Origin of the sequence: Pseudomonas sp. GX19020 (assembly GCF_023371075.1) — a bacterium.
Lineage (GTDB): Bacteria > Pseudomonadota > Alphaproteobacteria > Rhodobacterales > Rhodobacteraceae > Pseudogemmobacter.
Genome location: NZ_JAMCCR010000010.1, coordinates 112,973 through 162,378, shown reverse-complemented (window position 1 = coordinate 162,378; position 49,406 = coordinate 112,973). Strand labels below are relative to the sequence as shown.

Sequence of the window (49,406 nt, the reverse complement as noted above, 5' to 3'; positions counted from 1 at the left end):
TGTTGCAGTCCTGAACGGCTTCACCGCGCTCGCCATCCCCCTCACGGAAGCCGTGAGATAAGTCTGTTCGGGGAAAGGCCTGTTCCGACCCTCAGCCGATTTGTGCAACAGAGCCGGTCCTGACATGTGGCTTTCCCGAGCAGCCGAGAAGGAAAGCCACGCGTGGGTCGGAGCTCAGAGGGCGCGGATGGCCTCGATGGCGTCGAGGCCACCGACGACGGGAGCAAGGCTTTCCCAGACACCTTTTGCCCCCGCCTCCCAGGCGGCACGGTCCTCGGGCTGGTGAACTTTGCCCCCGGCCGCACGGGCTGTCTCCACCGATGCTGCCTCATCTGCCACGATCAGCTCGTTGAAATGGCGCGCGGACTCGACGGCGGCGGCGGTGAAGACGGTTTTCTGGTCATCGCTCAGCCCCCCCCAGAATGCGGCAGAGAAATAGATCACCCCCGCCGCCCAGATATGAGCAGTCTCGGTAAGATGCGGCACGACCTCATAGAGCTTGAAACCGGCATAGGCCGATTTCGTCAGATCCATAGCATCGACCACGCCGGTGGACAGCGCGTTATAGGTTTCCGGGATCGGGATGCCGGTCGGAACAGCGTCATAGGCTGACCAGAGCTGCGTGTGCAGCGGGCTCTGGATGACCCGGATCTTCACGCCCTGCAGCTGATCGGGGGTGGTGACAGGGGTTTTCGTAAGGAGATGGCGCGCACCGTAATTGATGAAAGCGGGCACCTCAAAGGATTGCGCGCGGAAGAGATCCTGCAGCCGCTGCCCGGGCACGCCGGATGTGGTGCGCTCAAGATGTGCGGCGTCGCGAAACAGGAAGGGCAGATCGAGGATCTGGCTCTCCGGCACCCAGCCCGAAAGCGCGGAGACAGTCGACAGACTGCCCTGGATCGAGCCAAGGCGAATGGCTTCTGCCACTTCCTTCTCGCCGCCAAGAGCCGCGTTTTTAACGAGGTTGAAGTGGAACGCGCCGGGGAGTTTCGCCTCGACCAGTTCAGCGAACTTCACCCAGACGAGGGTTTCTGGTTTGTCGTCACCAAAGAGCGAGGCGATGGTGATGGGGGTGGCGGCCCGGGCCTTGCGGGGCAAAAGCGGCGCGGCAAGAAGCCCGGCAGCGGTGGCGGTCAAAAGCAGATTGCGGCGGGTCAGGGTCATGATGCGGGTCTTTCACAAAGACATGGGAGGAGTGTCAGAAGAAGGTCGGCAGGAAGACGGCACAAAGGCAGAGCAGCGTCAGCGAGCCGATCAGAGCAATCAGGTAGGGCAGGCCCGCTGCAAACAGCGCGGGCGCGGGAACACGGGTGATGCCGGAGACGACGAAGACCAGCATGCCGACCGGTGGAGTCAGCCCTCCGATCATCAGATTGACCACAAGGATCACCCCGAAGGCCACCGGGTCAACGCCCGCAGCCGAGACCACCGGCAGCATCAGCGGCCCGAACAAAAGGATCGCCGCTCCGATATCGAGAAACAGCCCGACCAGCAGCAGGATTGTGCAGCAGGCCAGCAAAACCATGCCCGGCCCGTTCCCCAGCACTGTGGCAAAGTTCGCAATCGTGCCGGAGATATCATCAACCGCCAGCAAAAAGGCAAAGGGGCCGGCGGTGCCGATCAACAGGCCGATCGCGGCCGCTTCGGCGGCGGTCTGGCGGAAGGCCTCAAAAATGCTGGCGGGGCCCATCCGGCGCCAGAGCGCGAGGCCCAGCGTGTAAAGCGCGGCAACGCCTGCGGCCTCAGTGGTGGTGACCACGCCAAAGCGGATGCCGACGACGACGATCAGCCCCAGCCCGAAGGCTGGCATCGCGGCGATGGCCGAAGCCTTCACTTCGGCCAGTGAGGCGCGGGGCAGCTGATCGCCGGGGCGCGCGGTGGCGCGCATCGCGATGGCGAGAAAAAGTGCCATGATGAGGCCGCCGAAAATGCCACCGACCATCAGCCGGCCAACCGAGAGATTGGTTGCGGCGGCGAGGATCAGAAAGGCGATGGAGGGCGGGATCACATTGTCCAGCACTGAGGTCGAGGCCACGATGGCCCCGGCGCGCTCGGGGGAGTAGCCGCGGCGGACCAGTTCGGGGTGGAAGGTCGTTGCGCTGAAGGCGGCATTGGCGACCGACGATCCGGAGGCGCCCGAGAAGAGCACCGAAGTCATCAGCGTGGTCTGCGCGAGCCCGCCACGCCAGTGGCCGACCAGCGCGGTCGCGAACCGGACCAGCCGCCCCGCGATGCCGGAGGCTGTAAGGAGTGTGCCTGCCAGCAGAAAGAACGGAATCGCCAGCAAAAGGAACTTTGACATGCCCGCAAGCGTCGTATTGACCAGTGCAGGCTCATTGAGCATCGAGCCGAAGGGAATGGCGAGCCAGGCCGCCAGCAGGAAGGCGTGTGGTAAGGGCGCCGCCACCAGGATGCCAAAGCCGGCAATCAGCGCGGTAAGCAGGCTCGGCGGCAGGCCGATCTGAAACGACAGATGATGCGCCGCCAGCCAGACCGCCGCGACCAGGAAAACGACCGCTCCAAGCCCGGCATAATCGCCCCGTCCCAGCCGCGCCAGCGCGATCTGCGCCAGGATAAAGAGGCCTGAGGGCACGAAAAGCGCCACGCGCAGCCATTCCGGCAGGCCAAGCTCGGGCGAGATACCACCGATCTGGCGGATGATCCCGGCCGTGCCAAAGGCAATCACCAGACCGCTGAGCATGGTGATGGCGTCAGCGATCATTTCTGTCACCCGCTGGCCCGGCGGGGGGAGGGCGCGAGGCAAAAGATCAAGCCGCATCGCCAGTCCCGAATTCAGCGCCAGCGGCGCCCCAAGCGCGATCAGCGCGAGGTTCAGCCAGACCGCCAGCTCGCCCGCGCCGGAAAAGCCGGTGGAAAAGAAATAGCGCAGCACTACCGTCACTGTGACCAGCACCAGCAGGATGGCCAGCACCAGCGCACCGAGCCCGCCCAGAGCCTGTCCGATCCGGTCCCGCACCCGCAACGCGAGCCCCGGCAGGCCATCGGCCCGAAGTGTATCCACCGCAGTCATGTCCTACCTCAAAGGCGAAAACGAGGTCGGACGCAGAATACGGCTCCGCATCGACTGCACGAAATGCGAGGTTTTGGCGCGAAACTCCAGCCAGCGCGGATCGGCCTCCATCGCGGCGCGACGGCGTTCGCGGTCACCGGCGTCCGCATAGCGCCAGATATGGACCACCTCATTGACGATGCCGGTATCGGTGGTGAACCAGCCGATCAGGTCGCCCAAATGCGAGACCTGCAGTGCCATGCCCTCGGTCTCATATATGTGCAGGTAATCTTTCACATATTGCGGCCAAATCGCGTAAGAGCGTTCATCAAGGATCATCTGCCAGCCTTTGCATCCAGATCGCGGTCGAAAAGCGTCGACCATGTGTAACTTTTCGCGCGAGACTCCTCGCGGGTGACCGGCAGATGCGGCAGCACAAGCTCGCCGAAACGGTAGGCCTCCTCAAGGAGAGGCATGCCGGAGAGGATGAAGATCTCGACGCCGGCCTTTTGGTATTCCTCCAGCGTGCGGCGCACGGTTTCGGGGGATCCGACAATCGCAGAGCCGGGGCCGGGGCGCACAAGGCCGATCCCGGCCCAGAGGTTCGGCGCCACCTCGAGATCGCGCAGATTGCCGGGCTTGATGCCGCCATGCATGGCGCTCATCCGCGCCTGGCCGACAGAATCGGTGTTCGAGACGAATTTCTGGTTTGCAGCAATAGCGCGCTCATCCATCCGGTCATACATATCCTGGGCTGCGGCCCAGGCCTCTTCATCTGTGCCGCGCACGATGACATAGAGCCGGATGCCATATTGCAGTTCGCGGCCGTGTTTTGCCGCCGCCTCTTTCACCGCACGTATTTTCTCGCCGATCTGCGCCGGGGTTTCGCCCCAGGACAGGTAGGTGTCGACATGTTTTGCGGCTACATCAATTGCTTGCGGGGATGACCCGCCGAACCACAAAGGCGGCGGCTGAATCGATTGGCCAATCGGCAGCGCCAGTTTTGCTCCGACCGTGGGGAAATATTTCCCGTCCTGGGTGACACTTTCGCCGGCCATCAGCCGGTGCCAGATGGTCAGATATTCATCGGCCATCTGATATCGCTCATCATGGCTCATCGTGAGGCCATAGGCCCCCATCATCTTTGCATCACCCGAGACGACATTGAGCAAAAGCCGACCTCCGGAGAACTCCTGGAAGGTCGCAGCCATTTTCGCGAGCAGCGTCGGCGCGATCACACCAGGATGGATCGCGCAGAGGAATTTCATCCGCTCGGTATAAGGCAGAAGCGCGCCCGCCAGCACCCATACATCATGCGCGCCGGTCGCAAAAAGCGCGCCTGTATAGCCGAGGTGATCATAGGCCTGTGCCAGCTGGCGGTAATAGCCGTAATCGACTCTGCGCGAGCCCTCTGGCGTCCAGGGATAAGCGCCATCAGGCGCGCACATGTACCAGTAAACCTGCATTTTCTTTTCCGTTCAGGCAGCAAGGAACGCGCTGATCTGCAGCGCCCTGTCAAAATCGCCATGCCGCGTAAGCGTGTCGGCCTCCGCCTGCTGCTCGGCGATCAGAGTGGGATCAGCGGGCAGGATCGTCCAGTCACGCCCGGCCACCACACGGCGCCACTGCGCAAGGCTTTCGGGTTTCGCGCCCGGTCCCGCGAGGATCTGCGCTGCCCGGTCGGGATCTGCCGCGATTTCCTCGCCGAGCCTGATGAGGCGGGCGACAAAATCGCGTATTTCGGTATCGGAGAGGCCCGCATCCGCCAGGGTCCAGAAGACCGAGCGGTTCGGGATGGTCGAGCCGCAAAGCGCCAGAAGCCGCGCCTCACCCGCGCCGATCGCGCTTTCGATCTGCGGCGCCATCGCGATCCAGACATCTACCTCGCCCCGGATCAGCGCGAGGCGCGAGGCCGCAGGCGAAAGCTCAACCCGCGTGACATCGGCCAGTCCGAGCCCTGCCTGATCCAGGCTGCGGGCCAGCAGATAGGTATGGAATGAGCCGTCAATCAGCGCGACCCGGCGGCCCTTCAGATCGGCAAGGCTCTGAACTGCAGCCTCTGGTGCCACCAGCAACGCCCCATTCGCCGGACGCGGCGCCGAGGCCGCCACATAGACAACCGACAATCCCTCTGCCTGGGAGATCAGCGGGGGGGTGGAGCCTGTGCCCCCTGCCTGAAACTGCCGCGCTGAGATCAGCGTCCCGGTGTCACGCCCTTCGGGATAGGGAACGAAGGTGAAGGTTTCGGGGAAAAGACCCGGCCAACCCTGGGCCAGGCGCAGGTGAAGGTTCAGAGGGTGGACGCCGATCCGCATGCTGTTCAGGCCGTTTGCCGTAGATTACAAAATATAAAAACATATAAAGATACTCGGACATATAACTGTCAATGACCCGATTGTTCATTGAATATATTGGGAATTTATTAACTGTCTGCCGCTGCCGCGTGATATTATTTTTCTTAATTGTTATCCTTGGGCGAAAGTTTCTCACAGCGCCCTTGTCTGGCGGAGCGCTGCCCCCTAGCCTGAGACAAAGCCTCTTTCGTCAGTCATCCCTTATGAATCACAAAAGATCTCCGGCCCTGGTCTGTAAAAGTGTCGATGACGCCAGCGGATTGCTGAAGACCATCGCCAACCCGAACCGGCTCGCCATTGTCTGCCATCTGATGGAGGCGGATCGCAGCGTCGCCCAGCTGGAAGAAGACCTCGGTATAAGTCAGCCGACCCTGTCACAGCAGCTGACCTGGCTGCGCAATGCCGGAGTGATCCAGGGGCGTCGCGACGCAAGGAATGTGGTCTATGGTATAGACGACCGCCGCATCCGGGCGCTCGTTCATACATTGCGTATGCTGTTTACCGACCTTGAGGATCTCACCATGCAAAAACGCCGGGCTGTTCAGGCTGCCGCACATGAGGCGGGGCAGATCTCAGATCCGATTGACGAGGCAATGTTCGACTGAACCGCCCCAGTCACTATCAGGTCAAAGATGGACCAGCGCGGCCTTGCCATTCCGAACAGCTGCGACCGAGAGCTTGCGGTCGAAGGTGGCAAGCTGCCCGCCATGCGCGCAGGCCAGGGCCAGCAGGTAGGTGTCGGTGAGCTGCGCGGAGGTAAGGATCTTCGAGGTATCGACATGCCCCGATCCGACGAGGCTCAGATCATCTGCCCAGAAGCTGTGACCGGGCAGGGCGCGCAGCTTCTCGACAATGTCGGCAACAGCTGCGGGCGATCCCGGAGAGTTTGGATATTTCGGATTGCCGAGGATACGGATGACTCCGTTCTCTGTGATCGGGCAGGTGGCCCAGTCCTTGTTACCGGTCGCTGCAAACCAGTTATGCGCGGGATCATGGGCAACATGCGTCGGGTCAATCAGGGCGATCAGGACATTGACGTCGAGAAGGAAGGTCACGGCTGGTCGTCACGCAGCGCGTTGACCATTTCCAATGTTACCTGCGGCCCGTCACCCGGCGCTGCAAGCAGGGGAATGCCGTTGCGCATCCCGCTGGCCCTTGGGCGGTGCAGCGATCGGCGAGCAAGATCCGAAATCACTTCGCCAAGGCTGCGCTGCTGCTGCGCAGCCATCGCTTTGGCAATGGCCAGAACATCGTCATCAATCGCCAATGTGGTCCGCATTTCAGGCTCCGGTCCGGGTGCGCATCAGTCATCACGCATCATATAATCGCAATGGGCGAGTATCGCAAGACAACAGCGCCGGGGCCACATTATGGGGGCAGGCCAGGCTTTTGACGCTCTGCTGCATCACTTGGCCAAGGTCCCCCCAACAGACAAGCAAGCAGTTATAACGCTATCAGCCTGACAACGGGATCGTCCACACGATGAGCCGGCCAAGCAACGTGTGGGACAATTCCGCAATGGAAAGCTTCTTTCCCTCGCTGAAGACCGAACGCATGGCCCGCAAGGTCTAACGAACCCGAAACGAAGCGCGTGCCTACGTCTTTGGTTACATCGAGCGCTTCTGCAACCGGCGCAGGCGGTATCCGATTGGGCGCAAGGTATACCAGTCATCGTCCTGTGCAGGATGGGACTTTCTGGATAGCATGGACGGGAGCGCCGCGGCGTGCCCTGCCTGAAGAGTTCGGCAAATGGGCGTCAGCCTGCCGCCAGTTCCGCCGCTGGCCCCTGGCCGGACTGTGGGAGGATATCCTGGACGCGACCCGAACCATGCGGGGATTGCGCCCGACAAGCTCCAGATAGTCGACATCGAGCCGAGAAGTGCCACCGGTTCGAGCGAACCGGCGAGGGTGATACGCGCTCATCATCATGTGGCGGGCGCACTAAGGGGGGGCCTTCGAAAGAGGCTCTTGGCCGTTCGCGAGGTGGGTTTTCGACCAAGAGGATACTTTGCTTCTTGCGTGCTGCAACCTGCAGCATGACGGGCACCGGCCACGATGTCGAAGATCTCCTCGTTCCGGCATTCGTCGCGCAGGCTTCATCCTGTAGCGCTACGCTATCTCGATCAGCGCGCGCCTGGCGAGCTCTCTGCCTTCAGTCCATCGGCTGGGACAAAGAGCCGAGGAAAGAAAGCGCGCGCGATTTCCTGCATCTGCTTTATGTAGCGCCGCATTGTGGATCGCTTCCTGCCGTAAGCGGCTTCCCATAAAGGTCCCGCAATGCGGGATCTGACTGCGCCCGGTCATGTCAGGATGGCATCAGGCTTGCAGGGCCTCGCGCCGCCCGGAAAGGGCTTAGAAGATCAGCAGCGGGATGAAGGTCAGTCCGATCAGAACCGCACCAGGCGCCGAGGCGATTCCGAAATTCCCGTTCATGATCTGGCTGAAAATCTCCGCCGCTATGGTGATATTACCCCCCGATTGCAGGATCAGGATCGCGCCAGACAAAAGCGGAACCGTTATCATTGCGAAGGTCCGAAGCGGCCCGGCGCCGAGATTAAACGAGGCCTCTTCGGTCTCGGGCGAAAGCTGTTGCAAGGTGCTGACGCCCGAGCGCACCGAGAAAGGCAGGCGACGGATAATATAGGCGAGGATCAGGATAGAGGCGGTGCCGGTCAGCACCAGCGGCCCATTGTGATAGGTCGCGATAAGGCCGATCCCGAGCACGATCCCCGGCACGCCAAAGGAAAACATCACGAGGATATCGACCGCATTCCGCAGCCGCCGCGCCCCCCGGACGATGACACAGGCCGCAACCGTGCCCAGCAGCGCTCAGGCCAGCGTGGCCACCGTCGTAAACCACGGCGTATTGCGCAACGAAGTCCATATGATCCCCGTCAGGTAGCGGTAATTATTGGATATTATATGAAAATGACAGGTGGAGCGGTTAATCAGTAAATTTCTATAAATTAACGTCGTTTCTGAAGGTCGGATCTTTGCTTTCTCCAGCCAGCGGGTCACATGGCAAGATCTGATGTGCGACAGATTTCACTTGCCGTTGGCCGGCCTGAGGCGATCTCGGGTTGCAGGCGCGCGGGTGATCCCTGCGCTTACTTTCAAACCAGGCGTGAAGAGGTATAACCTCAATACAGATATTACACCCGCACGCGCAGACAGAACACAGGAGCAGGCCATGCCGGATCAGCTGAGGATGACTGTTGCCTGGGGTGGTGATGTCAGCCTCGCCCGCAGGCAACATCTGTTGCTGTCCGCATTCGCGAGTGACACGGAAGAGGGGGAAACGGCTGTCCATCTGCCGTCATTCAGCGGTGCAGATCTCAGGATGGTCAATCTCGAATGCGTGGTCTCCGATCTTGGAGAACAGGGCGCAGATAAGAGCGAATCCGGACCCTATTACTTCCGCGCGCGTCCTGAGATGACCCGCGTCCTTCAAAAGTTAGGGGTCGATCTGGTTGCCACTGCGAATAATCATTCCGGCGACTACGGACCCGAGGCATTGCTTGATCAGGCCTGTTGGCTTGAACTGGCAAATATAGCCCATGCAGGTTCGGGACGGGATCGCGAGGCCGCGTTTGCGCCGCGCTTTTTCCGCCGCAATGGCCTTGCGGTCGCGGTGTTCTCACTTGATGCCACCCAGGCGGAATTCGCCGCGACCGGCAACCGGCCCGGGCACGCGTTTCTGCCGCTCTCGGACCCTGCGCTCTGGCAAAGGGAAATGCAGCCGCGCATTCAGGCCGCGCGGCGCCATGCGGATGTGGTGATCGTTGCGGTGCATTGGGGTCTGAACCTGAAACCGGTTCCCGGACCTGGCGAGATAGCCGCCGGCCATGCGCTGATCCGCGCCGGAGCCGACGCCGTTCTGGGTGCCTCGGCGCATATGTTGCAGGGTATCGAGATTTTTGAAGGCCGGCCGATATTGCATGATGCCGGCAATCTCCTGTGTGATTTTTCCGAAGGGAAAGGTGACAGCGCGGTCTTCCGGCTGGAGCTTGGACCGTCAGGCGTGACGGGTATCGAAGTGATACCGGTCACCGTCGCCCCTGGGCGGGCCTCAGAGGCTGAGGGAGACGCGGCCATCTCGATCGTCGCAGATTTCGCCGAAAAATGCGCGGCCTTTGGGACCGTCACCATTCCGGGTTCGGACGGACGGCTTCAGATCCCGCTTTCTCCGCCCGGGCGCGTGCCGCAGGATGACCGCCTGACTGCGCTGCGGTCCCGCCTGGCTGCGCCGCCCGTGCCGGAAAGCGCAAGGATCGCGCCGGTCGCCATCGGACCTTTGACCCTTCACGGCGTCAGCTTCGGTCCTGAAAGGCTTACAAGTCGCAACATGCTCTGGGTGGAAACCTGGTGGAGTGCCGAAGAACCGGTCAGCCGCTGTCTGACCATCGCTTTGCATGCTGTTCCCCGCAAAAACGGCAATATGCCGGTATGGGGGCGCGGAATGGCGCATGAGCCGGGCGACTGGCGATTGCCGACGCCGCATTGGCAGCCGGGAGAAATCTATCACGAACGCTTCGGCCTGCGCCCGCCGCCGGGATCCCGGCTGGAAGACAATGTCCTCGACCTGGAAATATCGGTGTTCGACCGTCTCAAAAGGCTGGGGCGGCTGCGCACCGGTCTTACGACCACACTCTCCTTCTCGGGCAAGGTGACCAGGAACCCGGGCAGCGCCAGGCCCGCAGACCTGCCCGGATGGAGTGCCGAAGAGCTCGCCGGGTTGACCGGTGGCACCTGGATCACCCCGCCGCCGCCGGGCTGGTTCTGCCGTTCAGCTGTCGCAGGCCGGACCCATCTGGCGCTTGTGCCCGAGCCTGTGCTTTTTGCCGCCCACAGCCGTCAGGACCGCAACCGTCATGAAAGCATGACCGCAGTGTCGAAAGACAGCTGGGACAGCCACGCCTCTCTGCACAGATTACAGGATCGCCTGGCCGGCGCGCTGGTACGGGAACGGCCGCCGGGGGTGCGGCCGGAGTTTCCGCTTTTGCAGGTGGAGGATCCACTGGCGGCGTTGATGCAGATCGGTGGCGCAGCCCGTGACCGGATGCGCGGCAAGGTCGTTTGCGTGACCGGCAGTTCTGGCAAAACCACCACGGTTTCGATGCTGCAGGCCGCGCTCTCTCCTCTGATCAACTGCCGCGCAACATATGATAATTACAACACAAGGGTCGGCATTCTGGTCAATCTCGCCTCGGTCCAGCCGGAAACGGATGCGGTGATCCTGGAAACGGCTCTCAGCGCGATCAATTCCACGGGTCAGGCCCATATCCGCCGGGTTGCGCCCGATATTGCCGTGATTACCAACATCACCACCGCCCATCTGCGCGAGGGAGAGACCACCGGCGATATCGCTCGCAAGAAATCGAATATTTTTCTGGGGATGCAGCCTGGAAAGAGTGCAGTGATCTGGAGCGGCAGCGACCATTTCGATGAGATGGCCGAACGCGCCAGAGAGGCCGCGCTGAAACTGGTCACTTTTGGCGCAGCGGATGGCTCGGATTTCCGGCTCCTGTCTTACGATCCCGCACGGCGACTGCTCGAGGCACAGACCCCGCATGGCCAACTGACTTACCGGATCGGTGCCAGCGGCGTTCATATGGCGCTCAACAGCCTTGCCTCCCTGGCAGTGGCGGCAGAGATGTCGCTTGATCTCGTGAAAGTGGCCGAAGGGTTTGAAACATTCCGCCCGCTTGCGGGGCGTGGTGAGACCCACAGCCTGTCGATCGGTGCGATCAGGTTCCATCTGCAGGATGAGGCCTATAATGCCAATCCCCTGTCCATGCGCGCAGCCCTCCAAAGCTTTGCCGCCGCTCATGCATCCGCTGAAAAAACGCTTATTCTCGGCGACATGCTTGAACTCGGCGAACAAAGCCCCCGGCTGCACGCAGAACTTCTGTCGGATATCCTGTCGCTGAAACCGCGCCGGGTCATGCTGGTCGGCGCATATATGAGCGCCCTCGGCCCGGCTCTGCACAATGCCGGGATAGCAGCCGAAACCGCCGCAGATGTCAGTGCCGTCTTTGATCGTTTGCCAGGGTACATCTCTCATCAGGGCGCACTTCTGATCAAGGCATCAAACGGTGTCGGCTTGTGGAAACTCGTGGATCACCTGACCAAAGCGGGAGACGATATGCGCTCTTCCGCGGAAAGCTGACAGTGACGTGAGATGCGATCTGAGGTTTGCTGGTCTCCAACGACGAGGAGATCAGGGATCATACACCCCGGGGGCCCGGCAATCAGGTCAGTTGCGGTCCAGCGAGGGGTCTGATAGCGCGCGCGCGATCCAGTCCAACAGGCGGCGCTGGACCCAGGGGTTGCTTTTGAACGTGGCGTGATCGTCGTTTGGCGCAATCAGCATGTCATAGCACTTACCCGCTTTGGTCAGTGCTGCTGCAAGTTGCAGGCTGAGCGCGGGCAGCACGTTTTCATCCATATCGCCAAGGCCGATCAGCAGCTTTCCTTCCAACGCATGGGCCAGACGGGCATTGCAGGCGCTGTCATAGCTTGTGCTGCCATCGGGGTTGCGGATCAGCGGGCCCTGCCATTTTTCCGGCCAGCAGCGGTTATAGCCGGTCAGATCATGGCTGCCTGCGGTGGAAACGGCCGCGCGGTAGGTGCCGGGATGGGCGAGGATCGCACGTGCTGCAGCATGGCCACCGGCGGAATGACCCATGATCCCGATGCGGGACAGGTCCAGCCAGGGGCGGTTTCTGGCCAGCTGCGGATAGGCGGCGACGTGGTCCGAGAGGAACCCCGGATCACTCAGATTGCCATGGCAGAGATCGTGAAACGCCTTTGATCGCCACGGCGTGCCGCGCCCGTCCATCATCAGAACCGCGATACCGAGCGCAGTAGCGGCATGAACCATCGCGAGCTTTGCGACCTCGTCATGCGGCAGTGCCGAGCGCGGGGTCTGAATGCATTGCGGGCCGGGATAGACGATGTCGAGCAGCGGACAGCGTTGATCCGCTGCCATGTTCACCGGGCGCCAGAGCATCCCGAACAGCCGCGTCTCGCCATCGGCGGCCAGCAATTCGACCCGTTCCGGTGTGACCAGATCAAGATCGGAACTGCCGCTTTCCAGGACCGTCACAACCGTGTGGTCCGCGATGCGCAAAAGCCGGGTCTCGCCCAGATCGCCGGCGGGCGCGCTGGTCACGACGATATGCGCCAGATCGGGTGAGAGGGGGCGGGGAACAGGACCCGCACCTGCCTCGATCAGCTCGGCCCAGCCCAGCTCGCGCAGGAAGGGCGCATGGTCTGCCGCTTCCGGCGTCAGCACCCGCATCGTGTCATGATCGAGGCCTGAGATACAGATACGCCGCGCATAGGGATCGTGGCTGTTCTCACCGCTGCCGGCGAGGAAAATCACCTCGCGACTGACCGGGTTCACCGCGAGGACCTCGATCACCGGCCAGTCACCTGCCGTGATCTGCCGGATCACCGCCCCGGTGCTGAGGCGGCAGAGGTAGAGATGCGCATATCCGTCGCGTTGCGAGAACCAGATCAGTTCATCCGTGGCATCCAGCAGACGGATATTCGGCATGCCGCCATAGGCCATATGGATGTCGGCAAACCGCGCGGATGTCTCTGAGATCACCCGGCGGGCGGTGCCGGTTTCAGCGTCGGTTTCTATCAGGGTGATCTCGCGCTCATGGCGGTCATGCTCCAGCCAGAAGATGCGGGTGCAGTCGCGGCTCCACCAGGCTTCGCGTTTCTCAAGGCCGGAGGTCTCGGTCACATCTGCCGGGCCACATGGGACAATGCGCCCGCTGTCGACCTCAATCACCGCCTGATGCGCGATGGGCAGGGCTTCATCACCTGCAAAAGCATTGCGCAATTCATGCAGGATCGGACCCGGGCCACCATCTTCGGCGACGTTCTGCACCAGAGCGATCCGGCGCACGGCACGCTCATCCAGCTGATAGGTGAAAATCCTGCGCGAATCCGGTGACCAGAGCGCGACGGGCGGCAGTAGGATCCCTCTGCGCTGCAGATGTACCGTCTCAAGGCTCTGATCCGGCGATTTTGCCCATTCGAAATGCGGCTCTGCGGTATCGGTCAGCCGCCGTGACGTGCCACCCGCTGCCGGGCGCAGCCAGAGATCGCCCGCTTCGCGGTAAAGTACCCATTGGCCATCCGGGGACAGGCTTTCGTCATCGGCATTGGGGCGGGTCGCGAGCGGGGTCAGCTGACCTTGTGCGAAACGCCAGCGATCCCGTCCCGAGGCGAGGGTGACCGCACCATCCGCGACCTCAAGGATCATCAGCGCCGCGAAAGCGGCGTCATCCTGCAATGCATCGCGCAAAGCTGCATGGTCGAAAGCGGGCCTGCGCGCGCCGGTAACTGTCACCAGCACATATTCCGGCAGCCCCGTCGTCTCACGCCGATACCAGAAGCGACCCGTGTCCAGCCAGTAAGGTGCCACTGTCAGGTTGCGGCAGGCGGCGCGAAAAGCGGCGGGCAGGCGGGATTCGGCCTCGGGGGGCAGACGCAGATCAGCAGATTCAGGCATTTACGGAGGCTTCCATCGGGAAATGGCAGGTATAGCTGACAGGACCTTCCTCGCGCAGCGACGGCGGTGTGCTGCGGCACAGGTCCCGCACAAAGGGGCAGCGGCTGTGGAATTCGCAACCCTTCGGGCGCCGCACAAGGCCGGGCACTTCACCCTTCAGGTAAAGCCGCGTCTTGCGGGCCTCGGGGTCGATGATCGGATTGGCCGAAAGCAGCGCCGCCGTATAGGGGTGGTGCGGATGAGCGAAAACCGGCGCGGTGTCGCCGGTTTCGACAAAGCGGCCGAGATACATGATCGCCATCCGGTCGGCGATATGGCGCACGATGTTGAGATTATGGGTGATGATCAGCAAAGAGAGCCCCAGCCTTGTGCGCAGATCATTCAGCAGATTCAGCACCTCGCTTTGCACCGAGACGTCAAGGCCTGCGGTGGGCTCATCCGCGATCACAAGGCGCGGTTTCAGGGCCAGGGCACGTGCCACCCCAACGCGCCGCGCCTGGCCGCCGGAAAGCTCATGCGGGCGGCGTTCGGCGATGGTGGCGGGCAGGCCGACAAGGCGCAAAAGACGCTCCACCTCGCCTTCGGGGTATTGGATTCCATGGATGGCAAAGGGTTCGCGCAACAGTGCCCGCACCGTCAGGCGCGGGCTGAGCGAGCTGACCGCGTCCTGAAAGATGAATGCGATATCGCGGCGGATCTGCCGCCCGGAGGTGTTGAGGGGGGCGCCGTCAAAACGGATTTCGCCCGAGACGAGGCCGCCCAGCCCGGCAATCGCGCGGGCCAGTGTGGTCTTGCCAGAACCGCTTTCGCCGACAAGCGCCATGGTTTCGCCCCGGGCGAGGTCAAAGCTGACCCCGGCGACGATCTGCAACTGGCCTGCGCCGCGGAATTTGGCCATCAGCCCGCCGACCGGGTAAGAAACGTCGAGATTGCGCACGGAAAGAAGCGGAGTCATGCGGAAATCTCCAGCCTTGGGGCCAGCGGGTAATGGCAGCGCACCAGATCGGACTGGCCGGCCTTATGATCGGCGGGATGGCCGGTCGTGCAGGTCTCATCCGCGCGCGGGCAGCGCGAAGCAAAGATGCAGCCCGGCAGCGGCGCGGTCAGATCCGGCAGATTGCCGCCGATAGAGGGCAGATGCCGCATCGGCTTGGCGATCTGCGCCGGGTCGCAGGCAAAGAGCAGCTGCGTATAGGGATGGCGCGGGTCCTGGAAGACGGCCCCGGTCGCACCGCTTTCGACAATCTCGCCCGCATACATGATGTCGATACGATCACAGAGTTCAGCCACCACCCCCAGATGGTGGGTAATGAAAAGTACCGCGCAGCCGATTTCGGACTGCAGCTCGCGCAAGAGGTCAATCGTGGCGATTTCCAGCGTGGCGTCCAATGCCGTGGTCGGCTCATCCGCAACCAGAAGCGCAGGCTTTGCCATCAACGCCATGGCAATCGCCACACGCTGACGCATTCCGCCCGAAAACTCATGCGGATAGCGGTCGATCCGGCTTTCGGGGTCCGGGATGCGCACGCGGGCCAGCATCTCGATGGCGCGGGCGCGTTTTTCGCGGCGGCTGCGTTTGCTGCGGTGCTGGATGTCGATCATCTGCCGCCCGATGGTCAGAACCGGGTTCAGTGCGGTCATCGGGTCCTGGAAGACGACGGAAATCCTGTCACCCAAAAGTCCCCGCATCTGTCTGGCGGAAAGGCCGGTCAGATCCTGTCCCTCGAACCGGATTGAACCTGACCTGATCTGCGCAGCCCCCGGCAAGAGGCCCAGAATGGCCTGCATCAGTGTCGATTTTCCCGAACCGCTTTCGCCCACCAGCCCGACGATCTCGCCTTTGCCGATGGACAGGTTCACATCGCGCAGCGCCTTCAGCTCGCCTACGGGGATGTCGTAGGAAAGGGTCAGACCGCTGACCGTCAGGACCGGATCGCTGGCATCCCGGGACATGATCACCTCTTTGCCAGTTTCGGATCAAACGTGTCGCGCAGCGCCTCGCCAAGGAAGGTGAAGCCAAGCGCGGTGATGACGATGGGCAGACCACCGGCCACAACCATCCAGATGCTGTCGCGGATATAGGAGAACCCATCGAACAGGATGGTGCCCCAGGACGGCGTCGGCGGGCGTACCCCAAGGCCCAGGAAGCTGAGCCCGGCCTCGATCCCGACCACGATCGGGATATCCATCGCCGCAAGGATCAGCAGCGGGCCGATGATATTCGGGACAACATGCAGGCTTGCGACGCGCAGGAAACCGGCACCAAGGGCGCGTTCTGCCTCGATAAATTCGGCATTCCTCAGCGCAAGGACCTGGGTGCGCACGATCCGCGCATAGGTGGGGCCATTGACCAGCACCACAACCAGCACCACCGCCCAGAGGCTTGGCCCGGTCCATGTGATCAGGACCAGTGCCAGCATGACGGTGGGCACGCTTTTCATCGCATCCATCAGCAAAAGCAGGATACTGTCCAGCCAGCGCGGCCCGAACCCCGCCAATACGCCGAAGAGCAGCCCGACCAGCAGTGACGCCGCCGTCGCCCCGATGGAAATCACCAGCGCAATCCGCGCACCATACAGCATGCGGGTGAAAAGATCGCGGCCCAGATTGTCGGTGCCCAGCCAGTGTTCGGCCCCGGGCGCGGCGAAACGTACCATCGGGTTCAGCTTGACCGGGTCATGCGGCAAAAGCCCCGCCGCAAGGGCGGCGAGCACCGTCACCACGATCAGCCCGAGCCCAAGCGCCCCCAGAGGGTCACTGACAAGGCGACGCATGGCGCCTCTGGCTTTGCGCGGCTTTTTCACCACAACTGCGGCGGCGGGATCAACGGCTGACGACATTGCGCACCCTCGGGTCAAGGAAGGCGATCAGCAGATCGGCAATCAGGTTAACAAGGACGAAGAAGCCGGTGGTCACCAAGAGAGTGCCGACCACGATGGGATAATTCCGCGCTGCGATGGAATCGTAGACCAGCTTGCCGATGCCGGGGCGGCCAAAGACGATTTCGGCAAAGACCGCGCCGGACAGCATCTGGCCGATCCCCATGCCAAGGACGGTGATCGTCGGCAAAAGCGCGATGCGCAGCACGTAGTCAAACATGATCCGCCGCTCCGACAGACCAAAGGCGCGGGCGGTGCGGATATGGTTTTCGCCCATCACCTCCAGCATCGAGGCGCGCAGGATCCGTGCGATATAGCCGATCCAGGCCAGCCCGAGCGCGACCGAGGGCAGGACCAGCCGGTGCAGCCGGTCGGCAAAGCCCTCGCCCGCGCCGATGGCGGGGAACCAGGACAGGTGGATGGCAAAGATCAGCAGGAGATAGATCGCGATCACGAAAGACGGCACCGCCATGACCGAGACCGACAGGACCGAGGTCACCCGGTCAAAAAGGCTGCCGCGATGCGTGGCGGACATCACGCCCAGCCAGATGCCGGGCACCACTGCGACCACCATCGCACCGGCGACGAGGTAAAGCGTATCGGGAAGCTGCGCGAGGATGATCCGTGCAACCGGCACACCCGATATGGCATCACTGCCCAGATCCCCCTGCAAAATGGTGCTGAAAAACCGCCAGATCTGCACGAGAACCGGCTGATCCAGCCCCATTTTCACGCGATAAGCCTCGACCATGGCCTCGCTTGCGCGCGGGCCAAGCGCGGTTCTGACCGCGTCACCGGGAATGGCATGCATCATCGCAAACAGGGCTGCGATCACGGTGAGGACCACCGCGACCGACAGAAGGATGCGCCTGGCAAGATAGCTGAGCATCGCGGGAAATCAGGCCTTTGTGAAACGCGACAGGATCGGCCAGCCATCGGGCCGCATCGCGGGCATGACGCCCGCGGCGGTCAGGGTGCCGATCGGCTCGAAGGTCAGGAAGACGAAATCGCCCGATTCTTCCATCAGCTCCTGCATGCGGATATACATCGCGCCCCGCTTTTCCGTGTCCAGCTCGGTCGAGGCCTCCTGGTTCAGGCGGTCGAATTCCTCGTTGCTGAACCGCTGCCAGTTCCAGACGCCAACCTGCTCCGATGTGAACCAGGCGGTGGCCCAGCTGGGATCGGGCTGCATGGTGAAGCTGAAGAGGAAGAGCTGCAGGCTCTTCCACTGATCGCCATCGGCCTCGATACCGAGGCTCCAGAAGCTGCCGCTTTCATATTGGTCAATCTGCACGGTGACGCCGATATCGGCGAGCAGTGCCTGGATAATCTGGGCTGCGGCCAGATCTTCGGCGGTCTGCTGGATTGAAAGCGTGACATTGAGGTTCGGCACCCCGGCCTCGGCCAGCAGGCTGCGGGCAAGATCGGGGTCGTAATTATAGGTGTTTTCCGCGCGGTGCCCCGCAAGGCCCGGCGCGATGATTCCGGCGGCGGGCGAGGCGGCCCCCAGATAGGCGGCCTCGACCACCGCATCGCGGGCGATCCCGTGCTGGATGGCGCGGCGCACTTTCTGATCTGTCAGGTCGGCATTGGCCTCATTCATGCCAAGCCAGTAATAGTTCAGCGCCGTAAACTCATCAAAGCGCCCGCCATTCGGTGCGGCAGCGGCAAAGCGAGGGATCGACGAGATCGAGGTCTGCGCATGATCCAGATCGCCCGCTTCAAAGCCCAGCTCGGCGGTCTTGGGGTCTTCGATCGGGATCAGGACCAGCTCATCGAATACGACATCGAACAGCGTGAAATCGGGGTTCTTTTCCAGAACCAGCCGGGTGCGCGGCTGCCATTCGCGGATGCGGTAGGGGCCAGAGGTCACCGGCGGCTCGGTCGAGAACTGACCACCCGCCGCCTCAATCGCGGCTTTGGGCAGGATGATGCCGCTGGTTGCGGGCAGGGTGGTGGTGAACAAGGGTGCGAAGGGCGATTTCAGCACGATGGTGCCGCTATAGCGACCGGTCACTTCGACATGATCCAGCTGCGCCCAATCCGCCGCATAGGGCGATTGCACTGCCGGATCCGCGATACGTTCCCAGGAGAATTTGGCATCCTCGGCGGTCATTTCGCCATATTCGCCGGAATAGAGGATGCCCTCATTCAGCTCAAAGCCGATATGGGTGTCATCGATCACATTCAACGCTTTCAGCGCCAGTGGCAGAGCGTTGAACTCACTTGTGCCGGTCTCGAACTGCATCGCGAAGGCGAAGATGCATTCCATCACCAGCGCATCCGAGCCCGAAGTCCAGAAGGCCGGATCGAGATTCGAGATATCGGCATAAAGCCTTGCGCGAAGACGACCGCCTTCCGTGCTGACCTGGGCCAAAGCCGGATGGCCGCGCAGGGCAAGCCCCGCCGCCCCGAGCGCAAGTGATGAGGCGATAAAACCACGGCGCGATACGCCGGTCATCTCTTTCACAGTCATTGTTCCGGTCCCTTCCTGTCCCGCATCCTGAGGATGCCTTTTTATCGAATTGTCCGCAGCTTAAAGCCTGCGCACGGAATCCTGGTGATGGCGGTCAAAGACCAGCCTTTCGCCCTCCCAGGCCTGGATGCGCTGAACGATGTGGAAATCTTCCGCATCGCCCCAGAGACTGGTCAGAACGCGACTGCGGGTCTGCCAGTCCCCCCGGCCAAGGCTGCGATCCCAGGTGATATCGACCCTCGCGCTGGCGGGGTCGCCGTCCCGGATCGACCAGATTTCCTCGATCTTCGATCCGGTGGTCAGGCCGTGGGTCAGATCTTCGGTCAGCGGTGTGGTGCCGGAGATGATGATCCGGGTTTCGCCGGTCCCCGGGTCGGTCTCGACATGTTTCGATTCGAGTGTTTCCGAATGGTATTTCAGCGCCAGAGGCGGGGCGCCGGTCGGTTCAGGGAAGCTGATCTCGTCACCTGTCGCCAGCGGGCGCAGCGGCAGCGAGAGGCTGCCCCCCGAGATCGTCACCGTCAGAGGCTCGGGTTCGGGCCAGATGAAGGGCCAGTAGCTGGTCGAAACAGCAATCCGCAGCCGGTGGCCTTCGGGCAGGCGGTAGGCGATCTGGTCCAGATCCAGCGTGACCTCTGTGAGCTGGCCCGGGACGAGATCCTTCATCGCCTCGAACCCTTCACGGTGGCGCAGGTTCAGGACGCCCATCGTGATCAGAGCCGAACTGCCATCGGGACGCAGATCGCAAAGCCGCACGGCGATTTGTCCGCGATGCTGATCGGCGCTGAGCGTCAGGTTGACACGCGGTGCACCGACAATGTCGCAGGTGTCACTCAGCATGTCCGAGTCAAAACAGGCCGAAAGCGCGTCATCACCCTGCTGGTCATCGGGCAATTCACCCGGGCCGAAGCCAAAGGGGAAATACTCCCCCGTCGCCATCCCGACCGCGGTCGAGGGTCGCGCGTTCTGCACGAAGGCGGGGGCAGGGGTGTCGCCCAGCCGGGCCTCGCCAAGGTGGAAGATGCGTGGCGTGATCCGGGGCGAAGGCCATTCTGCCTCGGTAATCCAGCGTCCGGGACGATGCCCGAAAGAGGTTGCGGGCTTTACGCTGTCCATCAGCCAGGCGGTATAGGCCGGAGCCCTGTCGGCGCCGTTCCCGATGCCTTTCAGCCAGTGATCCCACCAGGCCAGCGCCTCCTGCAAAAAGCCGATCCGGGGTCCGGGCACCGCCATATGCGGATATTTGTGGTTCCAGGGGCCCATCAGCGCGCGGACTGGTGCGGTCAGATTGGCCGCGAGATGAGCAGGGGTGTTGCGATAGCCGTCATGCCAGCCGCCAATGGCAAAGACTGCCGCCGTGATCGCATCATAATCCTCGCAGACCGAGCCATGTTTCCAATAGGCATCGCGGTTCTGATGTTCGTGCCAGGTCTGCGCAAGGAAGGGCATTTTCTCCAGCCGGTTCAGCCAGATATCGCGCCAGGCCTCGCCTGCCAGCGCCGGGTCCGGCGGTGGCGAGAACCAGGAAGCCGCCGTCGCCGCCCAGCCGATATTCTCACCCAGAAGGCAGCCGCCCTTGAAATGGATGTCATCGGCAAAGCGGTCGGTGGTCGAGCAAAGCGTGATGATCGCCTTCAGCGCGGGCGCGCGATTGGCCGCAGCCTGCAGCGAATTGAAGCCGCCCCAGGAAATCCCCATCATGCCGACATTGCCCGAGCACCAGTCCTGACGCGAGATCCAGTCGATCACATCCAGCGCGTCCTGCATCTCCTGGGGCGAATATTCGTCGTCAAACAGACCCTCGGATTCGCCACAGCCGCGCATATCGACGCGCAGGCAGGCGTAACCCCGAGCGGCAAACCAGGGATGGGTGATCTGGTCGCGCTCTGCGGTGCCATCGCGTTTGCGATAGGGCAGAAATTCGAGGATCGCCGGAACCGGCTGCGCCATGGCATTCTCCGGGATCCAGCTGCGCGCCGAGAGCCTGGTGCCATCGGGGAGATTGATCGCCATATCGACGGTTTCATGGATCACGGTCATGCCCGGCACTCTTCCCTGGTTATTCCGGCCTCGCAGCGAAGCACTGCCGCGCAGAATGAGGGTTGAGGACTGCTTGCCAATTGCGCGGATTTATATCAATTTGTTCTGGTTTACGCGAATAGATGCAAAGGAGCGTAAAATGTCCGTGCTGTCAGCGCGCATCGGCGAGAATTTTTCCCGCAATTTGCGAAATCTTTGTGCAACCAGGGTGTCAGTCTCGCTGATCTGCCGGGAAATCGGCATCAACCGGCAGCAATTTGACCGCTATCTTACCGGCTCCGCCATGCCCTCGGCGCATAACCTGCGCCGTATCGCGGCCTATTTCGCGCTGAGCGAAAAGGAACTCCTCTCGCCCCGCCTTGAGGATTCGCGCAGCGGGCCTGGCCTCGATCCGCAATCCTCTTTCGCAGCCGCCTTGCGCCCCGAGCCGGGCGAACTGGCATTGCTGCGGCACTATCTGGGCTTCTATCATTATTATTTCCTGACCCCGTCATGGCCCGGTCAGGTGCAATGCGGCCTTTTGCAGCTTTACGAGCGCGATCATCGGGTGCTGACCCGCTATGTCGGTCGCGTCGAGAATCCTGATTATGGCAGGATCACCCGGTCGCGTTTTGACGGCCATGCTGTGCTGCGGGGCGACCGGATCTTCATTCTGGAACATGCGCGCGGTCCGGTGGATGGATTTGGCCAGACAATTCTCTATGCCGCGCATCGCCACCAGGCCAATTACCTGACCGGCATGGCGTCCGGGATCGGCTGGCATCCCCATCGCGGACCCTTTGCATCGCGGCTGATCATCCGTCGATTGCGGATGACGCTCTCGCTGCGCGAGGCCCTGGCGCAATGCGGGCTTTTCCGGGTCGATGGCAGCAATCTCGACCCGATTGTCCGGAACTTCTTCAGTTCCGGCGAAAACATGTTGATGACGGGTTGAGCAGCTGCCCTATGCGCCTGTCATAAGGGTCTTAAATCTTGCGTGCCATTGGCGGGGTGCCGTTGTCCGACGTCGTTGTCGGTTCTTAAACCCGACACTGAAAGCAACATGCCGGCATCGTAGCTAAAGCCTTGCCGGATAAGCTCGACCGTGGTGGCTATTCGGACAAAGCTGCCGGTTGCAGGTGTAGCATAGAGAGATGCGCCATCGTCATCATACCGAGCCTTAAGCCGAAAGCGAACTTTCGGCACGGCTTGCCGTGCATAACATCCGCACCCGGATCCTGCCCGCCGATGACCACCCGTTTGGTGGTCTTGACGACAGCCTGGCCTAGCTCTTCGATGGTCTTCTGGTCGGATGGCGTCAGACAGAGCTCACTCCCGCCCCGCCTTGCAAGGAGCGGCGGGTGTTCTCGCCATAGATCGCGTCCAATCCTTGCGGAACGCATCCGTTATGCCTGCGCTGGCCGTTCGTCTCCCTTGTGCCGTAAATTCTATGACAGGAGCGGTATATAACCATGACCGGCCCATTAATGGTCACTTCGACCGCGCAGAGGCTGTGCTCGCTCCGTCCGGGATATCTCATGGCTTTGTCGCACGGACCGGCATCTCCCATGCCTGCCGGACGTGGTGCAGCCGGACCGTGATGCCGCTCGGGTGCCCTGGTCGCGGGGCGGGCGGCGTCCGGCCGGAATGACTGCTTTCGATCACATGACTGCATTACGTCATTCCGCTGTCACAGATCAGGTCTATCCTGGCCGAGAAGCTGATCAACAGGCTGAGAACTTCATTGGACAACTTGCCACAGCTCAACACACGACATGACCAGTTGCTGGAACGGCTGCAAAGCCGCGGCTGGGTCGACATTCAGGAGCTTTGCTCGGTGCTGGCAGTGTCCGAAGCAACGATTCGCCGCGATCTGGCCGAGCTTGAGCGCCGGGGGCTTCTGCAGCGCACGCATGGCGGCGCACTGGCCCCCCGCCAGATTACGCAAGAATACCCGAACGCTGATCGTCTGATGCAAAACGCGGCCGAAAAAGCCCGGATCGGCAGGGCGGCTGCCGGTTTGGTGAAACCCGGCGATGCGGTCTATCTGGATGCGGGCACGACGACTTTGGCGGTCTGTCGTCATCTGGCCGATCGCAGAGATCTGACCTTCATCACCAATGGCACCGATATTCTGGCCGCGCTGAGTGCTGCCGGCACGCCGAAGCTGTTCGTCACCGCCGGTGAATACCATGATTTCAACCACAGCCTGACCGGCCCGCTGGCGGCCGAGTCGATCCGCCGCTTCAATGTCGATTTTGTCTTTCTCTCGGTCTCGGCGGTGGATCTGACACGGGGGCAGATCGCCATCTCCAGCCCCGCCCTGGCCGATGGTCAGCGCGCCATGATCGAAATCGCGCAAAAGGTGGTGGTGGTTGCTGACCATTCCAAATTCACCCGCAGCGCCTTGTCGGTCATCGCACCGCTGAGCGCGGTGGATCATATCGTCACCGATACCGCCACGCGCGGGGTTCTGGGCGATGTCAGCCCCGATATCGCCGCTAAACTGATCTTCGCCTGAGAGACTGTGATGCCAATTCTTTCTGTCAGATCCCTGAACAAGGCATGGAGTGAAACCCAGGTTGTCCGTGATATCTCGTTTGAGACCCGCGAAGGTGAATTCATCGCTTTGCTTGGCCCCTCGGGATGCGGAAAATCGACCACGCTGAGGCTGATCGCCGGGCTGGAGGAGCCAACATCCGGCACCATCCATATTGACGGACGCGATATCACTTCGCTGCCATCGTCCCGGCGCGGCGTCTCGATGGTCTTCCAGTCCTACGCCTTGTTTCCGCATCTGACGGTGCGCGACAATATCACCTTCGGCCTGTCGGTCCGGGGGGAAAGCCGCAAGGTACAGGCGGATAGTCTGGCCCGGGTGGCGCCATTGCTGGGGCTGGAGAAATTGCTCGACCGGCGGCCAGCGCAATTGTCTGGCGGCCAGCAGCAGCGGGTTGCACTTGGGCGGGCGCTGATTGCCGAGGCCCCGGTCTGTCTGCTGGATGAGCCATTGTCGAACCTTGATGCAAAGCTGCGCGCCGAGATGCGGGCCGAGATCAGGGGCCTGCAGCAACGCCTTGGCATCACGATGATTTTCGTCACCCATGACCAGACCGAGGCCATGTCGATGGCCGACCGGGTGGCCCTGTTAAATGAGGGGCGGATCGAGCAGTTCGACACGCCCGAGAGGATCTATTCCCGCCCCGCCTCGACCTTTGTGGCCCGTTTCATCGGTCAGCCGCCGATGAATATCGTCACGGTCGGGGATCTTGGGCCGATGGCCGCACATCTGCCGCCTGGCGGGCTTGTGGGGCTGCGGCCCGAAGAGATCACGCTTGCCCGGGACGGTCTGCCGGGCCGCGTTGCTGCACTCGAATATTTAGGTGCCGATTCCATCCTTTCGGTCGATATCGGCGGCGCGCATCTGAACATCCGTGTTCAGGGCCGTCCGGGGCATGGGGTGGGCGCGGTCGTGCATCTGCGCTGGCCCGCCGGGGCGCTCCACCTATTCGATCCCAAAACCGGCCTCAGGGCGGATATCGCCCGGGCACAATCCCCTTCCTCCCTCCAACCAGCCTGAGGATATCATGAAACTCACCTCCCTGAAGCGGGCGCTCTTTGGCAGCGCCGGCCTGGTCATGCTTGCCCTGTCGCCGGCATTTGCCGAGACGAAGATCACCTTTTTCTATCCCGTGCAGGTCGGCGGTGCGCTGACCCAGACCATCGACGGCTATGTCGCCGAATTTGAGGCCGCGAATCCCGACATCAAGGTTGAGGCGGTCTATTCCGGCAATTATGTCGATACCTATAACCGCGCACTGACCGCCGCAAAGAACGGCACGCCGCCGACCGCTGCGGTGCTCTTGTCTGTCGATCTCTTCCAGCTCCTGGACAATGAAGTGATCGCGCCGCTGGATCAGTTCATCAAAACCGATGAGGACCGTGCCTGGCTTGATGGTTTCATGCTGCCTTACCGCCAGTCGGGCGAGGCCGAGGGGCATCTCTGGTCGATCCCCTTCCAGCGTTCGACTCTTGTGGCCTATTACAACAAAGACGCCTTCCGCGCCGCCGGCCTTGACCCCGAAGCGCCGCCGATGACCTGGGAAGCGCTGGCAGAGGCCGCGTCGAAACTGACCCTGAAAGACAATGCCGGCAATGTCACGCAATGGGGCATCGGCATTCCCGGCAATTCCGGGTCGGGCCAGTGGCTGTTTGAGCCGATGGTGGCGCAAAACGGGGCTCGACTGCGCTCGGATGATGGCACGACCACGATGCTGAACACGCCAGAAGCGGTCGAGGCGCTGCAGTTCTGGGTCGATCTGGCGAACACGCATGAGGCGCATCCGAAAGGCATTCAGGAATGGGCCACCACGCCCGCAGATTTCCTTGAAGGCCGCCTCGCGATGGCCTGGACCACAACCGGCAATCTGGGCAACATCCGCCAGAATGCAAAATTCGATTTCGGCATTGCACCGCTGCCGGGCAACCCGGAGCCGGCCAGCGTGCTGGGGGGCGGCAGTCTCTATATCTTCGAGGATGCCTCGGATGCGGAAAAGGCCGCGGCCTGGAAACTGGTGCGCTTCCTGTCAACGCCCGAATTGCTCGCGGACTGGTCGATCAAAACCGGCTATGTCGCGCCGCGTGATGACAGCTGGGAAACCGGGGCGATGAAAGCCTATATCGCCGAAGTGCCCGCCGCCGAGGTTGCGCGCAGGCAGATCCCGGTCGCTGTGCCGGAATTCTCGACCTATGAGAACAACCGCATCAACCAGTTGATCAATGATGCGATCCAGGCTGCGCTGACCGGATCCGCCACGCCGCAGGAGGCGCTCGACCGCGCGCAGGCCGAAGCGGATCGCATCCTCAAGCCTTACCAGAACTGAGGCGCGGACGATGAAGCCCACCTCCCGCAATCTGATCTTTGGCTGGTTGCTCCTGACACCTGCTCTGGTGCTCTTGGTGGGCTTCACCCTCTTTCCCACGGTGGCGACATTGTGGGACAGCTTCCATTCGACCCCGCGCGGTCGCCGCGCGGCGGTCTGGGTGGGGGGCGAAAATTACCAGACGATGCTGACGGATGTGGTCTTCTGGAAGGCGATGTCCAACACCGTCCTCTATGCCGCTGTGACCATCCCCGCCTCAATCGTAACGGCGCTTGGGATGGCGCTTCTGGTCAATTCCAGGATCCGGGGGCGCGCTTTCGCGCGGCTGGCCTTCTTCACGCCGACCATCCTGCCAATGGTCGCGGTCGCTAACATCTGGATGTTCTTCTACGCCCCCGATTACGGGCTGATCGATCAGATTCTGCGCCCTTTCGGGCTGGGCGGCAACAATTGGCTGGGCAGCCCAGATACGGCCCTTGGCGCGCTGATCGTGATCACCATCTGGAAAAATGCCGGGTTCTTCATGATCTTCTACCTCGCGGCCCTGCAGCAGGTGCCGCCCGTGCTGATCGAGGCCGCGAAACTGGAAGGCGCCAGCCCCTTGCAGCGCCTGCGCCGCGTCATCCTGCCGATGATCATGCCAACCACGCTGTTCGTGGCCATCAATGCGGTGATCGAGGCCTTCCGGCTGGTCGATCATGTGATGACCATGACCCGGGGCGGGCCGGACAATTCGACCCAGCTCCTGCTTTATTACATCTGGCAGACCGGGTTTGGCTATTGGGACACCGCCTATGCGGCAGCACTGACGGTGGTTCTGCTGGCCATCCTTGCGCTGATCGCGCTGGTGCAATTCGGCTGGGCCGACAGAAGGATCTTCTACAGATGAACCGCCCGAGCCCTGTCCTGACCGCGCTTGCGCTGCCCCTCGCAATCCTGTGGATCCTGCCACTGCTTTACGCGGTCTGGACCGCGATCCATCCGGCAGAATTCGCCACGCGCTTTGACCTTTTCGCGCCCTTGACCGGCGAGAACTTTGCCCGCGTCTGGGAAAGGCTGCCCTTCCCGCGCTATTTCCTGAACACGCTGATCCTCGTGACGCTGGTTGTGGCATCACAATATGTGATCTGCACCCTGGCGGCCTATGCCTTCGTGGCCTTTCCGTTTCGCGGCGCACAGGCCCTGTTCATGCTGTTTCTGGTGCAGATGATGATCTTGCCGGAAATCCTGCTGGTCCGGAATTACAGGACCATCTCCTGGCTCGGGCTGATGGACACGCCGCTGGCGATTGCACTGCCCTATCTGGCCTCGGCCTTCGGCATCTTCCTTTTGCGGCAAAGCTTCAAATCGGTCCCGAAAGAGCTGGACGAGGCGGCGCGGATGGAAGGGGCCGGGCCGATGCAGATCCTGTGGCGCGTCTATGTGCCTTTGGCCAAACCCGCCTATCTGGCCTATGGCCTCGTGATGGTCTCGTTCCACTGGAACAATTACCTCTGGCCGATGGTGGTGACAAATTCCGTGGATACACGGCCGATCACTGTGGGTCTGTCGGTCTTTGCCGCGCCCGAACAGGGGATCGACTGGCCGACGATCACCGCCGCCACGCTGACTTCGGTTGCGCCTTTGCTGATCGCCTTTCTCATCTTCCAGCGCCAGTTTGTGCAAAGTTTCATGCGCTCCGGCATTAGATGACACCCTTATGCGGTGTCAGCGGGGGCCATGATGCATGGTCTTTTATCTATTTGTAGTCGCGACAGCCGTGATGGCCGATGGCAGAAAATCAAACGCTTATCTTGTCTGACTGGCCCTGGCGTCTTCACGTGCTTTCTATTGAACACGCACAGGCGAAAACGCTTTTGCCTTTGCAAGCTCTTCAGCGATGATCGCAATCATGTTCGCTGCACCTCGCTCTCCATCGGCGGCGAGCGCATAAAGCATCGCACGTCCGAGCAGGACCACATCCGCGCCTGCGAGCATCAGCTTGAGCACATCCGCGCCCGTGCGCACGCCGCTGTCGGCCAGCAAGGGAAAATCCGGCCCGACCGCCTTCCGGATCGCGGGCAGCATGGTGATCGGCGCGACTGTACTGTCGAAGTTCCGCGCGCCGTGGCTCGAAACGACAATCCCGTCCGCGCCTGTCTTTTGCGCGCACAGGGCGTCATCGGGATGCATGATACCCTTGAGCACCAGTTTCCCCGGCCAATAGTCCCGGACCGCTTTGGCATCGTCCCATGACAGCCCCGGCTTATGCGACAGCGAGACCCCGCCGCGCCCCAGGACAGAGCGCCGGGCGGCCGGCGGATAATGGGCGAAGCGTGGCAGGCCGCCCTGCAAAAGCGAACGTCCCAGCACATCTGCGGTCCAGCGCGGATGGGTCGCGACATCGGCCATATTGCGCCAGCCGAATTTCATCGGCAGGCCAAAACCATTGCGGATATTGAAAACTTTCTTGGGGAAGACGGGGGTATCGACGGTGAAGAACAGCGTATCGATGCCGCAATCACGCGCGCGATCAAGCAGGCGCTGCCAGTTTTCGCGCCCCTCCCACATGTAAAGCTGGAACCACAGATCACCGCCCGCTTCTCTGGCCACATCCTCAACTGCAACCACCGCTTCGGTTGCAACTGAAAAGGGAATGCCCGCCGCTCGTGCCGCCTTTGCCAGCCCTATGTCGCCCCGATGGCGCACCAGGCCCGCAAAAGCAGTCGGCGCCATCATCAGCGGCAATGGCAGCTGCCGGCCGAACAGACTTACCGTCGGGTCGGGTGGCGTGCCGGTCAGCACCCTTTGAACCAGGGTCACATCGTCAAGCGCCGCCCGCCCGCGCGCGAGCGCGGTTTCGGCCTCGGTGCCGCGGTCGATATATTCAAATATCCCGCGCGGCAGACGGCGGCGCGCCATGGCCCGCGCCTCTTCGAAATCCAGAAATGTCATCACACGGGCCTTGTGCTGCTGCGGGGCTTGTCACCCTTGGTGCTCATTCGGGCAGGAAAAGCTTGCCGGGGTTCATGATGCCCGCCGGGTCGAACACCGCTCTGATGCCGCGCATCAGCCGCAGCTCGGCCGGATCAGTGCTGCGCGCAAGGCGTTTGCGATAGCTCAGGCCGATACCATGCTCGGCCGTGATGCTGCCGCCCAGCTCCATCACCACATCGTCAATGATCAGATCCAGTTCGCCCGAGACAGCGAGATAGGCCGCCCGGTCTGCGAAAGTGCCGGGTTCAAACAGCACAACAAGATGCATGTTCCCGTCCCCCATATGACCCACATAAAGCGTGCGTGCCTCAGGGAAGCGGGCGGTGATCCGGGCCCGGGTCAGACGGGCATATTCGCCCTGTTTCTCCAGCGGAACCGAACTGTCATGCGACATGTTCGGCGCATGACGGATTGATTCCGAGACACCATGGCGCAGATACCAGAAGCTCTCTGCCTGGGCCTCATTACGCGCGATCACCGCATCCGAGACCAGGCCATCTTCGAAGGCCCGGGCCAGGACTTCCTCAAGCGGCTCGGTCAGGTTATGGCCCTCGCGACTGTCACTCACTTCAAGCAGCAATGACCAGTCGGGCAGGCTGTCAAACGGCAGACGCGCGCCGGGGCAACGCTCAACAACGAGGCGCATATAATCGGCCTCGGTGATTTCGGCCGAGCTTACACGCTCTCCAAAGCACTTGTGCATGCGGCGCAGAAGTTCCAGCGCGTCCTCGACCGAAGCCAAGGCCACCATCGCGGTCGCGACAGAGGCCGGGGCCGGCATCACCCGCATCACGGCTGCAGTGACGATCCCCAAAGTGCCCTCGGCCCCGATGAAGAGCTGGCGGATATCATATCCGGTATTGTCCTTGCGCAAGGGCGCAAGGCCATTGAGGATCTCGCCCGTTGGCAAAACCACCTCAAGCCCCATGACGAGCTGACGCGTCACGCCGTAGCGCAGCGCCGCCGTACCGCCCGCATTGGTCGAGATATTGCCGCCGATCTGACAGCTGCCTTCCGCGCTGAGGCTGAGCGGGAAGTAAAGGCCTTCGGCTTTCGCGGCCTCCTGAATGGTCTGCAATACGCAGCCCGCCTCGACGGTAATGGTGCCCTCAAGCGGTGAAATCCCGCGGATCCGGTTCATCCGGCGCAGGGACAGGCCAAGGCCGGGCGTGTCCTGGCCGTCGGGCCCGGGCCGCCCGCGGACAGCTGCACCACCGACTAGACCGGTATTGCCACCGATCGGTGTGACCGGCTGGTCAAGTTCCGTGCAAAGCCGCAGGATCGCCGCGACCTCTTCGGTCGAGCCCGGCTCGACGATGCAGATCGCCTTGCCCTCATAGCTGCGGCGCACATCGATCAGAAAGCCTGCGATCCGGTCCTGTTCGACCAGAACATGTTTGTCGCCGACGATTTCGGCAAGGCGGGACAGCAGGGTGGGCGCTTGGGTCATGATTGCGATCAGGGCTGAAGACGGAGGAATGTTGCGCGCGCCGGATCCCGGGACGCAGGGAGAATTAGGATCTCCTGATCAGGGGCTCCCCCCGGGAGCATGAGGGCAGAAGCCCCCGATCAGGGATGACTGACCGGCAGAACCGGTCAGACAGGCATGATCACGAGATCATCCATTCCGAATAGCGGCGCTGTACTTCGGTCAGGTTGTCGCCCCACCAGACCGGGTCGATGATGGCGTTTTTGCCGTTGTCGAGGTCGGGCAGGAAGCTGCCTTCGGGACTGGCGCGCAATGCGCTCAGCGTCTCTGTATGGTTTGGCATGTAGAACCCGGCCAGAGCCCAGGCCTTTTGCTGTTCGGGGCGCAGACAGAATTCGATGAAGCGCTGAGCGGCTTCCTTGTTCTTCGACCCTTTCGGGATGGCGAAGAAATCAAGCGCGTTGTTGGTCTGTTCGAACGAGAAATCGAGCGGCGTGCCGCTGTCCTGGGTTGCCTTGACGCGGTTATAGTAGCTGTAAGAAAAATCGGCCTCATTCTGCGCGACCGAGCTGACCTGCTCGGGGGTCGAGCCCGCGAATTTCGACACAAAGGGCTTGAGCTGATCTAGTTTCGCGAAGGCGCGTTCAACGTCGAGCGGGTAGAGATCCTTGGGTGCCACACCATCGGCGATCAGCGCCATCTCAAGCGTCTCTTGTGCAAGCGAGCGCATGCAGCGGCGGCCGGGGAATTTTTCGGTGTCGAAAAAGTCCGCGAAATTAACCGGATGGGCCCCGGCCGGGGTGCGCTCGTCATGCCACAGGATGCCGCCGCTGTAGAGATACATAGGCATGTAGAATTCGTTCGGGGCCTGCAACAGCCCGCTCATACCCGAAAGCGCCGGGTCAAGCTGCTCCCACAGCCCCTCTTTCGCGCCAGAGGTCGCAAAGCCCGCCGGAGCATCGATCACATCCCAGGTCACGGAATTGCTCAGAACCTGCGCCTTGACCTTGGCCATATCGCCATTGTCGACCAGCTGAACCGCGATGCCGGTTTCGGCGGTAAAAGGTTCAACAAAGGTCTTTTTCACCATCTCATGATAGGTGCCGCCCCAGGAAGTGACGGTGATCGTCGTATCGGCAGCCAGAGCGCGCCCGGTGAACACGGTCGGTGCGGCCAGCGCAAGGCCGGTCAGGCCAAGGCCTTTCGCAAAGTTACGGCGGCTCATTGCCAGTTTATTGGTCATTCTCAGCGTCTCCCTGTTCTATGCGTCTTAAAGTGAAGAAAAATCGGGATCGGTCGGCAGCAGCCGCGCAGCTTCCGGCTTCCAGCTGAGGCCCACCTGCGTCCCACGCTGCGGGCGCGGATGCGCCGGGCCGCTTGGCTCTTGCACGATGGCGCGCTTGCCTCCGGCCAGATTGATGAAATGGCGCACGAAGCTGCCCAGAACGATGCTATCCTCGACGGTACCCGTCAGGCCGCCGGTCGCCTCAGAGGGCGCGACCAGCTGCAGGGATTCGGGGCGAAGCATCAGCACGGCCTCTCCCGATGCGGGGGCACCCTCGCGGGTGGGCGGCAGCGGCAAGCGGCCCTGAGGGGTCACAAGCGTGCCCGCAGTCTGATCCAGCTCACCCTGAAACAGGTTCGAGCTGCCCAGAAAATCGGCGGTAAAGAGCGTCTCAGGCCGGAAATACATCTCTTCCGGCGCGCCCTGCTGCTCGACCCGGCCCTTGCGCATCAGGACGATGCGGTCCGACATGGCAAGCGCCTCTTCCTGGTCATGCGTCACATAGATCATCGTGACGCCCAGCTCGGCATGCAGCCGCTTGATCTCGAGCTGCATATCTTCGCGGAGCTTTTTGTCGAGCGCGCCAAGCGGTTCATCCATCAGGATGATCGAGGGGCGGTAGACGATGCAGCGCGCGAGCGAGATCCGTTGCTGCTGTCCGCCGGAAAGCTGTTTCGGCTTGCGGTCGGCCACATGCTCCAGCTGGATGAGCCTGAGAACCTCGCGCACGCGTGTCTCGATCTCGGGCCTGGGGACTTTGCGCACCTGCAGCGGAAAGGCGATATTCTCGAACACCGTCATATGCGGCATCAGAGCGTAGTTCTGGAACACCATGCCAAGGCCGCGCTGATTGGTCGGCAGATGGGTGGCATCGCGGCCATCGATTTCGATCGCGCCCTCAGACGCTTCGGCCATGCCCGAAATCAGGTTGAGCAGCGTCGATTTACCCGAACCCGACGGGCCCAGCAGCGTGACGAACTCGCCCCGCTTCACATCAAGATCAAGCGCATCCAGCGCGGTGAAATTGCCGTAGCGGCGGCTCAGGCCACGGACACGGATCATCGATTGTGCGGTCTGGGTCATATTCTCGTCAACCTGGGCTCGTGGAGGTGAGGGGGCTTTGGCGGGCCCGCTCATTTGCTTCTGTCCTTGCGCTCAAGCCACATCACGCCAAGCGCGAAAGCGAGCGAGATCACGGTCAGAAGGGTGGAGACAGCAGCAATCACCGGCGAGACTTCCCATCTGAGCGCGCTGTACATTTTCACGGGCAGCGTCTCGGTCTCGGGGCCGGTGATGAAGTAGGAAACGATCACCTCATCCAGTGAGATCAGGAAGGCGAAAAGCGCGCCCGCCATAATGCCGGACCGCAGCTGCGGCAGCACCACCCGGAAGAAGATGCGCAGCTTTCCCGCCCCCATGATCAGCGCGACCTGTTCATAGGCCGGGTCGATATGGCGCAGCGCCGCACCGACCGAGATCAGCATGAAGGGCATCGCAAGCATCGTATGGGCCAGCACGATGGTCAGGCTGCTGTTCAGAAAGCCACGCGGGGCCATTTGCAGATAGAGCCCAAGCGCCAGCACGATCACCGGCACCAGCAACGGCCCCATTGCAAGCCCGCTGAACAGCACACGCCCCGGCACCCTGCTGCGCTGCAGCACATAGGCCGCCGGCACGCCGGTCACCGCCGTCAGAACCATCACGCAAACCGCCACCTTCAGGCTTTGCATGAGCGAGCCCCACCAGCTCGCATCGGTAAAGAACTGACGGTAAAGCTCCAGTGTCCACTGGCGCGGCGGGAATTCCATCTCGCCAGGACCACCGAAGGAAATCGGGATCACGATCAGCGAAGGCACCAGCAGGAAAAGATAGGTGATCCAGGCAATCAGCGGCACCAGAAGCGGGCCGAGGGCTGGTTTGAAACCGGGTCTGAAGCTGCTCACCTTGCCATCTCCTTCATGCCGCCACCGCCACGCACCCGGCCAAGCATGGCCACAAGCACGCCCGAAATCGCGAGAAGCACCACCGAGATCGCCGAGGCCAGTGGCCAGTCAAGTGTCTGGCGGGTGTAGAAATCGATCAGGTTGGCAACCATCATGTCCTGGCGCCCCCCCAGCAGTGCAGGCGTGATGTACATGCCGATCGAGAGGGTGAAATTGATCAGAACACCTGCCAGAACGCCCGGCATGCTCAGCGGCAGGGTGATGCGGCGAAAGACGGTAAAGCGCGATGCGCCCATGACTTCGGCGGCGCGGCCAAGGTTCGTATCCTGTGCCAGCAGGCTGCCGAGGATCGAGAGGATCATGAAGGGCAGCAGATAGTTGATCATCCCGAGGATGGCACCCACGCGGTTGAACACCAAGGGAATATGAACCGGCGCGCCCCAGATCCAGGACAGAAGATTGTTGATGACCCCGTCATATCCCAGAAGAACCGTCAGCGCGAAGCTCTTGACCAGCACCGATGTCCAGAAGGGCAGCATGACCATAACGAGATAGGGCACCCGCTTTGCCGGATCGAGCCGCGACAGATGCAGCGCGACCGGATAGCCCGCAATCAGGCTGACAAGCGTCGCGGTAGCGCTGATCGCAAAGGTGTTCTGCAACACTTTGAGAAACAGCGAACTGCTCAGAAGATCGCGGTAGGCCCGCAAGGTATAGGTGCCGTCATGAATGCTTTGCCAGATCGTCTGCCCCAGCGGCCAGACGAAAAAGATGGCGAGCAGCAAAGCCATGGGCATGAGCAATGCCAGCCCGACCATGCGGCCGAGGTAGGGGGTATCTTCTGCCATATAATCCCGTTGAGGTTGGTTGCGGGCGCTGTTCACAGGGCGCGATTTTGCCGCAGCCTTACACCCTTTTCATCATATGACAAGCAGTATTCTGAAAACTAAAATCGAAACGCGTGCTCAGATAGTGGCATTTACCCAGAATACAACGCATTGCGCGGTGCCGACATTCGAAAACCTGTGCGGAATGTCACTGGGAAACGAAAAACAGTCGCCTTCCCGCAGAATCCGCGCCCGCCCGTCGATCACCAGCTCAAGGATGCCGGAGATGACAAGGCCGATTTCCTCGCCGGCATGGACATAGGGCGTAGTGCCTGACCCGGACCCCGCCTCGATCACCAGATAAAAGCCCTTCAGGCGCTGACTTCCCAGTGGAGAGATCAGATCCTTGCGCAAACCCTCTGAATGAACAAAGGGCTGACGCCGGTCTGCAGTCACGACATAGGGGTCACTTTTTGACTCTTCACCCGAAGGATCAATCAGCCTTGCCGGGGAAACTCCAAGCGATTCTCCCAATGTAAACAGGGTTCTGACCGTCGGAGAGACCAGATTTCGTTCAATCTGTGAAAGGGTTCCGATGGAGATGCCCGAGCTTGCTGCAAGGTCTGCAAGTGTCAGCCGTTTGGACTGGCGCAGGTCGCGGATCCTTGCGCCCAGCTCGGGTGACTCGGCCTGGGCGCCGGAGGCGCGCCGCTTCGGTGTAATTGCCTGATCTTCCATAGCGCCCGGGATTGTTCCTGAAAATCCCTCGCCCGGACAGGGCAGGGGTGGTGACTTCAGAATAAGTGGCCTTCCGGCATGTGGCAACACAATTCAGAATACGAAAAAGCTTGCGGTTAATTTTTATTTTTCTAAAGTCCGCATATCCGAAGACAGGAACCATCCCCCATGACGACATCTCTCGATAAGGCGCAATGGCAGGCGCTTGCGGCACAGCTTTCCCCCGAGGGGCGCTGTTTCATTGACGGCGCTTATGTCGATGCGGCATCGGGCGCCACACTCGAGACGGTCAATCCTGCGACCGGCAAGGTGCTCGGGTTGCTCGCGGATGGCGGCGTCGAGGATATCGACCGGGCGGTCAGGGCCGCGCGGCGAGCGTTTGACAGTGGTGTGTGGTCGGGCATGAGCCCGAGTGATCGCGGGCGCCGGCTGATTCGCTTTGCGGAGCTCGTTGAAGAACATGCGCAGGAACTCGCACTGCTGGAGACGCTCGATGTCGGCAAGCCGATCTCGGACAGTCTCGCCATTGATCTGCCGCTCTCGATCACCTGCCTGCGCTGGTATGGCGAGGCGGTCGACAAGATCTATGATGAAATCGCGCCGACACCGGGTACCGCAGTCGCGATGATGCGGCGCGCGCCTTTGGGCGTGGTGGCGGCCGTGGTGCCGTGGAACTTTCCGCTGATGATGGCCTGCTGGAAGATCGCCCCGATCCTCGCTGCCGGAAATACGGTCGTGCTGAAGCCCGCCGAGCAGTCATCGCTGACCGCGATCCGCATTGCCGCGCTCGCGGTCGAGGCGGGCCTGCCGCCGGGCGTTCTGAATGTGGTGCCGGGCCGGGGCGAAATCGCTGGCCGTGCGCTTGGTCTGCATATGGATGTGGATTGCATCGCTTTCACTGGCTCAACCGAGGTCGGCAAATATTTCATGCAATATTCCGGCCAGTCGAACCTGAAGCGGGTCGGGCTTGAATGTGGCGGCAAATCCCCGAACATTATTTTCGCCGATGCCCCTGACATCAGGGCGGCAGCGGTCGCGGCGGCCTGGGGCCTCTTTTACAATCAGGGTGAGGTCTGCAATGCGGGCTCACGGGTGCTGGTGGAGGAATCGGTGCGGGAAGAGGTGGTCGAGACGATCATCGAGACCGGCCGCGCCATGCACCAGGGCGATCCGCTGGATCCCGCGACCCAGATCGGCGCCATGGTCGACCAGGGCCAGGCAAATCGTGTGATGGATTACATCGCCATCGGCCAGCAGGAAGGCGCACGGCTCGCCTCGGGCGGCAACCGGCATGAGGAGGGCGCCTGTTTCATCGAACCGACCGTCTTTGACGGGGTGCGCAATGACATGCGGATCGCGCGGGAAGAGATCTTCGGGCCGGTGCTGTCGGTCCTGCCCTTCAGGGATGAGGCAGAGGCCGTCAGCATCGCGAATGATACGATCTATGGTCTGGCGGCAGGTCTCTGGACGCGCGATCTGAATCGCAGTTTCCGGGTTTCGCAAAAGCTGCAGGCCGGGGTGGTCTGGGTCAATTGCTTTGACCATGGCCATATTTCCTCGCCCTTCGGCGGGTTCAAGCAATCGGGTTTCGGGCGGGACAAATCCTTGCATGCGCTTGATAAATACTCAGATATCCGCACCACCTGGATCAACCTTGGCTGAGAGGATCGCCCCATGACCATGACACCTCGCGGCCTGATGCCCGCGCCGCCCACCGCCATTGATGCCGATGGCAATCTCGTAAAACCGGCGATGCAGCAGATCGTGCGCCATTTGATCGCGGGCGGTGCCAGTGGCTTTGTGCCGCTCGGGGGCACCGGCGAATTCACCGCACTTTCACCCGAGACCCGCGTGGCCTGCGTCGAGGCCTGCGTCGAGGCGGCAGGCGGCGCGCCGGTCTATGCCGGGGTGCTGGCGCCGGGCCTTGGCGAGGCGCTGCCGACCGCGCGCGCCTTCAGGGCAGCGGGGGCCGACGGGATCATGCTGATCGTGCCCTATTATGCCCGCGCGACCCAGGCCACAGTGATCGACTATTTCCGCAAGGTGCGAGACACGGTCGATCTGCCGATCATGCTATATGACAATCCGGCGCGTTCGCATTTCATCATGGATCCCGATTCAATAGCCATTCTGGCGGAAGAGGGCACGATCAACAGCATGAAAGCCTCGAACACCGATCTTTATCACTTCGATCAGATCATGCGGCGGGTGGGGCCGGAATTCGCAGCGCTCAGCGGCTTTGACACGATTTTCGCGCAGCAGGTCTCGATGGGGGCCTGCGGGGGTGTGCTGACCTCTGCGGTTCTGGTGCCGGAGGCCTGGGTCAGGGTGCAGGAACTCGCCGAGGCCGGTGATTTCGCCGCCGCCCTTGCCGGACAGCGCCAGCTGATCCCGCTGATGGACGCACTTTTCGCCGAAGAGAACCCAGGCCCGACGCGTGAGGCCCTGCGCCAGATCGGGATCGAGACCGGCCAGTCGCTGCTGCCGATCCCGCCGGTCTCCGGGGGGCTTTGCGCACGTATCGCCACCGTGCTCGCCGATTTGCGCGCGGCTGGTCACAGCCTGCCAGCTGCCGCCTGAGTATTACAATGGATGAAACGGCCCGCCATTCGATCTATGTGCAGGATCTGAAGGATCCGCCGCACTGGCCCGCCCTGAGCGGCGCGCGGCGCACCACCGTTGCCGTGATCGGCGGCGGCATTACCGGCCTCTCGACCGCGCTGCATCTGGCGGAAGCGGGAACCGCGGTCGTGCTGCTTGAGGCGCATCAGCCCGGCTGGGGCGCCTCCGGGCGCAATGGCGGGCAGCTCAATCCGGGCCTGAAATATGACCCGTCGCAGATGATTGCAAAGCTGGGACCAGAGGCGGGACAGAGGCTTGTGGCCTTCGCCTGGTCAAGCGTTCAGCAGACCGCGCATCTGATCAACCGGCTGGGGATCGACTGCGATCTGCGGCTGAATGGCACATTACGGGCGGCGGCGCGGGCGGCCGATGTGGCGGGCGTGCGCGCCAGCCAGCAGGATATGGCGGGCCACGGCATGCCCGTCGAATGGCTTGAGCCCGCCGAGATGGCGCGGCTGACTGGCCATGATCACTATCATGGCGGCTTTCTTGACCGGCGCGGCGGCGATCTGGAACCTTTGCGCTATTCCCACGGGCTGGCAAAGGCGGCAACGGCAGCAGGCGCGGTGATTTTTGGCGACAGCCGCGCGCAGAGCCTGACCCGCCAAGGCGCGCATTGGCGCATCACCACCGCAGGCGGCAGCCTGATCGCAGATCGGGTGCTGGTGTGCTGCAACGGCTATGCCGACGGGCTGGTGCCGGGGCTGAAACAGTCGGTTGTGCCGGTCTTCAGTTCGGCGCTGGCCACCGCACCCCTGCCCGCCGCTCTGTCCGAAAAGATCATGCCGGGGCGCCATGTTCTCTACGAATCCGGGCTGGTGACGGTCTATTACCGGGTGGATGCGAAGAACCGGCTTATCCTTGGCGGGCGCGGCCCCATGCGCCCCGTCTCGCGGCCCTCGGCTTTGCGTCCGATTGCAAGACACGCATACCGGCTCTGGCCGGAGCTGGCTTCGATGGGCTGGCAGGCAGCCTGGAACGGGCGCGTGGCCGTAACGACCGACCATCTGCCGCATCTGCATCAGCCGGCCGAGGGGCTTTTGACCATGGGGGGCTATAACGGGCGTGGTGTTGCGCTTGCCACTGCCGTGGGCCGCGCCCTCGCGCCCTGTCTCGCGGGCGAGATCGAGGCAGCGGATCTGCCTTTGCCGCTTTCGCCTTTGCAGCCGATCAGGTTCCACAGCTTCTGGCCGGTCGGGGCGCATGCAACCATCGCATGGTCGCGGCTGAAAGCTTCGCTTTCGCGTTAGAAATTATCGCGCTGCAGTAACCCGTTACACAGAACTCGCGTGCCTCGGGGCGCGCCAGATGATATCCAGGATCGAAGGACGAGAGCCGTGAATATTCCGCTGAACATTGGCAAAGACGCTGCCATTTCGGTCACATTGTCCGAGGTACTGGAGGATCCCGCGCGCCATCTGGTGACGGGAACGGATCCGGCCCTTGGCATCGGGCAACTCGCGCCGCGCGGCGCCGGCAGTGCCGTCACAGGGGTGCCTGTGGTTCTCCTCCTCCTGCGGGGCACGCTCAATCTTACGGTTGCGGGCGAGGCATCGGCGCTGGTTGCGGAGCAAAGTGCCCTGCGGGTCAATGCCGGTGTTGCACTCGCCTGGGAAGCAGATGCGAGCTGTGCGCTTGTCGTGATCTCGCATCCTGCGCTGGCCGGGCAGGAGGCTTTGTCCCGGATCAATCTGGCAACCGTCATGAGCCCCTCCGCTAGCCCGCCGCCATCCGTGCTGCTGACCGATGCGCCGCAGTGCAAAAGCGCGGTTCTGCAAGAGGCGTCCGGCCTGACTTTCGGTCTCTGGGAGGCCACGCCCTATGCACGCCGCGGCATTGTGATGGGCTTCAGCGAGGTTATGTATTTGCTGGAGGGGCAGGTGACACTCTCCACACCCGATGGTACCGGATTTGACTTTGCTGCGGGCGATGTTCTTCTCGCTCCGGAAGGGGTGGAACTTGCCTGGGAAAGCGCAGAAACGGTGCGCAAGTTTTTCTTGTCCGTAAATCGTTGAAACAGCCAATGTCAGTGTGGATGACAGATCCGGGCTCGCGTCGCATGTCACCTGCCCTGGATCCCATGATTGCTGCGTTGACTTGGGGGCTTTGCGGAGCTCTCCCATCGAGGCTTGCCCGTATTTCTGGTCCCGAGCAGCAGGAATGTAGCAGGAGAAGCCGAGGTGGTCGTTGCGGGCACGATTTCGTGCCCCGTCACGCAACGGGTGGCGTGGATCGTGCTCGCCGGGGCTGAGGCAGAAAAAAGAAACCGTTTCGCCAAAGGCGCAAGCCCCGGCAATCCGCCCGGTGGCGCGCCGGTAGAGAAGACCGGGGGCCGGATCTCCCGGCCCCCGCAGCGCGCTTCAGCGCCTCATCTTGCGAACAATATCCATGAAGTCCTGTGCGCGTTTGGGATCGACCGCATTCCAGGTGTGACCGTCGAGCTTGAGCGACGAGCCAACGACACAGCCATCGGCGATCTTGAGCACATCCTCGACGGTGGCATGTTTCACACCGGTATTGGCCAGAACCGGTGTATCAGGCAGGACCTTCTTGACCGATTCCAGATCGATCATCTTTGCCGATTCACCGGTGATCGCACCGGACACCAGCACGGCATCCGGGATCGATGAGAAAACCGCCGAACGCGCACGGTCTGCAAGCGGCCGGCTGTCAAGCGAGGCCGCGAATTCTGCAGAGACGTTGTTCAGGATCACCAGATCCTTGCGGTCCAGCTGGCGTGCCCGGCGCATCGCCCGACCGGCGTTCGGGGTCCAGGGGCCCATATCCGAGGCATAGGTGCCGGTGAAAATCTCACGCACAAAGGAGGCGCCGGTCGCCGCTGCCAGGGCCACGGTGCTGTCGGGATCCCAGAGCACATTGACGCCGAAGGGCTTCTGGATCTTTTCACGCAGGCGACCGATCACGAAACCCATCGCCGAAGTCGTGGCGATATCGACCTTCAGCTCATAGGGGCGATCATTTTCGTTGCCAAACATAACCGCATCGACTCCGGCCGCCTGGAGCGCCTCCAGATCCTTCAATGCGCCCTGATAGATCCCCTCGATCCCTGCATCGGCATCGTAAAGGGGAGTGCCGGGCATCGGATTCAGGTGAACCATCGCAATGACAGGCCTGATCCCCGGGAAAAGCTGGGCGAATTTGGTCATATCAGTCTCCTTGCTCCGCCGGCCACAAGCGGCGATCTGGCGGAAATGGGTTAGAGGGTTGATGAAAGGGGGCTCAGGTCTTGCGACGTTCCAGCAGCCAGAAGAAGAAAACGGTGATCACCAGGATGATCAGCAAAAGCAGGAAGGCGGCCGCGCTGCCCTCATTGACCTGAAGCCCCTGGAAGGCGCGCTTATAAGCAAAGAAGGACAGCAGTTCGGTCGAAACCCCAGGGCCGCCCTTGGTCAGCACATAGATCAGATCATAGGTGCGGAATTCATTGATCAGCTGGATCACGATGGCGATGGCCGAGACCGGGCGCAGAAGCGGCAGCGTGATATACCAGAACTGCTGGAACGGCCCGGCACCATCAACTTCTGCGGCTTCATAGGGCTCGCGCGGCAGTGACGCGAGGCCTGCGGAGAGCAGCAGTACGACAAAAGAGGTCTGCTGCCAGATATCGATTGAGATCAGCGTGGAAAGCGCGAGGGAGCTGTCGCCAAGCCAGTCGATCATCGGCAGGCCCATCGTCGCCAGGCTCTGGTTGATAATGCCGAGATTGGGCTGCAAAAGCATCCGCCAGATCAAAGCAACCGCCACCGGCGACATCGCCATGGGCAGCGTGAGAATTGCAAAATAGAAGCCCCGCATCGCGAACACCTGGCGCAGCATCAATGCAAGCCCGAGGCCAATGATGAACTCGCCGATCACCGCTGCAACCGAATAGCGCAGCGTCAGCCAGAGCGAGTGCCAGAACAGCGGTTCCGACATGATCTTCGCGAAATTCACAATCCCTGCGAAATGCAGATCAGGGCGGATCATTGTCATGGTGGAAAGCGAGATTGCCAGCGCATAAAACAGCGGAATCCCCATCACCAGCGCCAGCATGGCAAGGCCAGGCGCGGCAAAGCTCCAGCCGGCACGGATCCTGTTTCTTGCAATCACGCTCATGGAGCGCTCCTTCCAGGGGTTATGGGGCCTCCGGACCCGGACGGGCCCGGAGGCGGGCAGGGGTTACTTCGCGAGCAGTTCCTCAAGGCCTTTCGCCGAAGCCTCCAGCGCGGCCTCAACCGTGGCATCGCCGCTTGCCGCCAGCGAGATCTGGGTGCCGATCACATCCTGATATTGCGGCGTGTAGGTAAAAATCGGGAAGCTTTTGCCGGATGCCACAATCTCCCCGGCCTGGGCATAGAAGGGGTATTTCGCCAGAACCGCAGCATCCTCGAAAGTGTCCGAGCGCACCGGCGCATGGCCTTCCAGCGCGCGTCTCGCCGAGATGTCTTTCGACTGCACCCAGGAGATAAAGGTCCAGGCCGCGTCTTTCTGCTCGTCGGGGATGTTCTTCGGGATGCCCCAGCCCCAGCCGCCGCTCTCGCCATGACCGCCCGGCATCACCGAAATCGACAGCTTGCCCGCCGCATTTGGGCAGGTCTCTGCATTGTCGATCTGCGGCAACATCCACCAATAGGTGACCATCGAGAAGCTCTCGCCGGCGCACATCAGGCGCATCGTATCGTCAAGCGTGGCAGAAAGCGCGCCGGTCTGGGCCGCGTTTGCGATCATATCGGTGTAAAGGCCAAGCGCCTGCCGGCCTTTGTCAGAGTTCAGCACAACGCTGCCATCGGCGGCCAGATAATCGCCCCCCGCTGCGAAGAGATAATTGGAGAATTCCATCGAATTGGGGTCACCGCGCTGGCCCTGCATCGCGGCGCCGTTGACGCCGCCCTCGGCCTTCATAAATTTCGCGATGGCAACATAGTCTTCCAGCGTTGCGGGCGCCGCCAGCGCCTTGCCGGTTGCCGCCTGATATTTCGCGGCCAGATCCGCGTTTTCAAGCAGATCGCTGCGATAGATCAGACCCATCGAGTAGTTGTACATCGGCAGGATCGGCATCGCCTCGTCGGTGCGGCCCAGCAGATCCAGCATCGCGGGAACAATGGGTGCCATGTCGAAGCCGGTCTTTGCGACATAGGGGTTCAGGTCTTCCAGCCAGCCGCCCGCCGGGAACTCCCCCGCCCAGAGAAAATCGACCGAAAGGAGGTTGTAGTAGCTTTCACCGCCGACAAGCTGTGCCACCAGCTTGTCATGCATATCGCCGTAACCAACCTTCTCGAACTCGACCCTGATGCCGGTTTCGGCCTCAAATTCGGGCAGCAGAGCCTCAATGATTTTTGTTTCGGGCACGTCTTCCATCAGGGCGCGAAGCGTCACGCCATCGGCCAGTGCGGTGCTGGCCCAGAATGCGGCAGCAAGGCTGCCTGCGACAAGGAAAGCATTGGATTTCATCGTTTTTCCTCTCTGTTTTCGGAAATAGTCTTCTTGAGTGGACTTATTTAACTGAGCCGAATGACAGGCCCTGAACCAGGTATTTCTGGATGAATCTCACCGCGATCAGCAGGGGCAGAATGGCCAGCGAGACGCCGGCCGAAACCTGCGAGATCTGCACCCCGTTTGAGGTTTGCAGCGCGGCAAGTGCCACCGGAACCGTGGCGGTTTTTGAGCCGCCGAGGATCAGCGCGAAAAGGAATTCATTCCAGGACAGGATGAACCCCAGCACAGCCGCCGCCATAATTCCTGGCGCGGCGACCGGCAGAACCACACGCCAGAACGCCCCCCAGCGGGTGGCGCCATCGGTCATAGCTGCGCCCTCCAGATCCTCGGGGATCGACTCGAAAAACCCCATCAGGATCCAGGTCAGGAAAGGCAGATTGATCGCGGAATAGACCAGCACGAGGCCGGTCAGCGAATTGGTGAGGCCGGTGACGCGGTACAGCATGAAAACCGGCAGCGCGAGCGCCACCGGCGGCAGCATCTGGCTTGCCAGCGTGGCGAAACGGGCAAAGCGCCCACCGGTGCGGAACCGCGCAAAGGCATAGCCCGTCATGGCGGCCAGCGGCATTGTCAGCACCACGGAAAGCAGGGCAACAATCAGGGAATTCATGTAGTTGCGGCCAAAATTTTTCTCGGCAAACAGCGCCCGGTAATTGTCCAGCGTGACTGCGGGGAAAACCTCTCTCGAATAAGAGGCATGTTCTGGCACCAGCGAGGTGCGAAATACCCAGAGGATCGGCAACAGCACAATCAGGCAGGCCAGGATCAGCCCCAGATGCGACAATACGCGGCGCATCATGGTGCAGTCCGCCTTGGCCAGGCCTTGCCATCCGAGGCACGGAAGAGATGCATCTGCGCCATATCGGCGTGCAGCGTGACCTGATCGCCGAAGGCTGGCAGGAAATGGCGCCCGGTGCGCGCTGAAATCGCAACGCCTCCTGCCGTCTCGATGCCGATCAGGTTTTCGGCACCAAGCGCTTCGCGCACCACGACCCTGCCGGTGACCGGCAAAGTGCCGGCAGAGGGCTCCGACAGGACATCCTCTGCCCGCAGCCCCAGAATGGCGGGTTCCTGCGTGGCACTTGCATAAAGCGCCGCCTGGGCCGGCGGCAGCGCGCCCTCAAGAGGTCCTGCTTTCAGCAGGAGCTCTGTGCCATGGAGGGTCAGGCTGGCCGGGATAAGGTTCATCGCAGGTGACGCAAGGAACTGCGCCACGAATGTATTGGCCGGGTTGGCATAGACCTCAAGCGGTGGGCCGACCTGTTCGATATGGCCATCACGCATGATACAGATGCGGTCACCCATGGTCATGGCCTCGACATGGTCATGGGTGACAAACACCATGGTCTTGCCAAGACGGCGATGAAGTTTCACCAGCTCCTGGCGCATCTCACCGCGCAGCTTGGCATCGAGATTGGACAATGGCTCATCCATCAGAAAGGCATCCGGCTCGCGCACCATGGCCCGGCCAAGCGCTACGCGCTGGCGCTGCCCCCCGGAAAGCGCACCGGGCCGGCGGTCGAGATAGGGTTCCAGCCCGAGGATTGCCGCGGCTTCGGCGATGCGCCGGTCCTGCTCTGCGACAGGTGTGCCCCGCATCTTCATGCCAAAGCGCATGTTTTCACGTACCGACATATGTGGGTAAAGGGCGTAGCTCTGGAACACCACGGCGACGTTGCGGTCCCTCGGCGCAAGCTCGGTCACGTCGCGCGTGCCAATGCGGATCCGTCCCGAGGTGACCTCTTCCAGCCCGGCGATCATTCTGAGCGTTGTGGATTTTCCGCAGCCCGAGGGGCCCAGAAGCACCATGAATTCGCCTTCGCCGATGGTGAGGGAGACCTCCCTGACCCCGAACACGCCACTGCCATAATCGCGGCTGATATTGTCGAGTGTGATCGCTGTCAAAAGAGCCTCATTCCCGGGCGGTTATGTGAAAAATGCGGGTTCGGACATTACCGAACACGCGCGGCGGAGGCGGGATCAGGTCGTGTAAACGCCGCCGGTCACGTTGATCGCCTGGCCGGTCATGAAGCGGGCCGCATCAGAGCAAAGGAAGACGACAACCCCTGCGACATCCTCTGGTGTCTCGATCCGGCCGAGCGGCGTCTGGCGGATGTAATCCTGCTCTACCTCATCGGGGGTCATACCGCGCAGTTCGGCTTCCCAGAGGATTTCGCGCTCCTGCATCGAGGTGCGCACAAAGCCCGGGCAAACCGCATTCACCCGAATGCCCTTCGGCGCCAGTTCCCGTGCAAGGCCCTGGGTCCAGCCGACCACCGCGAATTTCGAGGCAGAGTAATGTGCCAGAAGAGGAGCGCCAATCTTGGCCGCCAGCGAGGCAGTGTTGACAATGACACCACGGCTTTGCTGCAGGAAATAGCGCGAAACGATCTGGTTTGTCAGAAAGACGCCCCGCGCATTCACATCCATATTGAAGTCCCAGTCCTCGTCCGTCAGATCAACGGCCGCGCGCATGGTGGATACTCCGGCATTGGCGATGCAGATCTCGATTCCGCCAGCCAGTTCCAGCGCCTGATCGAACGCGGCCTGAACCGAATCGCGTTCGCGCACATCTGCTCTGACAGCATGATGACCAGCGCCGAGCGATGCCGCCGCAGCCTTTGCCGCCTCAAGGTTCAGGTCGGCAATCACCACCTGAATTCCCTGCGCTGCCAGTGCCTTCGCAATCGCAAACCCTATCCCGGTCGCTGCGCCGGTGACGAAGGCCCGCTTGCCGTCAAGGCCCGGGTGTTGCTGCTCGGCCAGCTGATCTGCACGCATTTGGAATCTCCCTTGCTGGCAGAAATCAAACAAAACTTTCTGGATGACGCAAGAATAATGTTTGAGTATGTTCGATTTCTGCGATTTGTATGTTTTGATTTGATCGATCTTGCGCCGCTCCGACCTTGTGGCGAAGCACTTGCGCAGGCAAAACATGGAAAGGCCGGGAGATTCCTGGCGCGATGTGATACGGGCCAGGGAATACCATACCCCTACCCCGAAAAGGATCAGGCCAGGACATGATACCGCCCGAACAGATGATTGCCACCGAACCCCCTGAGCCCGCCTCCCCCGGAGCAGCAGCGCCACAGGCCGCGACCGGGATTGCGCGCGCTCCGGCTCAGGCCCGCATGGTCCGCATTCTTGAAAGGCTGAATGAAGGGGGCTCGGTCACGGTTACCGATCTGGCCCATGAATTCGGCGTCTCAGATATGACGGTGCGCCGCGACCTTGCGGAGCTTGAACGTGACGGCTTGCTGGAGCGCGTCCATGGCGGTGCCATCGGTCTGAGCCGCGGCCCGCTGACGGTGATTGATGATATAGAGCCCGCTTTCGAAGCCCGCGCCCGGCAGAATGCCGACCGTAAGGCCCGGATCGCTCTTGCTGCCGCCCGCCATGTGGCGGGTCGCAATGCGCTTGCCTTTGATCTGGGCACCACGGTCCTTGCCGCTGCGCGTGCGGTTGCTGCTGCGGGACCGCAGCCACAGATGCGGGTTTTCACCAACAGCATGCGCGCCGGCCAGGCGATGGCCCGCGCCGGGCTCTCTGTCTACATGAGCGGCGGCCTGATCCGGGCCGAAGAAATGTCGCTGACCGGCACCGAGGCCGTTGACGGATTTTCGCGCTATTATTTCGACGTCGCGCTGCTTGGTGCCTCGGGGATGACGGCCGAAGGTGTCTTTGACTATTCGCCGGAGGAGGCCGCCGTGAAGACGGTTTTCCTGCAGCGCTCGGCCGAACGTGTGCTGCTGCTGGACAGCACAAAGTTCCGTCGCGTCTCCACGGTGCTGATCGCCTCTCTTGCGGAACTTTCCACCCTGATCACCGATGCGCCTCCACCCCCGGATCTGGCTTCTGTGCTGGATGGGGCCGGGGTGCGGGTGATCCTTGCCTGACCCGAAACCCTGCGCAGCGGATCTTCTGAATGACTGTCTTTCTCGGCCTCGATATCGGCACAACCTCGACCATCGGTATCCTCGCGGATATTGCGGGCAAAGTGCTGGCGCTCGCCTCGCGCCCTGTCACGCTTTATGCTGAAAAGCCGGGCTGGGCCGAGGAAGACCCCGCGCAATGGTGGGCGAATTGCTGCGATCTGATCCCCGAACTTCTGGAAACCGCAGGAATTTCCGCCGCTGAGATTGCAGGCATCGGCGTGGCCGGAATGCTGCCTGCCACGGTTTTGCTGGATGAGACGGGTGCGGTGCTGCGCCGCTCGATCCAGCAAAGTGACGGGCGTGCTGGCGCAGAAGTCGAGGAGATGAAGCGCGAGATTGACGAGCCGGACTTCCTGAAAGCTGCGGGCTGCGGCGTCAATCAGCAGCTTGTGGGTGCCAAGATCCGCTGGCTGGCCCGCCATGAACCAGAGGTGCTGGCCCGGGCAAAGGTGCTGCTTGGCTCTTATGACTATATCAATTTCCGGCTTACCGGCGTCGCGGCGGTCGAGCAGAACTGGGCGCTGGAGGCGGGAATCGTCAATGTCGCTTCGGGCAGGATCGATCTCTCCCAGGCGGCACGAACCGGGATTCCGCCGCATCTGCTTCCGCCGCTGATTGCCTCTTCGGCCGTGCTCGGCAAGGTCACAGCCGCCGCAGCGGCGGCAACAGGCCTTGCCGAGGGCACCCCCGTCATCGGCGGCGCTGCGGATATGATCGCCTCATGTCTTGGGGCCGGTGTGGTTTCTGGCGGCGATGTATTGCTGAAATTCGGCGGCGCGGTGGATATCCTGACCGCAACCGATGTGCTGAGCCCGGATCCTCGCCTCTTTCTCGATTACCACCTGATCCCGGGCCTCTGGATGCCCAATGGCTGCATGTCGACCGGCGGTTCGGTACTGAACTGGTTTGCAGACACTTTTGCGTCCGGGATCGCTCCGCTCAATGGCTCGCGTCATGCCGCGCTTGATGCGCTGGCGGCAGACCGGCCCGCCGGCGCCATGGGGCTTACCTTCCTGCCCTATCTGCTGGGCGAGAAAACCCCCCTGCATGATCCGGCGGCACGTGGCGCGCTGAACGGGCTGACGCTGTCACATGATCTGGGCCATGTCTGGCGGGCGATCCTTGAATCCTATGCCTATGCGATCCGCCACCATATCGAGATTTTCCGCGAGATCGGGCATAAGACGCGGCGCTTCATGGTCTCGGATGGCGGCGCGAAATCCTCGGTCTGGATGGGAATTGTCGCCGATGTGCTCGGGGAACCGTTGCACCGGCCTGGCGGGCATCCGGGCTCCTGCCTCGGCGCGGCGTGGACGGCGGCAGTGGGGCTTGGTGCGGCGGAATGGGGTGGGATCACCGCTTTTACCAGCCAGGACCGCCTTTTCACCCCCGACCCCGCCAATCGCAAGGTATATGATAAGGGCTATGCCGCGTTCCGTGATCTCTATCGCCGACTGGACGGGTCCCAGTCGTGACAGGTTTTCCCTGGAACGCAATTGCCTGGGATATCGACGGAACTCTGATCGACAGTGAGCCGCTGCATCACCGGGCCTTGCTCGCGACCTGTGCGGCGCATGGCCTTGATCTGTCCGCTCTGCCGGTAAGCACATTTGTTGGCACCCATCTGCGCGATGTCTGGCAGGCCCTTCGTGCCGATCTGGAAGAAGGGCTGACCGAGGCAGGATTCTACCGGCAAATTAACCTCAATTATGTGGCGGGGTCGGGCAGCCTGACTGAAATTCCCGGTGCTGTGGCTGTGGTGCGGGCGCTGGATGCGCTCGGGGTGATCCAGGTCTGCGCCTCCAATTCTGATCGCGAGGTGGTGGATGCCAATCTGGCGGCCCTGCAAATCGACAAGATCATGCGCGGCACCATCTCGCTTGACGATGTCCGCGAGGGAAAGCCGGCGCCCGATCCCTATCTTCGCGCCGCAGAGCTGGCAGGCGTTGCGCCGGGCGAGATTCTGGCAGTTGAAGACAGCCTGACCGGAATGAGGGCGGCGCA

Annotated in this window: 43 protein-coding genes and 2 pseudogenes (1 of these 45 cut by a window edge); 17 read left to right on the top strand and 28 right to left on the bottom strand. The window is 62.0% G+C overall.

All coding sequences use genetic code 11. The features are described from left to right. Nucleotides 1-174: 174 nt before the first annotated feature. The 5 genes from M3484_RS15800 to M3484_RS15780 are packed head-to-tail and all read right to left on the bottom strand — an operon-like array spanning nucleotide 175 to nucleotide 5,325. Nucleotides 175-1,164 (bottom strand): TRAP transporter substrate-binding protein, encoded by a 990-nt coding sequence (locus M3484_RS15800; RefSeq protein WP_249497735.1) that lies wholly within the window; start codon nucleotides 1,162-1,164, stop codon nucleotides 175-177. 34 nt (nucleotides 1,165-1,198) lie between these two features. Then, nucleotides 1,199-3,031, bottom strand: coding sequence for a TRAP transporter large permease (locus tag M3484_RS15795; RefSeq protein WP_249497733.1), 1,833 nt, complete (start codon nucleotides 3,029-3,031; stop codon nucleotides 1,199-1,201). Between the two features lie 3 nt (nucleotides 3,032-3,034). Beyond that, nucleotides 3,035-3,349 (bottom strand): NIPSNAP family protein, encoded by a 315-nt coding sequence (locus M3484_RS15790; RefSeq protein ID WP_249497727.1) that lies wholly within the window; start codon nucleotides 3,347-3,349, stop codon nucleotides 3,035-3,037. Then, on the bottom strand, nucleotides 3,346-4,476 hold the full coding sequence (locus tag M3484_RS15785) for an LLM class flavin-dependent oxidoreductase (RefSeq protein WP_249497725.1): 1,131 nt from the start codon (nucleotides 4,474-4,476) through the stop codon (nucleotides 3,346-3,348). Before M3484_RS15785 ends, M3484_RS15790 begins: the two co-directional genes overlap by 4 nt. A 12-nt stretch (nucleotides 4,477-4,488) precedes the next feature. After that, entirely contained in the window at nucleotides 4,489-5,325 is an 837-nt protein-coding gene (locus M3484_RS15780) for an ABC transporter substrate-binding protein (RefSeq protein ID WP_249497716.1), read from the bottom strand. 299 nt (nucleotides 5,326-5,624) lie between these two features. Here M3484_RS15780 and M3484_RS15775 point away from each other — a divergent pair, with 299 nt between their 5' ends. Further along, complete coding sequence (locus M3484_RS15775) at nucleotides 5,625-5,969, top strand: ArsR/SmtB family transcription factor (protein ID WP_249497714.1); 345 nt, start codon at nucleotides 5,625-5,627, stop codon at nucleotides 5,967-5,969. A gap of 21 nt (nucleotides 5,970-5,990) precedes the next feature. Here M3484_RS15775 and M3484_RS15770 read toward each other — a convergent pair whose 3' ends face one another. After that, complete coding sequence (locus M3484_RS15770; protein ID WP_249497712.1) at nucleotides 5,991-6,419, bottom strand: TA system VapC family ribonuclease toxin; 429 nt, start codon at nucleotides 6,417-6,419, stop codon at nucleotides 5,991-5,993. Beyond that, the gene (locus M3484_RS15765) at nucleotides 6,416-6,643 is read right to left on the bottom strand and encodes a hypothetical protein (protein WP_249497709.1); all 228 of its coding nucleotides are present in this window, start codon (nucleotides 6,641-6,643) and stop codon (nucleotides 6,416-6,418) included. Before M3484_RS15765 ends, M3484_RS15770 begins: the two co-directional genes overlap by 4 nt. Nucleotides 6,644-6,825: 182 nt before the next feature. Here M3484_RS15765 and M3484_RS24035 point away from each other — a divergent pair. Both M3484_RS24035 and M3484_RS15755 read left to right on the top strand, forming a co-directional pair. After that, a pseudogene (locus tag M3484_RS24035) lies at nucleotides 6,826-7,008 on the top strand (IS3 family transposase); the annotation flags it as partial. Continuing rightward, nucleotides 6,956-7,364 (top strand): annotated as a pseudogene (locus tag M3484_RS15755) (transposase); the annotation flags it as partial. The pseudogenes M3484_RS24035 and M3484_RS15755, both read left to right, overlap by 53 nt. A gap of 352 nt (nucleotides 7,365-7,716) precedes the next feature. Here the strand turns inward: M3484_RS15755 and M3484_RS15750 are convergent. Beyond that, a complete protein-coding gene (locus tag M3484_RS15750) occupies nucleotides 7,717-8,118 on the bottom strand; it encodes an ABC transporter permease family protein (RefSeq protein ID WP_249497707.1) in 402 nt (133 codons plus the stop codon). A 436-nt stretch (nucleotides 8,119-8,554) separates the two neighbouring features. Here M3484_RS15750 and M3484_RS15745 point away from each other — a divergent pair, with 436 nt between their 5' ends. After that, complete coding sequence (locus M3484_RS15745; RefSeq protein WP_249497705.1) at nucleotides 8,555-11,533, top strand: CapA family protein; 2,979 nt, start codon at nucleotides 8,555-8,557, stop codon at nucleotides 11,531-11,533. 87 nt (nucleotides 11,534-11,620) lie between these two features. Here M3484_RS15745 and M3484_RS15740 read toward each other — a convergent pair whose 3' ends face one another. The 7 genes from M3484_RS15740 to M3484_RS15710 are packed head-to-tail and all read right to left on the bottom strand — an operon-like array spanning nucleotide 11,621 to nucleotide 21,289. Next, nucleotides 11,621-13,894: a S9 family peptidase gene (locus M3484_RS15740; RefSeq protein WP_249497703.1), complete on the bottom strand. Its 2,274-nt coding sequence runs from the start codon at nucleotides 13,892-13,894 to the stop codon at nucleotides 11,621-11,623. Then, nucleotides 13,887-14,849: an oligopeptide/dipeptide ABC transporter ATP-binding protein gene (locus M3484_RS15735; protein ID WP_249497701.1), complete on the bottom strand. Its 963-nt coding sequence runs from the start codon at nucleotides 14,847-14,849 to the stop codon at nucleotides 13,887-13,889. The genes M3484_RS15740 and M3484_RS15735 overlap by 8 nt, the downstream gene beginning before the upstream one ends. Next, nucleotides 14,846-15,847, bottom strand: coding sequence for an ABC transporter ATP-binding protein (locus M3484_RS15730; protein WP_249497699.1), 1,002 nt, complete (start codon nucleotides 15,845-15,847; stop codon nucleotides 14,846-14,848). Before M3484_RS15730 ends, M3484_RS15735 begins: the two co-directional genes overlap by 4 nt. 2 nt (nucleotides 15,848-15,849) lie before the next feature. After that, the gene (locus M3484_RS15725; RefSeq protein ID WP_249497697.1) at nucleotides 15,850-16,734 is read right to left on the bottom strand and encodes an ABC transporter permease; all 885 of its coding nucleotides are present in this window, start codon (nucleotides 16,732-16,734) and stop codon (nucleotides 15,850-15,852) included. Then, on the bottom strand, nucleotides 16,718-17,662 hold the full coding sequence (locus M3484_RS15720) for an ABC transporter permease (protein WP_092904200.1): 945 nt from the start codon (nucleotides 17,660-17,662) through the stop codon (nucleotides 16,718-16,720). Before M3484_RS15720 ends, M3484_RS15725 begins: the two co-directional genes overlap by 17 nt. A 9-nt stretch (nucleotides 17,663-17,671) precedes the next feature. Continuing rightward, nucleotides 17,672-19,249 (bottom strand): ABC transporter substrate-binding protein, encoded by a 1,578-nt coding sequence (locus M3484_RS15715; protein ID WP_092904202.1) that lies wholly within the window; start codon nucleotides 19,247-19,249, stop codon nucleotides 17,672-17,674. Nucleotides 19,250-19,309: 60 nt separating this feature from the next. After that, entirely contained in the window at nucleotides 19,310-21,289 is a 1,980-nt protein-coding gene (locus M3484_RS15710) for a CocE/NonD family hydrolase (RefSeq protein WP_249497689.1), read from the bottom strand. A 139-nt stretch (nucleotides 21,290-21,428) separates the two neighbouring features. Here M3484_RS15710 and M3484_RS15705 point away from each other — a divergent pair, with 139 nt between their 5' ends. The 6 genes from M3484_RS15705 to M3484_RS15680 all read left to right on the top strand — a co-directional run bounded on the left by M3484_RS15705 (nucleotide 21,429) and on the right by M3484_RS15680 (nucleotide 27,843). Next, nucleotides 21,429-22,223, top strand: coding sequence for a helix-turn-helix domain-containing protein (locus M3484_RS15705; protein ID WP_249497682.1), 795 nt, complete (start codon nucleotides 21,429-21,431; stop codon nucleotides 22,221-22,223). Nucleotides 22,224-23,012: 789 nt separating this feature from the next. Further along, a complete protein-coding gene (locus M3484_RS15700; protein WP_092904208.1) occupies nucleotides 23,013-23,789 on the top strand; it encodes a DeoR/GlpR family DNA-binding transcription regulator in 777 nt (258 codons plus the stop codon). 9 nt (nucleotides 23,790-23,798) lie between these two features. Then, nucleotides 23,799-24,848: an ABC transporter ATP-binding protein gene (locus M3484_RS15695; protein WP_249497680.1), complete on the top strand. Its 1,050-nt coding sequence runs from the start codon at nucleotides 23,799-23,801 to the stop codon at nucleotides 24,846-24,848. A 7-nt stretch (nucleotides 24,849-24,855) separates the two neighbouring features. Then, complete coding sequence (locus M3484_RS15690; RefSeq protein WP_249497678.1) at nucleotides 24,856-26,151, top strand: ABC transporter substrate-binding protein; 1,296 nt, start codon at nucleotides 24,856-24,858, stop codon at nucleotides 26,149-26,151. 10 nt (nucleotides 26,152-26,161) lie between these two features. After that, nucleotides 26,162-27,040 carry a carbohydrate ABC transporter permease gene (locus tag M3484_RS15685; RefSeq protein WP_249497676.1) on the top strand — a complete coding sequence of 293 codons (879 nt, stop codon included), beginning with the start codon at nucleotides 26,162-26,164 and terminating at the stop codon, nucleotides 27,038-27,040. Next, nucleotides 27,037-27,843 carry a carbohydrate ABC transporter permease gene (locus M3484_RS15680; RefSeq protein ID WP_249497674.1) on the top strand — a complete coding sequence of 269 codons (807 nt, stop codon included), beginning with the start codon at nucleotides 27,037-27,039 and terminating at the stop codon, nucleotides 27,841-27,843. Before M3484_RS15685 ends, M3484_RS15680 begins: the two co-directional genes overlap by 4 nt. A gap of 135 nt (nucleotides 27,844-27,978) precedes the next feature. Here M3484_RS15680 and M3484_RS15675 read toward each other — a convergent pair whose 3' ends face one another. The 7 genes from M3484_RS15675 to M3484_RS15645 form a co-directional block, all read right to left on the bottom strand. Continuing rightward, on the bottom strand, nucleotides 27,979-29,085 hold the full coding sequence (locus tag M3484_RS15675) for an alpha-hydroxy acid oxidase (RefSeq protein ID WP_249497672.1): 1,107 nt from the start codon (nucleotides 29,083-29,085) through the stop codon (nucleotides 27,979-27,981). 43 nt (nucleotides 29,086-29,128) lie between these two features. Further along, nucleotides 29,129-30,577, bottom strand: a complete 1,449-nt coding sequence (locus M3484_RS15670) for an FAD-binding oxidoreductase (RefSeq protein WP_249497664.1) — start codon at nucleotides 30,575-30,577, stop codon at nucleotides 29,129-29,131. A gap of 160 nt (nucleotides 30,578-30,737) precedes the next feature. Then, complete coding sequence (locus M3484_RS15665; protein ID WP_249497655.1) at nucleotides 30,738-31,799, bottom strand: polyamine ABC transporter substrate-binding protein; 1,062 nt, start codon at nucleotides 31,797-31,799, stop codon at nucleotides 30,738-30,740. 27 nt (nucleotides 31,800-31,826) lie between these two features. Further along, nucleotides 31,827-32,978 (bottom strand): ABC transporter ATP-binding protein, encoded by a 1,152-nt coding sequence (locus tag M3484_RS15660; protein WP_249497646.1) that lies wholly within the window; start codon nucleotides 32,976-32,978, stop codon nucleotides 31,827-31,829. Further along, nucleotides 32,975-33,784 carry an ABC transporter permease gene (locus M3484_RS15655; protein ID WP_216279485.1) on the bottom strand — a complete coding sequence of 270 codons (810 nt, stop codon included), beginning with the start codon at nucleotides 33,782-33,784 and terminating at the stop codon, nucleotides 32,975-32,977. Before M3484_RS15655 ends, M3484_RS15660 begins: the two co-directional genes overlap by 4 nt. Further along, on the bottom strand, nucleotides 33,781-34,632 hold the full coding sequence (locus M3484_RS15650) for an ABC transporter permease (RefSeq protein WP_249497644.1): 852 nt from the start codon (nucleotides 34,630-34,632) through the stop codon (nucleotides 33,781-33,783). The genes M3484_RS15655 and M3484_RS15650 overlap by 4 nt, the downstream gene beginning before the upstream one ends. 117 nt (nucleotides 34,633-34,749) lie before the next feature. After that, nucleotides 34,750-35,349, bottom strand: a complete 600-nt coding sequence (locus M3484_RS15645) for a helix-turn-helix domain-containing protein (protein WP_092904226.1) — start codon at nucleotides 35,347-35,349, stop codon at nucleotides 34,750-34,752. 168 nt (nucleotides 35,350-35,517) lie between these two features. On the opposite strand from M3484_RS15645, the gene M3484_RS15640 reads away from it, so the two are divergent. The 4 genes from M3484_RS15640 (at nucleotide 35,518) to M3484_RS23815 (ending at nucleotide 39,986) form a co-directional block, all read left to right on the top strand. After that, nucleotides 35,518-37,011, top strand: coding sequence for an aldehyde dehydrogenase (locus M3484_RS15640; protein ID WP_249497636.1), 1,494 nt, complete (start codon nucleotides 35,518-35,520; stop codon nucleotides 37,009-37,011). A 12-nt stretch (nucleotides 37,012-37,023) separates the two neighbouring features. Next, nucleotides 37,024-37,929: a dihydrodipicolinate synthase family protein gene (locus M3484_RS15635; protein ID WP_249497634.1), complete on the top strand. Its 906-nt coding sequence runs from the start codon at nucleotides 37,024-37,026 to the stop codon at nucleotides 37,927-37,929. Between the two features lie 8 nt (nucleotides 37,930-37,937). Further along, nucleotides 37,938-39,221 carry an NAD(P)/FAD-dependent oxidoreductase gene (locus tag M3484_RS15630; protein WP_249497632.1) on the top strand — a complete coding sequence of 428 codons (1,284 nt, stop codon included), beginning with the start codon at nucleotides 37,938-37,940 and terminating at the stop codon, nucleotides 39,219-39,221. An 87-nt stretch (nucleotides 39,222-39,308) separates the two neighbouring features. Beyond that, entirely contained in the window at nucleotides 39,309-39,986 is a 678-nt protein-coding gene (locus tag M3484_RS23815) for a cupin domain-containing protein (RefSeq protein ID WP_249497624.1), read from the top strand. Between the two features lie 345 nt (nucleotides 39,987-40,331). Here M3484_RS23815 and M3484_RS15620 read toward each other — a convergent pair whose 3' ends face one another. From M3484_RS15620 to M3484_RS15590, 6 genes are all read right to left on the bottom strand, one after another. After that, entirely contained in the window at nucleotides 40,332-41,138 is an 807-nt protein-coding gene (locus tag M3484_RS15620; protein WP_092904236.1) for a BtpA/SgcQ family protein, read from the bottom strand. A gap of 73 nt (nucleotides 41,139-41,211) precedes the next feature. Then, nucleotides 41,212-42,087, bottom strand: a complete 876-nt coding sequence (locus M3484_RS15615) for a carbohydrate ABC transporter permease (RefSeq protein WP_249497622.1) — start codon at nucleotides 42,085-42,087, stop codon at nucleotides 41,212-41,214. 63 nt (nucleotides 42,088-42,150) lie between these two features. Then, nucleotides 42,151-43,422 carry an extracellular solute-binding protein gene (locus tag M3484_RS15610; RefSeq protein ID WP_249497620.1) on the bottom strand — a complete coding sequence of 424 codons (1,272 nt, stop codon included), beginning with the start codon at nucleotides 43,420-43,422 and terminating at the stop codon, nucleotides 42,151-42,153. A 43-nt stretch (nucleotides 43,423-43,465) separates the two neighbouring features. After that, nucleotides 43,466-44,266 (bottom strand): carbohydrate ABC transporter permease, encoded by an 801-nt coding sequence (locus M3484_RS15605; RefSeq protein WP_249497618.1) that lies wholly within the window; start codon nucleotides 44,264-44,266, stop codon nucleotides 43,466-43,468. Beyond that, nucleotides 44,263-45,372, bottom strand: coding sequence for an ABC transporter ATP-binding protein (locus M3484_RS23695; protein WP_283258459.1), 1,110 nt, complete (start codon nucleotides 45,370-45,372; stop codon nucleotides 44,263-44,265). Before M3484_RS23695 ends, M3484_RS15605 begins: the two co-directional genes overlap by 4 nt. Before the next feature lie 75 nt (nucleotides 45,373-45,447). Beyond that, nucleotides 45,448-46,248 carry an SDR family NAD(P)-dependent oxidoreductase gene (locus M3484_RS15590; RefSeq protein WP_092904437.1) on the bottom strand — a complete coding sequence of 267 codons (801 nt, stop codon included), beginning with the start codon at nucleotides 46,246-46,248 and terminating at the stop codon, nucleotides 45,448-45,450. 239 nt (nucleotides 46,249-46,487) lie between these two features. On the opposite strand from M3484_RS15590, the gene M3484_RS15585 reads away from it, so the two are divergent. The 3 genes in view from M3484_RS15585 to M3484_RS15575 are tightly spaced (at most 29 nt apart) and all read left to right on the top strand, a layout consistent with a single transcriptional unit that may run on beyond the window. Next, the gene (locus M3484_RS15585) at nucleotides 46,488-47,363 is read left to right on the top strand and encodes a DeoR/GlpR family DNA-binding transcription regulator (RefSeq protein ID WP_249497604.1); all 876 of its coding nucleotides are present in this window, start codon (nucleotides 46,488-46,490) and stop codon (nucleotides 47,361-47,363) included. A gap of 29 nt (nucleotides 47,364-47,392) precedes the next feature. Next, the gene (locus M3484_RS15580; protein ID WP_249497602.1) at nucleotides 47,393-48,877 is read left to right on the top strand and encodes an FGGY-family carbohydrate kinase; all 1,485 of its coding nucleotides are present in this window, start codon (nucleotides 47,393-47,395) and stop codon (nucleotides 48,875-48,877) included. Then, on the top strand, nucleotides 48,874-49,406 hold the 5' portion of the coding sequence (locus M3484_RS15575) for an HAD family hydrolase (protein ID WP_249497599.1). 118 nt of this gene lie beyond the right edge of the window; 533 of the gene's 651 nt are visible here — the first part of the coding sequence; its start codon is at nucleotides 48,874-48,876; its stop codon lies beyond the right edge, outside the window. Before M3484_RS15580 ends, M3484_RS15575 begins: the two co-directional genes overlap by 4 nt.

Bases quoted from the DNA above. Each gene is read 5' to 3' on its own strand.
- M3484_RS15800 (WP_249497735.1), bottom strand. From the start codon at position 1,164: ATGACCCTGACCCGCCGCAATCTGCTTTTGACCGCCACCGCTGCCGGG.
- M3484_RS15795 (WP_249497733.1), bottom strand. From the start codon at position 3,031: ATGACTGCGGTGGATACACTTCGGGCCGATGGCCTGCCGGGGCTCGCG.
- M3484_RS15790 (WP_249497727.1), bottom strand. From the start codon at position 3,349: ATGATCCTTGATGAACGCTCTTACGCGATTTGGCCGCAATATGTGAAA.
- M3484_RS15785 (WP_249497725.1), bottom strand. From the start codon at position 4,476: ATGCAGGTTTACTGGTACATGTGCGCGCCTGATGGCGCTTATCCCTGG.
- M3484_RS15780 (WP_249497716.1), bottom strand. From the start codon at position 5,325: ATGCGGATCGGCGTCCACCCTCTGAACCTTCACCTGCGCCTGGCCCAG.
- M3484_RS15765 (WP_249497709.1), bottom strand. From the start codon at position 6,643: ATGCGGACCACATTGGCGATTGATGACGATGTTCTGGCCATTGCCAAA.
- M3484_RS15745 (WP_249497705.1), top strand. From the start codon at position 8,555: ATGCCGGATCAGCTGAGGATGACTGTTGCCTGGGGTGGTGATGTCAGC.
- M3484_RS15740 (WP_249497703.1), bottom strand. From the start codon at position 13,894: ATGCCTGAATCTGCTGATCTGCGTCTGCCCCCCGAGGCCGAATCCCGC.
- M3484_RS15735 (WP_249497701.1), bottom strand. From the start codon at position 14,849: ATGACTCCGCTTCTTTCCGTGCGCAATCTCGACGTTTCTTACCCGGTC.
- M3484_RS15730 (WP_249497699.1), bottom strand. From the start codon at position 15,847: ATGTCCCGGGATGCCAGCGATCCGGTCCTGACGGTCAGCGGTCTGACC.
- M3484_RS15725 (WP_249497697.1), bottom strand. From the start codon at position 16,734: ATGTCGTCAGCCGTTGATCCCGCCGCCGCAGTTGTGGTGAAAAAGCCG.
- M3484_RS15720 (WP_092904200.1), bottom strand. From the start codon at position 17,662: ATGCTCAGCTATCTTGCCAGGCGCATCCTTCTGTCGGTCGCGGTGGTC.
- M3484_RS15715 (WP_092904202.1), bottom strand. From the start codon at position 19,249: ATGACTGTGAAAGAGATGACCGGCGTATCGCGCCGTGGTTTTATCGCC.
- M3484_RS15710 (WP_249497689.1), bottom strand. From the start codon at position 21,289: ATGACCGTGATCCATGAAACCGTCGATATGGCGATCAATCTCCCCGAT.
- M3484_RS15705 (WP_249497682.1), top strand. From the start codon at position 21,429: ATGTCCGTGCTGTCAGCGCGCATCGGCGAGAATTTTTCCCGCAATTTG.
- M3484_RS15695 (WP_249497680.1), top strand. From the start codon at position 23,799: ATGCCAATTCTTTCTGTCAGATCCCTGAACAAGGCATGGAGTGAAACC.
- M3484_RS15690 (WP_249497678.1), top strand. From the start codon at position 24,856: ATGAAACTCACCTCCCTGAAGCGGGCGCTCTTTGGCAGCGCCGGCCTG.
- M3484_RS15685 (WP_249497676.1), top strand. From the start codon at position 26,162: ATGAAGCCCACCTCCCGCAATCTGATCTTTGGCTGGTTGCTCCTGACA.
- M3484_RS15680 (WP_249497674.1), top strand. From the start codon at position 27,037: ATGAACCGCCCGAGCCCTGTCCTGACCGCGCTTGCGCTGCCCCTCGCA.
- M3484_RS15675 (WP_249497672.1), bottom strand. From the start codon at position 29,085: ATGACATTTCTGGATTTCGAAGAGGCGCGGGCCATGGCGCGCCGCCGT.
- M3484_RS15670 (WP_249497664.1), bottom strand. From the start codon at position 30,577: ATGACCCAAGCGCCCACCCTGCTGTCCCGCCTTGCCGAAATCGTCGGC.
- M3484_RS15665 (WP_249497655.1), bottom strand. From the start codon at position 31,799: ATGACCAATAAACTGGCAATGAGCCGCCGTAACTTTGCGAAAGGCCTT.
- M3484_RS15660 (WP_249497646.1), bottom strand. From the start codon at position 32,978: ATGAGCGGGCCCGCCAAAGCCCCCTCACCTCCACGAGCCCAGGTTGAC.
- M3484_RS15650 (WP_249497644.1), bottom strand. From the start codon at position 34,632: ATGGCAGAAGATACCCCCTACCTCGGCCGCATGGTCGGGCTGGCATTG.
- M3484_RS15645 (WP_092904226.1), bottom strand. From the start codon at position 35,349: ATGGAAGATCAGGCAATTACACCGAAGCGGCGCGCCTCCGGCGCCCAG.
- M3484_RS15640 (WP_249497636.1), top strand. From the start codon at position 35,518: ATGACGACATCTCTCGATAAGGCGCAATGGCAGGCGCTTGCGGCACAG.
- M3484_RS15635 (WP_249497634.1), top strand. From the start codon at position 37,024: ATGACCATGACACCTCGCGGCCTGATGCCCGCGCCGCCCACCGCCATT.
- M3484_RS15630 (WP_249497632.1), top strand. From the start codon at position 37,938: ATGGATGAAACGGCCCGCCATTCGATCTATGTGCAGGATCTGAAGGAT.
- M3484_RS15620 (WP_092904236.1), bottom strand. From the start codon at position 41,138: ATGACCAAATTCGCCCAGCTTTTCCCGGGGATCAGGCCTGTCATTGCG.
- M3484_RS15615 (WP_249497622.1), bottom strand. From the start codon at position 42,087: ATGAGCGTGATTGCAAGAAACAGGATCCGTGCCGGCTGGAGCTTTGCC.
- M3484_RS15610 (WP_249497620.1), bottom strand. From the start codon at position 43,422: ATGAAATCCAATGCTTTCCTTGTCGCAGGCAGCCTTGCTGCCGCATTC.
- M3484_RS15605 (WP_249497618.1), bottom strand. From the start codon at position 44,266: ATGATGCGCCGCGTATTGTCGCATCTGGGGCTGATCCTGGCCTGCCTG.
- M3484_RS15590 (WP_092904437.1), bottom strand. From the start codon at position 46,248: ATGCGTGCAGATCAGCTGGCCGAGCAGCAACACCCGGGCCTTGACGGC.
- M3484_RS15585 (WP_249497604.1), top strand. From the start codon at position 46,488: ATGATACCGCCCGAACAGATGATTGCCACCGAACCCCCTGAGCCCGCC.
- M3484_RS15580 (WP_249497602.1), top strand. From the start codon at position 47,393: ATGACTGTCTTTCTCGGCCTCGATATCGGCACAACCTCGACCATCGGT.